The 56018-nt window shown below is 44.5% G+C and carries 66 protein-coding genes, 1 other RNA gene and 1 pseudogene (1 of these 68 running past the window's edge); 23 read left to right on the forward strand and 45 right to left on the reverse strand.

The features are described from left to right. The 29 genes from ACED59_RS06615 to ACED59_RS06755 all read right to left on the reverse strand — a co-directional run. Positions 1–921, reverse strand: a 921-nt coding sequence (locus ACED59_RS06615; protein WP_371731361.1) for a phage protease, incomplete at its 3' end; no start/stop codon positions are given. Positions 922–1234: 313 nt separating this feature from the next. Next, entirely contained in the window at positions 1235–2029 is a 795-nt protein-coding gene (locus tag ACED59_RS06620) for a phage minor head protein (protein ID WP_017098211.1), read from the reverse strand. Further along, a complete protein-coding gene (locus tag ACED59_RS06625) occupies positions 2022–3578 on the reverse strand; it encodes a DUF935 domain-containing protein (RefSeq protein ID WP_017098212.1) in 1557 nt (518 codons plus the stop codon). Before ACED59_RS06625 ends, ACED59_RS06620 begins: the two co-directional genes overlap by 8 nt. After that, a complete protein-coding gene (locus ACED59_RS06630; RefSeq protein ID WP_371704810.1) occupies positions 3575–5185 on the reverse strand; it encodes a terminase large subunit domain-containing protein in 1611 nt (536 codons plus the stop codon). Before ACED59_RS06630 ends, ACED59_RS06625 begins: the two co-directional genes overlap by 4 nt. A 5-nt stretch (positions 5186–5190) precedes the next feature. Next, a complete protein-coding gene (locus ACED59_RS06635) occupies positions 5191–5397 on the reverse strand; it encodes a hypothetical protein (protein ID WP_017096615.1) in 207 nt (68 codons plus the stop codon). Continuing rightward, entirely contained in the window at positions 5397–5987 is a 591-nt protein-coding gene (locus ACED59_RS06640) for a DUF3486 family protein (RefSeq protein ID WP_016076436.1), read from the reverse strand. Before ACED59_RS06640 ends, ACED59_RS06635 begins: the two co-directional genes overlap by 1 nt. Positions 5988–5996: 9 nt before the next feature. Then, positions 5997–6287, reverse strand: coding sequence for a hypothetical protein (locus ACED59_RS06645; protein ID WP_016076437.1), 291 nt, complete (start codon positions 6285–6287; stop codon positions 5997–5999). A gap of 154 nt (positions 6288–6441) precedes the next feature. After that, on the reverse strand, positions 6442–6744 hold the full coding sequence (locus tag ACED59_RS06650; RefSeq protein ID WP_016076438.1) for a DUF2730 family protein: 303 nt from the start codon (positions 6742–6744) through the stop codon (positions 6442–6444). Next, positions 6744–6962, reverse strand: a complete 219-nt coding sequence (locus ACED59_RS06655; protein ID WP_016076439.1) for a TraR/DksA family transcriptional regulator — start codon at positions 6960–6962, stop codon at positions 6744–6746. Before ACED59_RS06655 ends, ACED59_RS06650 begins: the two co-directional genes overlap by 1 nt. Continuing rightward, positions 6959–7561 (reverse strand): hypothetical protein, encoded by a 603-nt coding sequence (locus tag ACED59_RS06660; RefSeq protein ID WP_017096616.1) that lies wholly within the window; start codon positions 7559–7561, stop codon positions 6959–6961. The genes ACED59_RS06655 and ACED59_RS06660 overlap by 4 nt, the downstream gene beginning before the upstream one ends. Continuing rightward, positions 7534–7809: a hypothetical protein gene (locus tag ACED59_RS06665; RefSeq protein ID WP_017096617.1), complete on the reverse strand. Its 276-nt coding sequence runs from the start codon at positions 7807–7809 to the stop codon at positions 7534–7536. The genes ACED59_RS06660 and ACED59_RS06665 overlap by 28 nt, the downstream gene beginning before the upstream one ends. Before the next feature lie 2 nt (positions 7810–7811). Then, entirely contained in the window at positions 7812–8234 is a 423-nt protein-coding gene (locus ACED59_RS06670; protein ID WP_017096618.1) for a DUF5675 family protein, read from the reverse strand. Positions 8235–8323: 89 nt separating this feature from the next. Further along, a complete protein-coding gene (locus tag ACED59_RS06675; RefSeq protein WP_017096619.1) occupies positions 8324–8830 on the reverse strand; it encodes a hypothetical protein in 507 nt (168 codons plus the stop codon). Between the two features lie 11 nt (positions 8831–8841). Continuing rightward, the gene (locus ACED59_RS06680; protein WP_017096620.1) at positions 8842–9240 is read right to left on the reverse strand and encodes a Mor transcription activator family protein; all 399 of its coding nucleotides are present in this window, start codon (positions 9238–9240) and stop codon (positions 8842–8844) included. Positions 9241–9345: 105 nt separating this feature from the next. Beyond that, on the reverse strand, positions 9346–9864 hold the full coding sequence (locus ACED59_RS06685) for a gp16 family protein (protein WP_017096621.1): 519 nt from the start codon (positions 9862–9864) through the stop codon (positions 9346–9348). Beyond that, a complete protein-coding gene (locus tag ACED59_RS06690) occupies positions 9857–10093 on the reverse strand; it encodes a hypothetical protein (RefSeq protein ID WP_371704811.1) in 237 nt (78 codons plus the stop codon). The genes ACED59_RS06685 and ACED59_RS06690 overlap by 8 nt, the downstream gene beginning before the upstream one ends. Before the next feature lie 8 nt (positions 10094–10101). Then, entirely contained in the window at positions 10102–10338 is a 237-nt protein-coding gene (locus ACED59_RS06695) for a hypothetical protein (RefSeq protein ID WP_016076447.1), read from the reverse strand. Between the two features lie 28 nt (positions 10339–10366). Next, an RNA gene (locus ACED59_RS06700) (hammerhead ribozyme type II) lies at positions 10367–10437 on the reverse strand. After that, positions 10436–10645, reverse strand: coding sequence for an SEC-C metal-binding domain-containing protein (locus tag ACED59_RS06705; protein WP_016076448.1), 210 nt, complete (start codon positions 10643–10645; stop codon positions 10436–10438). Before ACED59_RS06705 ends, ACED59_RS06700 begins: the two co-directional genes overlap by 2 nt. A 14-nt stretch (positions 10646–10659) precedes the next feature. Then, the gene (locus ACED59_RS06710; protein ID WP_017096623.1) at positions 10660–11109 is read right to left on the reverse strand and encodes a hypothetical protein; all 450 of its coding nucleotides are present in this window, start codon (positions 11107–11109) and stop codon (positions 10660–10662) included. Further along, on the reverse strand, positions 11106–11291 hold the full coding sequence (locus ACED59_RS06715; RefSeq protein WP_016076450.1) for a hypothetical protein: 186 nt from the start codon (positions 11289–11291) through the stop codon (positions 11106–11108). Before ACED59_RS06715 ends, ACED59_RS06710 begins: the two co-directional genes overlap by 4 nt. Further along, positions 11263–11511 (reverse strand): hypothetical protein, encoded by a 249-nt coding sequence (locus ACED59_RS06720; RefSeq protein WP_017096624.1) that lies wholly within the window; start codon positions 11509–11511, stop codon positions 11263–11265. Before ACED59_RS06720 ends, ACED59_RS06715 begins: the two co-directional genes overlap by 29 nt. Beyond that, positions 11498–11779, reverse strand: coding sequence for a hypothetical protein (locus ACED59_RS06725; RefSeq protein WP_371704812.1), 282 nt, complete (start codon positions 11777–11779; stop codon positions 11498–11500). Before ACED59_RS06725 ends, ACED59_RS06720 begins: the two co-directional genes overlap by 14 nt. A gap of 10 nt (positions 11780–11789) precedes the next feature. Then, positions 11790–12407, reverse strand: coding sequence for a DUF3164 family protein (locus ACED59_RS06730; RefSeq protein WP_237297408.1), 618 nt, complete (start codon positions 12405–12407; stop codon positions 11790–11792). Between the two features lie 15 nt (positions 12408–12422). After that, the gene (locus tag ACED59_RS06735; RefSeq protein WP_371704813.1) at positions 12423–12749 is read right to left on the reverse strand and encodes a hypothetical protein; all 327 of its coding nucleotides are present in this window, start codon (positions 12747–12749) and stop codon (positions 12423–12425) included. A gap of 10 nt (positions 12750–12759) precedes the next feature. Beyond that, positions 12760–12972, reverse strand: coding sequence for a hypothetical protein (locus tag ACED59_RS06740; protein WP_017096628.1), 213 nt, complete (start codon positions 12970–12972; stop codon positions 12760–12762). An 8-nt stretch (positions 12973–12980) separates the two neighbouring features. Continuing rightward, positions 12981–13928 carry an AAA family ATPase gene (locus tag ACED59_RS06745; RefSeq protein ID WP_371704814.1) on the reverse strand — a complete coding sequence of 316 codons (948 nt, stop codon included), beginning with the start codon at positions 13926–13928 and terminating at the stop codon, positions 12981–12983. 34 nt (positions 13929–13962) lie between these two features. Continuing rightward, positions 13963–15948: a transposase domain-containing protein gene (locus ACED59_RS06750; RefSeq protein ID WP_371704815.1), complete on the reverse strand. Its 1986-nt coding sequence runs from the start codon at positions 15946–15948 to the stop codon at positions 13963–13965. An 11-nt stretch (positions 15949–15959) separates the two neighbouring features. Continuing rightward, positions 15960–16175, reverse strand: coding sequence for a helix-turn-helix domain-containing protein (locus ACED59_RS06755; RefSeq protein ID WP_017096631.1), 216 nt, complete (start codon positions 16173–16175; stop codon positions 15960–15962). Between the two features lie 221 nt (positions 16176–16396). Here ACED59_RS06755 and ACED59_RS06760 point away from each other — a divergent pair, with 221 nt between their 5' ends. Further along, positions 16397–17062, forward strand: a complete 666-nt coding sequence (locus tag ACED59_RS06760; RefSeq protein WP_017096632.1) for a S24 family peptidase — start codon at positions 16397–16399, stop codon at positions 17060–17062. Between the two features lie 158 nt (positions 17063–17220). On the opposite strand, the gene ACED59_RS06765 is transcribed toward ACED59_RS06760, so the two are convergent. Both ACED59_RS06765 and ACED59_RS06770 read right to left on the reverse strand, forming a co-directional pair. Then, positions 17221–17553: a hypothetical protein gene (locus ACED59_RS06765; RefSeq protein ID WP_017096633.1), complete on the reverse strand. Its 333-nt coding sequence runs from the start codon at positions 17551–17553 to the stop codon at positions 17221–17223. Positions 17554–17701: 148 nt separating this feature from the next. Further along, positions 17702–19084: a PLP-dependent aminotransferase family protein gene (locus ACED59_RS06770; RefSeq protein WP_017096969.1), complete on the reverse strand. Its 1383-nt coding sequence runs from the start codon at positions 19082–19084 to the stop codon at positions 17702–17704. 103 nt (positions 19085–19187) lie between these two features. Between ACED59_RS06770 and ACED59_RS06775 the strand changes: the two genes are divergently transcribed. Further along, entirely contained in the window at positions 19188–20081 is an 894-nt protein-coding gene (locus tag ACED59_RS06775; RefSeq protein ID WP_009846953.1) for an EamA family transporter, read from the forward strand. 468 nt (positions 20082–20549) lie between these two features. After that, positions 20550–20846, forward strand: a complete 297-nt coding sequence (ihfA, locus tag ACED59_RS06780; protein WP_004734853.1) for an integration host factor subunit alpha — start codon at positions 20550–20552, stop codon at positions 20844–20846. 306 nt (positions 20847–21152) lie between these two features. Here ihfA and ACED59_RS06785 read toward each other — a convergent pair whose 3' ends face one another. Beyond that, on the reverse strand, positions 21153–21929 hold the full coding sequence (locus ACED59_RS06785) for a RelA/SpoT domain-containing protein (protein WP_017059130.1): 777 nt from the start codon (positions 21927–21929) through the stop codon (positions 21153–21155). Positions 21930–22252: 323 nt separating this feature from the next. Between ACED59_RS06785 and ACED59_RS06790 the strand changes: the two genes are divergently transcribed. Continuing rightward, positions 22253–22906 (forward strand): thiopurine S-methyltransferase, encoded by a 654-nt coding sequence (locus tag ACED59_RS06790; RefSeq protein WP_009846951.1) that lies wholly within the window; start codon positions 22253–22255, stop codon positions 22904–22906. A gap of 132 nt (positions 22907–23038) precedes the next feature. On the opposite strand, the gene purT is transcribed toward ACED59_RS06790, so the two are convergent. The 7 genes and pseudogenes from purT to ACED59_RS06825 form a co-directional block, all read right to left on the reverse strand. After that, a complete protein-coding gene (purT, locus tag ACED59_RS06795) occupies positions 23039–24214 on the reverse strand; it encodes a formate-dependent phosphoribosylglycinamide formyltransferase (RefSeq protein WP_017096968.1) in 1176 nt (391 codons plus the stop codon). Between the two features lie 167 nt (positions 24215–24381). Beyond that, entirely contained in the window at positions 24382–25269 is an 888-nt protein-coding gene (gene cdd / locus ACED59_RS06800) for a cytidine deaminase (RefSeq protein WP_012604142.1), read from the reverse strand. A gap of 286 nt (positions 25270–25555) precedes the next feature. Then, entirely contained in the window at positions 25556–26233 is a 678-nt protein-coding gene (locus ACED59_RS06805) for an LrgB family protein (protein WP_017096967.1), read from the reverse strand. Positions 26234–26235: 2 nt separating this feature from the next. After that, on the reverse strand, positions 26236–26607 hold the full coding sequence (locus ACED59_RS06810; RefSeq protein ID WP_004734867.1) for a CidA/LrgA family protein: 372 nt from the start codon (positions 26605–26607) through the stop codon (positions 26236–26238). A gap of 25 nt (positions 26608–26632) precedes the next feature. Next, on the reverse strand, positions 26633–28057 hold the full coding sequence (gene sbcB, locus ACED59_RS06815; RefSeq protein WP_017096966.1) for an exodeoxyribonuclease I: 1425 nt from the start codon (positions 28055–28057) through the stop codon (positions 26633–26635). 206 nt (positions 28058–28263) lie between these two features. Further along, positions 28264–29113: pseudogene (locus tag ACED59_RS06820) on the reverse strand (sterol desaturase family protein). Between the two features lie 87 nt (positions 29114–29200). Then, positions 29201–30214 carry a DUF2804 domain-containing protein gene (locus ACED59_RS06825; RefSeq protein WP_017096964.1) on the reverse strand — a complete coding sequence of 338 codons (1014 nt, stop codon included), beginning with the start codon at positions 30212–30214 and terminating at the stop codon, positions 29201–29203. A gap of 169 nt (positions 30215–30383) precedes the next feature. On the opposite strand from ACED59_RS06825, the gene ACED59_RS06830 reads away from it, so the two are divergent. Both ACED59_RS06830 and ACED59_RS06835 read left to right on the forward strand, forming a co-directional pair. Further along, entirely contained in the window at positions 30384–31427 is a 1044-nt protein-coding gene (locus ACED59_RS06830) for an AraC family transcriptional regulator (protein WP_017096963.1), read from the forward strand. A gap of 192 nt (positions 31428–31619) precedes the next feature. Then, positions 31620–32141: a DUF2058 domain-containing protein gene (locus tag ACED59_RS06835; RefSeq protein ID WP_012604134.1), complete on the forward strand. Its 522-nt coding sequence runs from the start codon at positions 31620–31622 to the stop codon at positions 32139–32141. Between the two features lie 177 nt (positions 32142–32318). Here the strand turns inward: ACED59_RS06835 and ACED59_RS06840 are convergent, their stop codons facing one another. The 3 genes from ACED59_RS06840 to ACED59_RS06850 all read right to left on the reverse strand — a co-directional run bounded on the left by ACED59_RS06840 (position 32319) and on the right by ACED59_RS06850 (position 35575). After that, positions 32319–33080 (reverse strand): YdcF family protein, encoded by a 762-nt coding sequence (locus ACED59_RS06840; protein WP_017096962.1) that lies wholly within the window; start codon positions 33078–33080, stop codon positions 32319–32321. 240 nt (positions 33081–33320) lie between these two features. Continuing rightward, complete coding sequence (locus ACED59_RS06845; RefSeq protein ID WP_009846939.1) at positions 33321–34694, reverse strand: L-cystine transporter; 1374 nt, start codon at positions 34692–34694, stop codon at positions 33321–33323. A 185-nt stretch (positions 34695–34879) separates the two neighbouring features. Beyond that, entirely contained in the window at positions 34880–35575 is a 696-nt protein-coding gene (locus ACED59_RS06850) for an NAD-dependent epimerase/dehydratase family protein (protein WP_017096961.1), read from the reverse strand. Positions 35576–36265: 690 nt separating this feature from the next. Between ACED59_RS06850 and ACED59_RS06855 the strand changes: the two genes are divergently transcribed. The 16 genes from ACED59_RS06855 (at position 36266) to ACED59_RS06930 (ending at position 52924) form a co-directional block, all read left to right on the forward strand. Next, a complete protein-coding gene (locus tag ACED59_RS06855; protein ID WP_017096960.1) occupies positions 36266–36877 on the forward strand; it encodes a flavin reductase family protein in 612 nt (203 codons plus the stop codon). Positions 36878–36949: 72 nt separating this feature from the next. Continuing rightward, on the forward strand, positions 36950–37978 hold the full coding sequence (gene cobT / locus ACED59_RS06860; RefSeq protein WP_017096959.1) for a nicotinate-nucleotide--dimethylbenzimidazole phosphoribosyltransferase: 1029 nt from the start codon (positions 36950–36952) through the stop codon (positions 37976–37978). Next, complete coding sequence (locus ACED59_RS06865) at positions 37978–38784, forward strand: adenosylcobinamide-GDP ribazoletransferase (protein ID WP_012604128.1); 807 nt, start codon at positions 37978–37980, stop codon at positions 38782–38784. The genes cobT and ACED59_RS06865 overlap by 1 nt, the downstream gene beginning before the upstream one ends. Before the next feature lie 9 nt (positions 38785–38793). After that, a complete protein-coding gene (gene cobU / locus ACED59_RS06870) occupies positions 38794–39411 on the forward strand; it encodes a bifunctional adenosylcobinamide kinase/adenosylcobinamide-phosphate guanylyltransferase (RefSeq protein WP_012604127.1) in 618 nt (205 codons plus the stop codon). A 26-nt stretch (positions 39412–39437) separates the two neighbouring features. Beyond that, on the forward strand, positions 39438–40055 hold the full coding sequence (cobC, locus tag ACED59_RS06875; RefSeq protein WP_017096958.1) for an alpha-ribazole phosphatase family protein: 618 nt from the start codon (positions 39438–39440) through the stop codon (positions 40053–40055). Between the two features lie 139 nt (positions 40056–40194). Beyond that, complete coding sequence (locus tag ACED59_RS06880) at positions 40195–41991, forward strand: M3 family oligoendopeptidase (protein ID WP_017096957.1); 1797 nt, start codon at positions 40195–40197, stop codon at positions 41989–41991. 268 nt (positions 41992–42259) lie between these two features. After that, a complete protein-coding gene (locus tag ACED59_RS06885; protein WP_017096956.1) occupies positions 42260–43288 on the forward strand; it encodes a succinylglutamate desuccinylase in 1029 nt (342 codons plus the stop codon). Positions 43289–43421: 133 nt separating this feature from the next. Continuing rightward, positions 43422–44417: a vitamin B12 ABC transporter permease BtuC gene (gene btuC, locus ACED59_RS06890; protein ID WP_017096955.1), complete on the forward strand. Its 996-nt coding sequence runs from the start codon at positions 43422–43424 to the stop codon at positions 44415–44417. After that, the gene (btuD, locus tag ACED59_RS06895) at positions 44404–45162 is read left to right on the forward strand and encodes a vitamin B12 ABC transporter ATP-binding protein BtuD (RefSeq protein WP_017096954.1); all 759 of its coding nucleotides are present in this window, start codon (positions 44404–44406) and stop codon (positions 45160–45162) included. Before btuC ends, btuD begins: the two co-directional genes overlap by 14 nt. Positions 45163–45191: 29 nt before the next feature. Next, on the forward strand, positions 45192–45551 hold the full coding sequence (locus ACED59_RS06900; protein WP_017096953.1) for a DUF6559 family protein: 360 nt from the start codon (positions 45192–45194) through the stop codon (positions 45549–45551). 492 nt (positions 45552–46043) lie between these two features. Further along, positions 46044–47498, forward strand: coding sequence for a lytic polysaccharide monooxygenase (locus tag ACED59_RS06905; RefSeq protein WP_371704818.1), 1455 nt, complete (start codon positions 46044–46046; stop codon positions 47496–47498). 217 nt (positions 47499–47715) lie between these two features. Then, positions 47716–49134: a PLP-dependent aminotransferase family protein gene (locus ACED59_RS06910; RefSeq protein WP_029223810.1), complete on the forward strand. Its 1419-nt coding sequence runs from the start codon at positions 47716–47718 to the stop codon at positions 49132–49134. A gap of 175 nt (positions 49135–49309) precedes the next feature. After that, positions 49310–50893, forward strand: a complete 1584-nt coding sequence (locus ACED59_RS06915) for a cytochrome ubiquinol oxidase subunit I (protein ID WP_017096951.1) — start codon at positions 49310–49312, stop codon at positions 50891–50893. Between the two features lie 12 nt (positions 50894–50905). After that, positions 50906–52042: a cytochrome d ubiquinol oxidase subunit II gene (gene cydB, locus ACED59_RS06920; RefSeq protein WP_017096950.1), complete on the forward strand. Its 1137-nt coding sequence runs from the start codon at positions 50906–50908 to the stop codon at positions 52040–52042. A 10-nt stretch (positions 52043–52052) separates the two neighbouring features. Beyond that, a complete protein-coding gene (cydX, locus tag ACED59_RS06925; protein ID WP_004734907.1) occupies positions 52053–52154 on the forward strand; it encodes a cytochrome bd-I oxidase subunit CydX in 102 nt (33 codons plus the stop codon). A 281-nt stretch (positions 52155–52435) separates the two neighbouring features. Continuing rightward, positions 52436–52924 (forward strand): GNAT family N-acetyltransferase, encoded by a 489-nt coding sequence (locus ACED59_RS06930; RefSeq protein WP_017109820.1) that lies wholly within the window; start codon positions 52436–52438, stop codon positions 52922–52924. Between the two features lie 130 nt (positions 52925–53054). Here the strand turns inward: ACED59_RS06930 and ACED59_RS06935 are convergent, their stop codons facing one another. After that, complete coding sequence (locus ACED59_RS06935) at positions 53055–53630, reverse strand: nucleoside triphosphate pyrophosphohydrolase family protein (RefSeq protein WP_017059167.1); 576 nt, start codon at positions 53628–53630, stop codon at positions 53055–53057. A gap of 187 nt (positions 53631–53817) precedes the next feature. On the opposite strand from ACED59_RS06935, the gene ACED59_RS06940 reads away from it, so the two are divergent. After that, positions 53818–54888 carry a diguanylate cyclase gene (locus tag ACED59_RS06940; RefSeq protein WP_017096949.1) on the forward strand — a complete coding sequence of 357 codons (1071 nt, stop codon included), beginning with the start codon at positions 53818–53820 and terminating at the stop codon, positions 54886–54888. Positions 54889–54926: 38 nt separating this feature from the next. Here the strand turns inward: ACED59_RS06940 and ACED59_RS06945 are convergent, their stop codons facing one another. Together ACED59_RS06945 and ACED59_RS06950 are read right to left on the reverse strand one after the other, a co-directional pair. Continuing rightward, on the reverse strand, positions 54927–55493 hold the full coding sequence (locus ACED59_RS06945; protein WP_017096948.1) for a DUF1415 domain-containing protein: 567 nt from the start codon (positions 55491–55493) through the stop codon (positions 54927–54929). A gap of 85 nt (positions 55494–55578) precedes the next feature. Next, a protein-coding gene (locus ACED59_RS06950) for an MFS transporter (RefSeq protein WP_017096947.1) crosses the window boundary here: on the reverse strand, positions 55579–56018 show its end. 760 nt of this gene lie beyond the right edge of the window; only the last 440 of its 1200 coding nucleotides appear in the window; the start codon falls outside the window, past its right edge; the stop codon is at positions 55579–55581.

Here is a 56018-nt window from a genome sequence, read left to right on the forward strand (position 1 = left end):
CAAATTCATCTTGCGACACATCGCAAGTTCGTCTTTATCTAACTGGCTGCCACCTTCAACTTTCGGCTTCTTAATCTGGGAGTTGGTCGCAATAGATGGAGCACTCTTCACAAACGCTTCGAACTGCTCAATACCGCCTTCAGCACGACACATACCAACAAACATTTCTTTGTTTGCAGGCGCAATCTTGCCTTCATCAATCGCAGCCTGAACCAAGCCATCGACTTTCTTGTCGTTAATTTCTTTTAACTGAGCTTCAGCCGTGGTGGCGCGATTCAGTGCAACGGTGTGTGTTTCAATTGGGATGAACTTAGTTAAGTCCGGCGTAGCGGCACGGTTTAGCGCAATGTCTTTCTCAGACTTAAGTGAATTAATTGCGGTAACACCTTGCTCTTCGGTCGCGTCTGCGGCTAGGCCAAGCGCGGCTGCAATCAGTTGTGAAAGCGGCATGTCGGTTTCCTCTTGTCGATTAAGGGCAGGTACATAAAAGTTAGGTTTGTTGGTTAAGCCAGCGCTGCTCATCGCAGTAATGACGCCTTGCTGGTCATAGTTAAAAGCAGGGGAGTAATACAGATATAACTTGTCGGTAATTTTATAGCGGCCGATATAGTTCCATTCGACTTGCGCCCAAATCTCACCTTCGCGGTTTTCTAGTGCCAGAATCCAACCCGCTGCATCAGCGTCTTTACCTTCTGGGCCACGAATCTCGGTAGCGTGTTCAATGTCGAAAGGAAGTTTTGCATCAAAGGCTGCAACAATCGCATCAGGTTCGGTGTTCATCCACATGCGACCATCACGGCCTTTTACTTCACCCGCAGGAATCATTGGCAACCAAACGCTGTTAGTACCTTGTTCTTCACCAAGGCCATCAATCATGCTGTTCGATAAGTTGAAACACATTGCCAGGTAAGTTTTTTTCATTACTCGCTCCATAAATCAGAACTTACATAACAACCTCCTCATTGGATTAGTTGGTATGAACTCGTTTCGTGGATTTAAGAATGCAAAAAAAAAGCAACCGACGAGAAATAACGTCGGTTGCTCTATTTTGAGAAAGGGGAATGAATTGAATTGCGATTGCTAAGGGCTTAAAGATTACCCGAAAAAATCAGCTTATCAAGCTGACTTGTGCAATCTCACCTAAAATAGTTTACTGAACCATGTTTAAACACTGTTTAAATCGACTCAGATTTGTTAGAACTTTTTTAAACGACACATTGTAGCCATTTTACAACTAAGAGCCATTAGAGAGCGTCTCACGCATTCTTGTTTCTTTTTGCAATAGGTCTTCTTGCATCGCTTCTTGGCGTGATTTACCAGGGTTGTAATTCCATCCTGGTTCAATGCCTTCTGGTAACACTTCCACTTCACCCGTTCGCTTGTTTAACCACTGCTTAGTGCCACCTTCTGGCGAGTCGGTCGATACCTTATCATCGGCAATCAGCTTCTCAGCTTCAAACTTCGATACTTGGCGTATCCAACATTTGCAGCCCCAACCGTTCGGTGGCATGTGGTTATCCCACCACGGGTCACCAACAGGAAGCAGCGTATCTTTCCATTTAACGTGATCAACTCGATGCTCCATGGATGGCCCAAGCTGATAAAGCAAATAAGGCATGGCGCGTTTGGTTCGCTCGATGCGTTCCCATTGCCCCGCTGAGCGTGCCGTTCTCATGTTGGTTTTGTAAATGGTCTTTACACGGCCTTCACTGCCTAATTGAACGGGCTTTGAATCTCCGCTCAGTGGGTCAACCATTTCTTGAATGCCCCACCAACCAGACTTAACCAAGAGTGGCTTTAAGATATCTTGAAACTGCTTGAACGTTTGGCCTTGCTCGATGGCCTCTTCAACAATGGCTTTCACATCCACAAGAAGATCGGCATTCAGCATCTTTGCAACAGTGAATGCGTTGTTGTGCTCTTGCTTCCATACGTCGCGATAGTCAAAGCCAGGTTCTATCCCTTTACTCTTGAACCACTCTAGTGATTCAACAGGCACAATACTTTCAGACGCAAGGGCTTTAGACATCTTTAGCGTCTCCATAGCCGCGCATCTGGAACATGTATTGCGCCATCTGCTCAACAAACACGTCAGCGCCTAATGTCTCTTGAAGCTCTGGCAGCTTTTCTAAGAACGTTTCATAACTGTCTGACGCATTGGCCAGTTCGATGATCGGGTTCATGAAGTCTTCCGCAACTTCTTCCCAGTCGCTCACGGCTTCATCGGTTAAGTCGTTCATTTCCGCTTCAGCCGTTTTGCTTATGCGGTTAATCGCTACCTTTGATTTATCTCGGTTGGTCGCAGGAAGATTTTGAGCAAGTACCGCGCTTGCTGGCATCAGCACATCTTCATTGTCGGTTGGTTCACGTAGCCCAAACTTTTCACGCACTTCACTTGCAGATACGCGCATGCCACTTTCAATCATTGGCTTCAAGCTATCGACCAACATCTTCAAGTCTTCTGGCTCTGGCACTCGAATGCGAACTTTAGGGTAACGCTCTTGCACCCCCCAGTTCAGGATCACATAGGGCTTAACCAGGTACTCATTCACACACGCTTCAAGTTGGCGCGCATCCCACTTAGCAATATCCATACGTACTTCGTTATGAACATTGGCTTGAGATTGCGAACTGCCGTTATCAGCCGTCATGGTTTGGCCAAGTACCGCTTTACTGGTTTGCTCATCACACCAACGGGCCATATTTTCAAACAGCGTATTACCGCCATTGCCTTTGGCCGTTTCGATAAGCTCTAGCTTCATGGATTCAGGAATCACCGCACCTGCATCACTGGCAATGCGACCAATGGCATTTACTAGTGTGTTGATATCTTCGGCACTGGCGTTCGGGCCGTATTTACCCACACGAACAGGAATGCCAAACACTTCAGCAAACGCCCACCAATCACGAACCGTGAACGATTTAAGCATGTACATCACGGCAACCAAACGGGCTAAACCGTTACGCCAAACAATGCCAGATTTAGATCGAGGCGTATGCACCATAAACTTATACGGCTCTAACGGCTCGCCACTTGGCGCAGAATCACTAATCAATAGAATGTCTTCAAGCGTGTCTTGGTCGGCACGAAGATAGCGAGGGTCTACCCATTTATAATCTTGTGGTTTCCATGGTGTTTGTTTGGTATCCCAAAGCACTTGTACAACGGCTAACCCTTTACCTAGGCCATCAAGCAAATCAAAAAACAGTTCTGGTATTTGGTCTTCGGCCATGATGTCACGAACGCGATCAGCCATATCGAGATCAACTTGCTCATCACTGGCAGGTTCAACGGTAGGCTCAATAGCAGCAACCGCCAACTTACGGGTGCGCAGCTGCGCCGCGTAGTGCAAATCGCGCTCTTCCATTTCTTCGGCAAGCGTCATGTAATCTTGTGGGTTGTTTCCATCTACCACACTGCGAAGTAATCCCGCTAATCGAAGCGGGTTTAAAGTAGAGGCGACACTGGCAGGTCGAGGGTTTCGCACACTGGTGGTGTACGCTTTGGCAATGTCTTCAGACAGTAGCGTCTTATCGGCTTCTAATGGCTTGCCGTTTACATCAACAATTGAGGTCATAGTCTAATTCCTTTGCCGCGTAAGTCTTGGTTCGGCATATCATCAAATCGGTTATTTTCTTCGGCGGTGCCATGAAAGCGGCGTTGGTTCTCATCGACATTGGCCTTGATGGTGTGCAAGCCGTAACGCGTTAAATCCGCCTTAGAAGCTAAGTAAGCAAACCAAATAGCAATGGCACTATCGCCGTGTCGTTTGTTTCCGTCCTCGCCTTTGGTTCGTGTTGAATCAATACTAGGAACGCCTGCTTTAATTTGGATTTGTCCCAAATCAGTAATTACGTCCTCATGCTTTGGAAGCAGTATTTCATCATCTTCAAACGCAGCTTTAAATGAAGGCATGTTCTCGCGGTAGTAACCCACAGAGAGCATGACCTCAACCACTTCTTCGCCGTACTCGTATCGGGCTTGTTCGGCTAGGTACTGGCCGTTACCACGCGCATCAAGATAAATACCATCACGCCTTGGGAGTTGATCACAAATAAAGTAAAGCGCTTGCTCTTGCTGCTTGAATGGCACATTGCCAAGTTCTAACAAGAAAGGAACGGTGCGCTTCACATCATTTTGAACGGCCATGGGTGCATAAACGGTTAAGTCACCAGAGCGTGCAAAATCCTCACCCAAGCAATGGCGCAGTTTAGGATCGAGCTTATCGAGTTCTGGCTGAACGTGTTCCTCTAACCACTCTTTCATCTCAGCTTCACGGATGTGCTCTTTCGCTTCGTTAAACGCCTTAGAACCAGTGAAGCTTAATACTGGGCCATCTAACCGCGCAGCACGTTCACGCAAGCCACGGCTAATGTAAGCACCACCGCCATTCTTCGGAACACATTGGTACTCTTCAAGTGCATCTTCTTCGGTGGCCGTGTCACGAAGCAGGTTCGCTTTCCATTCATCTTCGAGTTCTTGCGTCCACGGCGTCTTCTTAACCTGGCATATACGTTTATATAGCCCTTGTTCGCAAGCGTTATCTAAGGTGATGGTGTGGATCGAGTAACGTTTTTTACCTGCACGACTGTCTTGAATTAGGGTGTTGAATAAATTCTCGATGCCGTTATGGGTACTGATTAAGCGAACCTTTGAACCCCACATGGTTAATGCGAGGGCCGCTTTTAGCACTTCGGCTAAGCGTTCATGAAAGGCCGCTTCATCGATGATAACCGTGCCTTGCATACCACGCAGGTTAGAAGGGTTACTTGATAGAGCTTTGACTTTGAAACCAGACGCAAAGTTGATCACGTAAGTCAGAATGTCTTTATCTTCATTCTCGAAGACTTCTTCACTGACATCATCACACGCGCAGCTGTAAGCTTTGGCCCACATTGAGACAGCATCAATAAACTCTCGCGCCATGTCTTTGGTTGAACCAACATAGAAGACATCTTCACCGCCTGCAATAGCAGAGGCGGCAGCACTCAATGCTGAGTCTGCCGCTTCTGCCCATGTCACGCCTGTTCGTCGGCTTTTCTCTGCAATCTTTAATTGAGAGTCATCCGCTATCCAGCGCTTTTGATAAGGCAGCAATACTTCGTTCTTATCAAACTCACCAGATAAGACAAGCGTTTCACTTTGCCGTTGTAGCTTTTTTTGGGCTGCGCTTCTTTCTGTCATCAGCTTTATCCAAGCATTGCACGAACGGCGCAATCTTTAGCTTCTAACAGCTTTCTTAATGCGATTTCACGCTCTTCATTATCAGGTAGGTCTTCAGCTATTAAGTAAGCCAACTCATTGAAGGGTTTGTTGACCGTTTGTAAACGATCAGGTAAATGCAAGTATTTAAAATACTGAAGTATCTTCGGTGGTGTCGGTTTCTTAATTCCCATTATGCAATCCCCAATATGCCTTTCTTAATGTCTTGAATGGTTTCAGCGGTTACGCCAGCCTGCTTCACAATGGCTTCAGTTGCATCGGCTACTTCTGCCGCAAACGCTGCACGTATTTCTTTCTCAACCTTATGGCTCACCATTGAGGCTTGCTCGATACGTTGAATAACCAAAGCGAGTTGAGCGAGTGCTTTGGGTGGAATTACTTCACCATCTTCAGCTGCGTTTTCCATCATGGTCATGGACGTTTCAAAAGCCATGGTACGCACAAACTCTTGCAGCAGCTTACCCACATCAGAGGTGGGCGCTTCACCCAGTTTGGTTGTCCACACTTCCGCCACTTCGCGAGACTGCTTCAAACGCTGGCCCATTTCTTCCATGCGCTTGGCGTATCGGTTAAATCCAGTGCGACTGATTTTCACATCTTCTGGAAGCCCCGCATCATCAATCATTTCATTCACGGCCAAGCGAATGTCTTTCTGTGTCATGTTCCCACTGCGAATAAACGCATTCAGAGTTTGACGAATTTCATCAGGCAGCAAATCTATCTTTGATTTTCGATTACTGGCTGAACGGTTAACAATGGACATACAACACTCCTAAGCGCGTGGACGTTTTACACCAGGAACAATGGCTTGACCTGTTGCCACATCTTCACCACGGCCTGTAAGTTTTGCGACTTGGCAATCTAATACAGTACGAATGCTAATTAGCCCTTGCTCTTCAAGCCAAGATAAATGCGTACGAACTGCATCACGGCTAATGTTGTGACCGTAAGTATCAAGGCAAGAATCAAGGATAGATTCGTTCGCTTCATACCCTGTCATGTCATGAAGTGAACGCAAGATCACAAGACGCTGGTCTTCTTTTAATAACTCTTTAAAGCCCATAAGTACTCCGTTAAAAATTAAAACTGATATGAGAAAATAGCCATATCAAGGATTCTATTACTACCCACCCAAAGCCTAATAAACAAAACAGACCAAGAGTTAAAATTAAGTACAACCACTTATCTTTAGGGCTTACGTATTCCATAATCACACTCTATTTATCATCTTTTAAACGTTGTTCTAATAGCAGTTGAGCGAGGTGTTCTACAGGTTGTATTTGTGCCCGTAGCTCTTTCATCTCACCGCGTGTATTTGCCATTTCAAGCAATAGCTGCGTGACTTGTTGCTGAGTGGGTAGATTGTCAATCTGCGTTTGTAGTTCGTCCACTTTACGTCCTACCTTTTCTAGGTCTTCTCGCTTGGCGTACGTTTTAGAAAGCAAGGCAAGGACTAACATCCCCAATGTGCTCAACGCAGCCCATGCGATAGGCCAATAAGTTTTGATCCACAACTCCATTAATGTGGCTCCTTATGTGATTGACAACTGACGCAGCGCACCGCATTAGGCATCGCTTCTAATCGCTTAGTTGGGATGGTGTCACCACAACTTAAGCAATAGCGATTACCGTGTTCATCTTCGTCGGGCTGTTCTATGCAGCGTGTACGTTGATGAGCAATGGCTTTTTCTCTGAAGGTTTGCTCAAGCTCTTGAGCCTTATCGAACTGGTCGGTCATTTGCGCCCCTTGATCACACTTCCGATAGCACTCGTTATCTTATCGCCACTCGACTTAGAGTAAGGGGCAAAACCATCAAGTGAACGCAATCCATGGTAAGAAAATGCCAACGCATAAAGTGTTAAGGCGATAGCGATATCAGGCCCTGATTCGGAAAAGCCAAACACCTTAGCGGCCGTCATTAAGAAGATATAAAGCGTACCTGCCCAAAAGCTTTGACGAGCTTGCTTTGGTCGCGTTTGGCGAACGTATTCGTCTTTAGCATTATCACCATTACGAATAGTGGTTTGAGTTTCGTGATGTTCGGCTTGTTTATCACTAAGCGTGAGTTCTTGGCGGCGAGTCTTTTCCTTTTCTAACTCGACCTTAATCTTCTCAAGTTCAACCAAAGATTCAGGTGGCAAGTTTTGCAGGGCGCGAGTAACGGCCAACTCTTTCTGTGCCTTGTTAGCACCAAACATTGAATCGGCTTGCTCTACCGCTTCGGCTACTTTGTCTGCCGTTTCATTACCACCAAACAAACTTGATATGCCGCGAATAGCAGCAGGGCCATATTCCATGGCAAGCGAAGCTACCCCCGCGATGACTGAAAGTGACATTCTCTTAAGCTCCTGATTTTTGAAACTAGGTCATTCCCTTGTGGCGCTTTCGCAATACCAAGGTGGCGATCAATTTCATTTTGAGAGACACGGCTCCACGCTTTCGAAAAGTAACTTTGCATGGTGGCATCGTGGCTAAATAAAGGCGGGGTTAATGGGACTTCAATACCGTTTTCAAATGCATTCAACTCGGCATCGAGGCGCTGTTCGCGCCCTCGTTGTTTGGCAAAGTCCCAATTGCGGCCCATGGTTACGCTCGACGAATAACAAGCTTGGCTTTTTCACCACCAAGGTGAGCCATAAAATAATCGAAGGCCGTGCCTGAATTGATAACAGCCCATTCATTATTCACCACACCAAAGTCCATGCCTGGTGCAATACAACCTTCAAGCTGTGCTGCTCGGTTTGCTTTGTGGATAAGAATATGAGTTCGTTGAGAAGGGCCGAATCGAGTAACACCAAGGGTAGGTGCTTCTAGTGCGTAGCATTTGCCAAACTTCGGGCTGTCATGTGGTAGCAGGTCGTAGGTGCCTTCTGGAATACATGAAATGCCAGCTTGGTTATTTTTCCAAGGTCGTTCAACGGTCTTGAGAATAGCGTTTCCATTCTCATCGCACAGATAAGAAAAAACACCATGAGGGAAATAATTGCGATGGAGAGTTAGGGTTTTCATAGCACAACCAGTTTAGTAATGGGGTTACGTTTAACTGATTGTGCTTTCTATTTTGATACGGAAGGTAGTAACGCTAATTATTGATGATATCAGTTTCTCGACACTGAAATTGGCAGGAAGTAATTGTCTTTCATAGTCGCATCAATTTTACAAAAATCAAGACTCTCTTGCTTTCCTGCCACAAGAAAACCGTTAATTCCTTGTTCATCTCCACCAACATAAACCCAGTGTATATGGCCACTTCTATCATCTTTTATTTTAAACTCAATATCATAAGTCCAATTGTATTTTTCTGAGCGGTAGCCAAGCATACCAGTTTGCTGAATAGGTTTAGTTAGATCGAGTTCCTCATCACCCCAAGTAGCTTTAGGGTTTTTAGATTCATATTCAATAATGACGTCACTTTGATATGAAGCATTTACACTGTTCGCTTTCTTTGCTGGAGGGCAAAACTGAGATAGAACAGAAGCTGCATCTTTGATTATTTCAATATGCTCCGAATCGGATTCATTCATTTCAAATGACAGGGTATTACTAGGCTCACTACACCCGACAAGAGCATAAGCTGCAAGCAAGGTGATCACTGATTTTTTCATTACTAACTCTCTTAAAATAAATTCGGTTGACGGTTCTTAACTTCTATCTTGCGCATTTTAGCCACTACGCGATAGATATGCTGCATACTTTTATCGTATTTACGTGACAGCTCTTCAACATTCGCACCATTGAACTCACGCCAGATAGACAGGTTCATGATTTCAGATTCAAGCTGTCTGCCCCGTGGAAGGTAAAGCTGAACACCACCAAACTCTTTGCAAATACGATGCAGTAAAACCACCGCAAGCTTTGGATCGGTTTCGTTCTTAACGAGTTCATCTTTGAATATGCAGTAGATTTGGCGCATGGCTTCTGGCCATCTTTGGTGCTCTTCATCGTCTGCTAGTTTTTCAACTTCTTCTAGGCTTACATTCTTGTAGCCAAACAAGTCTTGGCTTTCTTCACTCATCACTGCCTCCCATCCACATGGCACACCTTCACAAAGTATAAATACAAAAACACCCCGCTTGGCGAGGTGTTTGTAGTATATGGCAGTGTTTACTGGTGGGGCACGTTAAGCAGGTTTGTAATATTTCTCAATATAATAATCCGCTAATAACTCGTAACCAGCTGGGCCTGTGCAATCGTTGTTCGATGGAATGCGACCACCACTTTTAGTGACCACCTCGGCCATCAATCGATAGTGCCATTTCTTTAAAGCTTCTAACACTTCAGCTGCTTGAGCTGACTTAAGCCAAACCGCTTTTTCAATGCCACGTCCATTTGATGCAGTAGTCATGCGCTTCACATAAGCATCAATGGCAACGTCGTTCGCATTACGGATAAAGCCTTGTTTGTGCATGGTACGCCAAATTGCACGAATCTTTGCCACTTCCGGCGCTCTTGCTTGTGGCTTGCGTTTTGGTTTAAAGCCTAGCGCTTTCATTCTGTCTAACACTTTGGTTAGTTGAATGTCGTTCAAGCCTTTTGCACTTCGCTTACCTGTGCATTGCTCAAGAACGTCACGATAAGAATCATCTTCCATGGCAAGATCACGCTTAGCGATTTGGACAAGTTTGAGTAAGTTAGACATTTACGACCTCAACCAAATTAATACTTTCGAGTTCTTGAATAGAACACTCAGCCATATTAACACCAACCCATAAACACATTACTTGCTCTGGTGTTAACTCAGGGAAGCGTGCAAGGACGAGGCGGCATGGTTCATATGCGGCATAATGGCTACCGTGAAGGTAGTGCATTAACCTTGCAGCTAAAACCACATCATGATTTCTGTTTAAATCTGGTAATGAAAACTTCATTTTCTCTCCTAAGCCGCTTTACGTTTGGCGTTCTTGCATTCCAACTGACAAGCTTTGCACCAACTCTGTAACCCATCGGGGTTTCTTCTGCATGGCGACCAGAACAAGGTGTCTTGCGGCCAATACTCTTGGCAGTGTGGGCACCATTTCTGCAAGCCTAGTTCAGCATCGAGTATGGCTTTACCATTCGCTAAGCGGCGTTGTAATAAACCTGCTTTCATTAGTGGTGTGTATTCACCAAACATAATAAAAACCTCCTATAGCTTTGTGTTGTACTGGCTGCTCATCAGTACCTAGCAACCACGCTAGGCAGACAAGCAAGGCGAACCTTGCTTGTTTCGCTTATTTATCTTCTAACAATCTTCCACAGCATTTCTTAAACTTCTTCTTTGAACCACATGGACAACGCTGTTTAGGTCGGATATTTATAAACTTCTTCTGAGAGACAAATCCTTCCTCTAATAACTCTCTTAAAGTATTTTCTGGACGCTCACCCATGCGATAAACAATTCTTTGTTCTTGCTCGGTGATTTGATGTTTTAGTATTTCCATCTTGTATTCCTTTTTTATGATTCAAGGCACGTTGCTTTAGTCAGCTCTAACCCTTCGAGCTTTTTGAACTGACGACACAGCACAGAAGCTTTTGAGAAGCTAGGGACATGAAAAGCATGAATATCGTGCAAGTCTGGGTACTCTTTTTTTGTGCGACGTTTGCCGTATATTTTCTCAATCGATTTTTTGAACTTTGTGGAATATTTAGCTTTGGTTTTTAAGCACCACACTTCACTCAAAATGCTTGGCGCATCTTCGGTGAAACTGAGACCACCTTTAAAACTCACCCATGCACCTTTGATGTGGCCATCAACGTAGACTTGAAGACAGGTTTTCGATTCAGACTCACGAACGCGTTGCACTGACACTTCATAACCTTTGTAATTAAAAGCGATATCAACCCAACCACCTGCCATTTCCGCTTCAATCTCAGCCCACATTTCTTTTGTAATTGGTTTGCTCATTCTTCATATTCCTTTTCATTGCTTGATATAGATTTCACTCGCTTCGCTTTGGGCAGTGGCGTATTGCGCCAATCACCGCAGTGGTTATCTGCCCATTGCTCTGCTTCGACTTGAGAGCAGCGGCGAAACTTCATGATGTATTTGATTAATTGGTTAGGCCGCTTCGCTTTCGTCTTTTCCATTGAGTTCATCCATCATGTCTTCGTACTCTTCACGAACGTTCGAACTGGACTGATTTAAAATGAACTTCAGTGCTGCGATATAGCCTTCTTCAAACGTGCTATCTGGAAATGCAGTGCCGTCTTTTTCAATTAAGGCTTCAGCCATTTCAATTTCTAGATCAATCACTCTGCGAGTGTGGGCGGTAGTGAAAGAACGTTGCAGTGGGTTAGCTGTATGCATGTTGATTCCCTCTATTCCGTTTGTCATAAACGGTCACAATGTTGTTGTTTCGAATTAGGAAGTAGGCGCAGTCACTTTCTAAAATTCGCTTTGGCTGCCAACCTGATTCGCATTTCATTATTCTTCGCAGTCTGTTCTTGCTTGGGCGGTTAGCTTTCGCCACCGCCTCTACAAGTTGTGGAAGGCTGCGACCCGTACGTTGTCGCCATCTTTCGATAGCATGGCGACTGACGTTTATCTCTCCATATCGGGTGCTTATCAGTAACATTTACACCTCGCTATAGCTTGGCGATATCAAGAGCGATTTGTTTGTACTGACCATCACCTTGGCGTTCATAGATTCGAAGGTAAGGCGTTTTACCAACAACCTTGATTGAGTCGGCAATGGCGTCCATCGCCTCTAACCAATCAGGGTCGGTAATGTTTAACTGGCGAAGGCTAAGCACTTGGTTAACATCAATGTGACCTTGCTTGTTTACGCGGAAAGACAAATCAACCAGGGCTTTAATTTCATCGCTTGAATTTTCATTCCAACGGTTAATGCATTCGTCAATTTTTGCCTTAGCCGCTTGGATGCGTTCATCGAACACGCGGTGCTCTCCAATTGAGCGTTGCACCTTGTATTTGCCATCAAACGAAAGCAGCGTAACGTTGCCTTTGGTTCCGCCGTATTTCACATCAAATTCAGCAGAGCTTAGGTCTACAAAATCCGCGACATTCTGCATGGCTTCTTTCTTAAACAGCGCAAGGGTTTCTTGTGTCGCAATCGCTTTTTTTACGATGTCAGCAACAACATCATCACGCAGTAAATCAACGTCTTTGATTTGGCTTACTGGTACTTGGTGGCCTTGGCCGTTGAAGCGGAAACCGTCTTGTGGTTGGGTTTGATTAGTCATTGTTTTTCTCACTTATTAAAAATTCTTAGGCTGCACCGCAATAAGCTCAGGTGCGTATGGGTTTAAGTACTGAGTCATGCACTTCGCGTTAATATTGTCGGTCTCACTTTCCACCCAACGAACTAGGCAACCGCTAAGCTTTGCGATGTGTGAAACTTTAAGTGTCTTACCCGCCTGTTCACGCACTTCGTTTGATTTACTAACAAGCCACACAGGTGGAAACTCGATGGTAATAACAGGGATGGCAACGCCAGTGCTTACATTCACGATCAAGCTTCCTGCCGTTTCTAATCGAGACAGGGCATTAGCCACAGCACGACGTTTTTCATTTAGATGCATCATTGGTATTTCCTTAATCGTTCCAACATGAAATTTCTTCTTCAACATCATCTACAGCTATTGGCTTATCACCTGCTTGAACCATGCTTTCGTAGCTACACTGAAAACAAATTGCGTAACTCCAACATTCGTAAAATGACCAAGTTCCAGAAAATCGAATGTGCATTTCTTTAGCTACTTGGATTCTGTATACCGACCATTTCAGCCACTCAATAAATTGCTTCATATTTCACCTCAATCGTTGGTTTCTAATTCAGCAAACGCTTTGCGTAGCACTTGCTCACTAATGGTTTGGCCTTTGGCAAACATCGCCGCCAGTTTGAGTGTTTTGCTTAGCAATCTAAGGCCACCTGGGCGCTCACTGATTTGCAGCATTAACCCGCGTTCAGACTCGCCGTTTACGTTCCATGCATCAGCAATGGCACGAACGTCTGCTTGCTTGGTTTTGTGGATGCCACGCTTCTTCGCAATGCGAGAGAACAAGCGCGCAAAATCTTCATTACGGCGACCACCTGTAAGCTGTGTGTAAACCTTGTTGTTACCCACGAGCACCATGCCAACGCCCGTTTCTTCTTGCAGAATTCGCAGCTCTTCCAGTGTTGGGTAGTCAAGGTGATCCGCTTCATCAATCACCACCAAACCTTCGCTACCAATCAGGCGGTTTCGGATAACGCGAGACAGTGGGCCTTTACGGCGTGGCGCATCGTCCATGCCTAGTTCCATAGCCAGCTCATATAGGCACTCAGTAAGGCTTGAACAGCTTGGGCTTGAAGTGATCATCCATACGTTGTTGTTGCTTCGTTTGTATTCGCGCAGCGCTTCTGATTTACCCACACCAGACGCCCCAAAAATAACCACGATGGATTCGGTCACTTGGGCATACATCATGTCGTCGGTCAGCTGCTTAGCCGTTGGTGTCATCACAAAGCCAGGGTCTTTGCTTGGGGCGGTTGTTTTCTCAGCGCGATAAGAAAGCCAGCGGTCTATTTTTTTGATCATCTTGGCTGGGTCAGCTTTGTATGAACCGTTCAATATTTGGCTTAGCGTGGCAGGTGATACGCTGATCTCTTTTGCAATCTGAGACGCTGAAACAGCTTTCGATTCTGTTAATGCACGAATGCGCATTAATGTGTCGGTTTGCTTCGCTTCTGCATTGCCTAGTTCAACTACGTTTGTACTCATATCAATCTCCATTTATGGAAGGTTTAAATAGGGTTTAAAGCTTGTTTTTAAATTTCTGTTCAAACAGGTTTGAAACGCTTTGGCTGAAGTTCTGTTCGTAGTCTTCGTCTTCATCTTCTAGCGCTATGGCCTTAGCCGCCGTGTTGCCAATCGAAACGGGTCTGAATGGTTCAACCACTTTGGTTTCTGGTAGCACTTCCTCTTCAAGAGGCTTCATCATTGCGGCCACTTCCAACGCATCAATATCAGTTTGAGCTTGCGCAGCAATCTTGTTCGCTTTGGTAAATTGTGTGCGCTTGCGTTTGTGTTCTCTTGCCGCTTGCGTATCACCAAATCCGGTCTTATCAAGACATTCAGCGGTACAAATTCGAACGCCATTCAAGGTGTAAACCTCGATAGATTCATGCAGCTTTAATGGGTCGAAACGTGCCACTAATTTTTGCCCTACATAATTCATCATCAACTCGCTGTAATAGCGGTTCTTACGGCCTTTCAAACTTCCGCCAGCGTCCAGTGAAATAGTGCCGTGTTTAGACACTCTTACTGCCTCGGCTTGTAGCATCATCATTTGCAATTGGTCGGTGGTTGCCTTGCGTATTGCTGCCGTTTCATAGCTGGCATTGAACGCTTGGTTAAAGCTCATAAACCCTTTGCACACTTCGGTGTGTCGGTTCTCTCTCGCGTTGTACATTTCCACGCCTTTAGCGATGGCTTGTAGAAAGTCTTCCGCGTCGATCGCCTTGCTTCCGTAGTTGTCTGGTTTTGCCATTGGGTTCGGGCCTGTATAAGCGCCACGACAAAGTGGATGTTTATCGATGTACTCTTCAAGGCCACCCACACCAAACGCACGTTCTATCGGTTTGGCTTGGCCGTGACCTTTGCCTAATATCACGCTCGACCAGTGCAACTTGATATTCATCATTGGGATGATGCCAAGGGGATCGTCTGCTTTTACTTTGAATCGGTAACGGTTAGGAACGCCGCCAGTCATCCATTTGTTTGCAGCTGCCCTGGTGTTATCCAAAGTCAGCTCTTTAGGCACACCGAACTTTTCACAAACGTCCATTAATGAAAGACGAATGCTGTCTGTGTTTTCACTAATGTCACAACGCCAACCAATAATTTTGCGGCTGTAGATGTCTTGCCAAAACCACGTTTTAGGACGAAGAATTTCACCGTTAAACCACTTAACAAACACGTTGTGTTGATAGCCATCGCCGTTAATCCATTCCAGAGCGTGAAGCCCTTCAACGGTACGTTCTTGCGGTGGGAACATTTGGTGCAGTGCGTGTTCACCTTCACGAAGCATGATGCGTTGTTGCACTGGTACTTCATGTTTCATTCGACGATCTAAGCTTTTTAGGCTTGGCACTTTCCAACCCTTCGAAGGGGCTGTATCAATAAGGCGCTCGTAACAAACGGTCATTGTTGGTTGTTCAAGGCTTAGGTAATCCGCTTTGAAAAACTCCCACGCTTCAGGTGTGATGTAAGCAAACTGATTCGGCTTTTGAGTTTGGGATGATTCAAAGTTTTTAGGCAGCAGTGCAGGAGCCCAATCACATTCGTCTATCCCTTTCACCTTCGCGCAGCTACGACGCAAAGTAGAAAGTGCCACGCCATATTCTTCAGAGACCGATTGGTAAGCGTCCATCAACTTAATGCCGTTATTCTTAAGTGCAAAGACAGCTTGAACGGTGCGTAATGCTTGCTGTGCTTTCTCTTTGGCAGCGTTGTTGTTCTTACTCCAACGAGCCCAAAGCGCTTCACGGCAATACGACTGCTCGCTTTTCTTTTTCGGCAACTCAAGAACCTGATCGCCAACTTGAACTTTGCCTTGTTTTCTCATCAAGGCGGTTTGAACCTGGACTGGAAGAGTGGATACTCGATACTCAAGTACACGTCCTTTAACGCCTTTAGCTTGTTGCTTTTGCCATCCTTCCTTTCTCGCTCTATACGATATTCCTTGAGGTGTTTCGGGCAACCCTGCAACTCCTAAAAGGTCTTTAGCTAGAATCCACATAAGTCCTCCTTCTAGTATCGGCTAGGCCAGATAACTGATGGTTGAACCCCAATTGCTTCTGCAATGATTTTTTCAGCTTTTGGGTATTTGACGCGCATAGCGTTTCTTAATGTGCTTGCTGCTAGACCTTCTCTAACTGAAAGCTGAGTAAGAGAAATTCCTTTCTTATGAAGTGCGGCCACGATGTCTACACGGTGCCAATCTGCATTGTTTGTTTCTTTATCCATTTCATGTCACCATTTAAAGTTAGTAATCGGTGTAACTCTGTGCGTTTACCCCGTTGTGTATGAAAGAGATTAGATTGAAAGAAACGTTAAAGCAACTGCTTTCTTTTAAAAATCTAGCAATTCTGTGATGATTTTATTTAAGTTGTTGTTTTGTATTGATTAAAAATTAAAAGAAAAAGTAAATCTTAAAAGCAAGATGGCTTTCTTTTTAGGTGGTTTAAATGAAAGAGTGGTTTTTAACAAGTGACTTGGTTGGAAAGAACGGGATGCCAGATACTCCCCAAGGAGTAACTAATAAAGCTAGGAATGAAGAATGGAAGAAACGAAAGGCTCCAGGAGTGAAAGGGAGAGCATTTGAATACCACAGAAGCAGCCTTCCTCAATCAGTTATAGACTCCTTAGAAAACAACGAGGTACGAGAGCCTTCCGTTGCCTATCTTGGTGATACTATTAAGATTCCTGTCTACGACGTCACTGTGTCTGCGGGGCATGGCTGCATCCCATACGAACAAGACCAAGCTAATGAATACGTAGCAATCCAGAAAGAGCTTCTATCGCTCTATGGCGTAACGAACCGTAGAGAGCTATTCATTCTTCCTGTAAAGGGCGACTCCATGGAGCCCACGCTCTATGAAGATGACCTGGTGCTAATACAACGGATAAATTTAGATAGCTTTTTACATGAAGGGGTTTATGTCATTCGTCTGAAAGATGATCTATTCATAAAGAGAATTCAATACAACCATATAAAACAGACACTTAAAATAAAAAGCGATAACAAAGAGTACGACGAAATGTTTTTCTCAGGAGATGACCTAAATGATATTGAGGTCATTGGTGAAGCGGTGCGTGTTCTGATGACGAGGATTAGAAAGGTTAGACTTTAACGCCTCTCGTTTTAAATGTTTAAACTCGATTTAAACAGCGAACAAACAAAAACAGCCAGTGCTCACTTTGATAGGGTAAAACGACACGTTTCAGATTTATTGCTCATTTCGTACCGACTTTGACAGGTACAAAAAAGGGCGCAACATGCGCCCATCCATTAATCCATCAAATCCCGTATCTGTTCCAGCAGTTCAGCCCGTCGATACTCTAACTCGCCAAGCTCTTGGTACAAGCTTGCCAGCTCTCCACCAACGCTTGACAACTTCGCCATAGCGTTAATAGAGCCACCAGTATCAAACACCCCATCTTTCTTCCTCAATGCCTGCTCATACCTTGCCACAGCAGTCCTTGAGGTCTTTACGCCCATTTGAGTATTCACCCAATCAGCGACTTGTGTACACTTGCCATAGCCCGATTCACGTATCTTTTCATCAAGCTCTTTCTTTTGTTCACTCGTAAGTTGCATCACGAAATTTCTAACACCAGCCATAATACCCTCCGTTCTCTTAATCCCATTATATCCCGAATTAATTTAATTAAAAGGTCCGTTTAATCCGCCAAAGGTCCGCCTGATCCCTAATCTCCCATATTGTTCATATCTCTAGTCTCTATACACACGTATTAAGAACTGGAACGTATTAGCTATGAACGTGAATCAGTTCGATTAAGTCGTTCAATTCCTGCTTGGCTTTTCCCTCTAACGAGTAACCAATATTGATGCGTAAGCAATTGCTGTAAAGGTCATGAGTGCTAAACAGGTGCCCAAGCCTGATATCAATGTTGTGGTCGGCAACTGCCTGAGCAAAGCTTGATTGGTTCAAATTTGGTATTTGTAGCCAAAGTACCATGCCACCTTGCGGGTTACTTATCTTTACTCCTTGAGGAAGGTGCTGAGCCAAATAACTTAGGTATTGCTGGCGCAAAGAGAGAAGCTGAGTACACCTTCTTCTAACGTGTTTTGCGTATTGACCAGATTCGATAAAGTCAGCAACTGCAAGCTGAGTGGGTAGGGCGACGCCATAGCTTGCAGCAGAAAACTGAGCCTTGTATTCGTTAATGAACCTCCCTGGTAAGCACCATCCTAATCGGTAACTCGGTGACAAGCTTTTCGATATTGAACCACACCATAGTACATAGCCGCCTTTGTCGTAGTATTTCGCGGGGAGTGGAGTGTGTGAGGAATAAGAAAGTTCCAGATACACATCATCTTCAATGATCGGTACTTGATAGTGATTCGCTAATTCAGCAAGCTTTTGTTTTTGACTAGCCGACATGTTGATCCCTTGAGGGTTCATATGAGAGGTACAAAAAATCGCGGCATCGACTTGTCTATTCTTCAAATGCGCTTCCAATTGTTGCAAGTCGATACCGTCATCCAGAGATGGGATCTCGATGATTTGTCGCGACATCTTTCCGAGCAACTCCAGAATGCCGTTGAAACAAGGTGAACTAATCGCGATGGTGTCGCCTTCTTTGGTGCACGATTCAAGTGCTGCCTTAATCGCAGACATACAGCCTGCAGTAATCACCATCTCTTCAGGTGAAAAGTGTACATCGAGCTTGGCAAAGTGAGTGGATAATGCCTGACGTAACATTGGCTCACCTTGTGTATCTGGGTAATGGTTTAGCCTGCTGCTCATACGCCGAATAGCGCGGCGAAAACTGCGTTCCAGTTCAACAATCGACTGTTCATCATTGGCGGTGCTAGACACCCCTAAAGATCCATTGATTGAGTTGTGAGTCGATGAGGTTAGCTTGACGCTCGACACTTTACTTTCAAACTGTGCCCACTCTGGGGTTGAACGAGCAGGTTTATGAGGAGAAACAAAATACCCTGCTTGCGGTCGAGAGTGTATCCAGCCTTGTGATTCGAGTTCTTGGTAGCAGCTCACCACGGTCGACATGCTGATGGCTTGTTGTTTAGCTAATTGACGCAGCGAAGGCATGCGTCCACCTTCGGGTCTTTTCCCCGTTTCAATCTCATCAATAAACTGATTGGCTAGCTTTCTGTAGATGCTCATGGTCACGACCGTTGTTAACTGTACTGGTTTTTATTGTAAAAATTGTATCTGTACTGGTTTTGTTGATCAAGGGATACTCATTCAAAACAAAGGAGGGGTCAGTATGAAAAGAAATGATTTGTTGTTAGCGGTGTTCGTGATGGCAATTTGGGGATTCAATTTCTCGATGATCAAAATGGGTGTAACCAATGTTCATCCGTTGTTGGCAACCGCCGCGCGTTTCTCGCTAGCGGTGATTCCGGTGATATTTTTTGTAGCAAGACCGAATGTCGCGTGGCGTTATTTAGTGAGTTATGGCTTTGTGTTTGGTGTGGGCATCTGGGGCATGGCTTCATGGTCAATCACCGCTGGGCTCTCATCGGGGCTTTCGTCGGTGTTGCTTTCAACCAATGTGCTAATTGGTATGGCGGTTGGCGTGTGGGTTTTCAAAGAAAGTGCGTCGGTTCGCAAGTTAATGGGTGCGATGTTAGCCATGTGCGCGTTGGCGGTGCTGGTTTCCGCAGCAACGGGCAATGTCACTGTTAATGGCGTGATTCTTATTATGATCGCAGCGTGTAGTTGGACGTTAATGGGCGTGATTGTTAAAGCGTCTAAAACCACTCAGGCTTTTGCGTTTAACGTGTGGGGCATGCTATTTGCGCCAGTTCCATTAGTGTTGTTTGCGGTGATGCTGCACGGTGACCAAATTATTTGGCAGGCGATAGAACAATGGGATTGGAACGCAACGATTGCTGTGTTGTTTCAGGCTTACCCAACCACGCTATTCGGTTACTGGGTGTGGAATAAACTGTTAATTCAATATCCGTTAAGCACGACAGCGCCGTTAACCTTGCTAGTACCTATATTCGCATTGATCAGTGGTTACTTTATGTATGACGAAGTGCTATCAGTCGCTCAAGTTGTGGCATCTGTACTGTTTCTAGTCGGTATAGGTTTGATAGTGAAGCCTGCTAAGACAACCGTAAGACCTCTTAGGGAAATAAAGACGATTGATTGAGCGTTTTCTAAAAACACAGCAGAATAGCATTGTCGAAAGGATTGACTAATTCGAATTAAATTCTGAAATGATACAAATATCATATTTAATAATGGTTACTTAGTAACCTCTGTTGAGTTTGATATCAAATCAAGTGGCTGATTTTATTGGGTATAGGATAGAGGTCTCAAAAATTATCTTTCAGAACACTAAAGTTTTAAATTCTTATTATGTTGGGTTTTGCGGGATATAATATCACATCGTACCTGTTGGTTAGGTGTTTTTTAGCTATATATGTGACTTTACAAGGGAGTTATCTTCCTGATTTGAAAGAATAATTAAATTGATGAGATAAAAAAGTTGGCGAAAATCAGAAGCTTGGCATACACTTTCCTTGTAAATGACCTTATCTCATTGATTGAATAGGGTAAATGCTTTGGCGCTACTGAAGATGGTAGCAATGTATAACATAGCTTTGAGGAAAGTTTTATGGCACTCACTAAAGCCGATTTGGCTGAGAACCTGTTTGAAACACTCGGATACAGCAAGCGGGATGCCAAGGAAACGGTTGAAGTGTTTTTCGAAGAAGTTCGTAAGGCACTTGAAAATGGCGAACAGGTAAAACTGTCTGGTTTTGGTAACTTTGATCTTCGTGAGAAAAACGAGCGACCTGGTCGTAACCCGAAAACTGGTGAAGACATTCCAATTTCTGCTCGACGTGTTGTTACTTTTAGACCGGGACAAAAACTGAAGGCCCGAGTCGAAAATATTAAAATCGAGAAGTAGCCAAGCAATAGACCACGCCTAGCGTGGTCTTTTTGTATCTACGTCTTATGCATCATTTGCTGACTGTCTTGTCACTAGTTTCTCTTAGTGGTATCACCTTACTCCCTTTTCTTAGCTACCCTTCTCGTTAACCACCCTTTTCGTTAACCACTAATAGTGACATCCCCTATATTTTGCTTTCTGATACTAATGAACTAATGAACTAATGAACTAATGAAAGCAACGCGAGAGCACTAATAAAAAGAAAGGGCTGCGATTATGCAGCCCTTTGTCGTTCTTGTTTATGGTAAGCGTTTATGCCAGTGGTTATGCCGCTTTAATGTGCGTGGTAATGTACGGTTGCCATGCTTGTTGGTAAAGCTCTAAAGATTGGCGTCTTAGGCTATTGATTTGTGCCGCTTCGATATCGTTGATTGGGCGATGTTCTGCAATTGCGTGACGCTCAATGCCTTGGATGATTTCGTAGAGTTCGTGCTCAGGGCCACTTTTCACATCAGCAATCGCTTTCAAGTGAAGTTGAACCTCTGCAATGATGTTGGTTTTAGGTAAACGAACCAACAAGTTAAGGTCACGGTAGCCAGAATCGGCTGGTGACTTAAACTTGTTTTTCAGCTTAACAACGTCTGCTTCACGGCTTAGCGCTTCGTAAACTTCAACCAAGCTTTCTACATCGTTCGCGATGATAGTTGCACGGGCTAAGTCGGTAATTTTTGTTACATCACCATCAAGCTCAAGGGCGATTTTTTCTTCTGCACGAGCTTGAGATTTAACGCCAGCAAATAGCGCTTCAGAATTGGTGAGTAGGGCAGTACTTTTACAGATAGTTTCTAGTTCAGCTTGGCCTTGATGTGCTTTGCTGTACAGAATATCGAAGTCGGTGTAAGGCTGAGTCGGGCGTGAGTCGAAGGCTTTGATGCCGTAAAGGCCGCTCAAACTATGACGGAATACGTTTGATGAAACTTGGTTTTGCGCAGGAGTGCGCGTTTGATCAGTCGAACTTGTTGAAACAGGTGCTGCTGCGAATGCAGGCGCTCGGCTCAATACCAATAGCATTAGGGCCGTCGTACGGAGAAATACACTCATTCAAACTCCAAAATACAAGGTTACAAAAACGGGTAGTTAAAAGGGGTAACCAGTAACGCACAAGAGTAAAAACAGCTTAACTAAACTCACTACATATTAAATGGGGCTAGCTAAGACAGAAACCAACTCTAACGTTTAATATTGCTTTAAAATGTGAAGATATAGACAAATAATCCAACCGTTAGTTCCGCAATTATTAGAACTTTGAACTTAGCCAGTTTCTGATTTCATCGAAACCAATTTGGTACTTTAAACCAAGCTAAGGTTGCTCTTACCTCTCTATACTGTACCCTTGCATTATGACTGTTTAACATGAACGAAAGATGAATAATCCTGAATTTTGGCACAATAAATGGGCAGCCAACCAAATTGGTTTCCACCTCGAAGATGTAAACCCACTTCTGATTAAATTTTGGGAAAAGACTGAGCCTAGCTACGAGAAGAGTGTGTTTGTTCCACTTTGTGGCAAAAGTGAAGATCTGATTTGGCTAGCTTCAAAGCATGAAGATGTTCAAGGTGTCGAGTTAAGTCAGATTGCGGTTCGCGCATTTTTTGCAGAGCACCTTTACACCCCGACTGTGACTCAAATCAGTGGTCAGCACGAGCTGTATCAATTCGATGAACTGAACATCTACACGGGCGATTACTTCTCAGCGCCAATCCAGCCTGTCGATACCATTTACGATCGCGCGTCTTTAGTCGCATTGCCTGAAGAGATGCGCGTGCAATATGTAGAGCGTTTGAAGCAACTGTTAAAGCCAGGCGGCAAAATCTTATTGGTGACATTGGATTACGATCAAAGTGAGATGGCAGGGCCTCCGTTTAGCGTACCTAAGCTAGAGATCGATCAGTTATTTGCAGGTTATAAGATCACTTTGTTGAATCAAGATATCGCAGATGATGAACACCCAAAGATTGCGAAGAAAGGTTTGTCTCGATTCAGTGAAGAAGTGTATTTGATTGAGTCTGACGCTTAAGCTTAAGCTGAGTTTGCTTTTAAGCCAATAGCTAACGCCAACAGCTAAAACGAACAAAAAGACGGGCTCGATAGCCCGTCTTTTTTTATTGTTCAGATGTGAACTCGTGATTGTTCAGAATTGAATAGCTGGCTAGTAAATCACTTTTATTTTAGAAGCACTCTCAATTGCATCTTCAATCGCAGTCTCAGTGCTGTTGCGACGAGTAAGCGCCACACCTAGACGACGGCGACCATCGATATCAGGTTTACCAAACAAGCGAACTTGCGTCTGTGGTGCGTCTAGCGCCTCTGTAAGACCTTCAAAACGAATGTTGGTTGAAGTGCCTTGACCAAGGATAACCGCTGATGCACACGGACCGTATTGCGTGATGGATTTGATCGGCAAACCGGTAAACGCGCGTACGTGCAGTGCGAATTCCGATGAGTCTTGAGACATAAGAGTCACTAAGCCAGTATCGTGTGGGCGAGGGGATACTTCGTTGAAGATAACGTGATCGCCTTTGACAAACAGCTCTACGCCGAAGATACCGTGACCACCTAATGCGTTAACCACTTGTTCAGCGGTGTATTGCGCTGTTTTGAGTGCGTTGTCTGACATGACTTGTGGCTGCCATGATTCACGGTAATCACCATCTTCTTGGCGGTGACCGATAGGCGCACAGAAGTGAACACCGTCGACTGCGCGAACGGTAAGTAGCGTAATTTCGTAATCAAAGTCGATGAAGCCTTCAACGATCACACGACCTGCGCCAGTACGGCCGCCTTCTTGTGCGTAGTCCCAAGACTTTTGAATGTCTTCTTCTGTTTTGATTACGCTTTGGCCTTTACCTGAAGAGCTCATTACTGGCTTAACAACGCAAGGCATGCCCACGAATTCAACAGCGGCAGCGAAGTCTTCAAAGGTGTCTGCAAAGCGGTAAGGAGAAGTGCTCAGTTTTAGCTCTTCTGCAGCTAGGCGACGGATACCTTCGCGGTTCATCGTTAGCTTAGTCGCATTTGCAGTGGGAACGACATTTAAGCCTTGCGCTTCCAGCTCTACCAACTTGCTGGTGGCAATAGCTTCAATTTCAGGAACCACATAATCTGGTTTTTCAAGTTCAATGACTGCTTGCAGTGCATCGCCGTCTAACATGTCTAATACATGACTACGATGTGCAACTTGCATTGCGGGTGCGTCTGCGTAACGGTCACATGCAATAACTTCCAAGCCTAAACGTTGGCACTCGATAGCAACTTCTTTGCCCAGTTCACCTGAACCTAATAGAAGTACACGAGTAGCATTTTCACGAGTAGCAGTACCAAACATAGAAATTCCTTCCGATCTTTTGAACGATTGATTGAAAACGGGGTGATCATACTTATTTGAAGAATAAAAGCAAACGTTTGCGCAGGTTGGGGTGTGAATTAGAAGCATAAAAAAAGCAGCCCTGTAAAATAGGGCTGCTTATTTAAAATTTTGTTAATCAGATGTACTTAGATTGCTAAGTAAGTCACTGGAATGTCGGGATTAATCGCTTCTAATGTAGATTGCGTATCCGCTAGGTGACTGATGCTACCTTCGGCAATTTCAACCAAGGCTGCGTTTTCAATCTGTTCAAAATCGAAGCCAGCCAGTTTAAGTTGAATCAACGCCACTTGCAGAGGAGGTAAGCTCGGGTTGAACGCTGCGTTTTCAGCGTAAGCACCAGTGAAAACCTCACCCGACGTCAATTGCAGTGAAACACCACTTAGGTTTTTGGTGTAAGGAGCATGGCTGCGGTTTAGTGCTGCTAGCGCTTCTACAACAATAGGCGTTGTTTCTTCAGTCGTGTGTTTATGATCAAGCTTAGTCATTAGGCCAGTCGTCACACCTAAATCAGCAGGGCCGAACGAGTCTGGTAGGTACTCTTGCAGAGACATTTCATCACGTTGTGGAAGCTGAACTTTAAGTTCTTTTGCTGTGGTCAGTTCGTTCATGAATTGACGACAGTGACCACAAGGGCTGAAGTTGATGGTGATATCAGAAATACCTTGTTCGCCTTTCATCCAAGCGTGGCTGATTGCAGATTGCTCAGCGTGTACTGTTTGGCCAAGTTGAGCACCAGCGATTTCAAGGTTTGCACCAAAATACAGAGTGCCAGACAAACCACGCACGATTGCACCAACATAAAAGTCAGATAACGGAGCGTAAGAATAGGCTGCGGCAAAAGGAAGTAGCGCAATACGTAGCTCGTCATCCGCTAAACCACTTGCTTGCAGTAGGCTAGCAAATTGTTCTGGAGACAATGTCGCGTCAAAGTTGTCTGCTAATACGATGTCACTCAAAAGTGCTTTGATTGCTGTTGGAGCACTTTCCAGCGCCAGGGTAATACGACTGTTCATGTTGAATCCTTAATTGACCTTAGGCTTTAATTCTATGTAATGCTCAGGAATTTTCTGTGATATTGATCACTACTGAGTTGTTGTTGTTACATTGGTTTGCATAATTAGAGTGAGGTCACAGATGAAATCGATTGCAAGAGTAAAAACTACCATTGATATCCCATTTATTGGCCTAAACAGGGCGCGATTTGGCTGCTATTGCTAAATAAATGCGAATAAAAAGCCCAAACAGACACTGTAATAAACAGCATTCTGGTTGGGCTGAATCGCGTAGTGATCGTTTAGGTTAAGAATAGAACCAAACCACGAGCGAAAATATACTCGGTGCGATGATTGAGGTAATGACGCCGCAAAGCACAAGAGCCAACGAACTGAATGCAGCATCTTCCTGATTCTTTTCAGCACAGGTCGCAGTACCTAAAGCATGAGACACGGTACCCATGGTTAAACCTCGGGCAATAGGGCTCTTAATACCAATGAGATTGTAGATTGGATAAGCAAAAATTGCCCCAAATAGACCAACAATCAATACCAGTATTGCCGCAATCGCTGCTTCACCACCTAAATGGCTCGATACTTCCATCGCAATTGGTGTGGTGACTGACTTACCTAATAAACTCGCAATCAAACTTAAGTCTGCTTTAAAAGCCACAGCGATCAATGCTGTCGTTGTCATCGACATCACACTGCCTAGTGTGCAAGCAAAGGTGATGATGCGCCAGTTGGCTCTGATTTGAGGTAGCTGTTCATAAAGCGGATAAGCAAGGGCAACTACCGCGGGCTGCAGCATGTAGGTAATCCAGGTGTTGTCCCCATAGTAAGTCTCAAACGGTACTTTGAAGAACGTGAGTATCGGAATGATGATACCAATGCTGATCAGCAGGGGATTACACAGCGGTGAGTTTACTTTTTGACTTACCCAGCGAGCAAACAGGAATACCACGATGGTGAGTAGAATCCACATGATCAGTTACCTCTCGAAAGCAAGCGGTCTAAGAACCATGATAAAGACACCAACACCAACAACGTGCCGCCAACGGCGCTCGCCATAATTGGCAATGCGTTTGCGATAAGCATGTCGAAGTGATCCATCAACCCTACACTGATCGGAACAAACAGTAAGATCATTAGGCGGATAATCAAGCTTGCACCGGGCTGTACCCAGTGCGAAGGAACAATACCAATCACCATGGCGGCAAACAGAATCAACATGCCAAAAATACTGCCTGGGATTGAGGTATCCAAAAAATGCTGTAACGCGTTACCTGCTGTAAGTGCACCTATGATTAAGGTGAAGGAGATTAAGCAGTAAACCAGCTGGATCAATCTTTCTTTCAAAGTGTTACGTCTCTTGATAATGGAATTAACTAGCTAACTTTTCTACGTATTGATAAACCGCCTTCAAGATAGCCATTTTCTTCTCGTCACTTTCATGTTCGTGCGCGAGGTTTTCAAGGTTGAGCATGTACTCTTCTAAACGGCACTCATAAAACTCACGACAATGGTTCGCCCATTTCAATTGCTCAGCTTCGTCGAGCGTCCATGGGAAGTTACGCGCACGGTAACGGAACAGTAACGGTTTAATTCGTTCGTCACTGAAGGTGATATCCAAAGCTGCCAAGTTGTTCGGGTCAGTTTCACGAATGATGTTCATCGCTGTTTTATCAGCAGGTGAAAAGAAACCGTCGTAAAGGTGTGTATCAACATCATCACTCTTTTCGTACTCGCGTTCTTGTGAGTACAGGCCGATCAGTTTTTCGCGGATCTCTGGATGTTCGCGCAGCAGTGCCAAGTTCTTCAAGCATTGTTGGCGATCGATACCGATGGTTTCGGCATTTTCAGCCGTCAGCGTTTTGGCTGGAGCAAGAATAGGGCACTTGTTCAGTTGAACCAATTTGATTGGTACGGGTAGCTCGTCTTCACCCAGTTCACTGCGTTTGGTGTAGAGTCTGTCTCTGAGTTCATCAGCGTCCAGTTCTAACAGTGGGCTTGGATCTTTGGCTAAATCAACCACGATAACGGCATTTTGATTGGTTGGGTGCCAAGCCATAGGCACAATCCAGCTTGTGTAGTTGCAGTCACGGCCAAACATGCCCGAAACGTGCATCAATGGTGTCATGTTTACAATATCAACCAGGTCATTCAGCTTACGCTTATGACGCATGTTGTAAAGGTAATCGAACATCTTAGGTTGTGCAGCTTTTAGCTTCTTCGCCAACTCGATAGTCGCAATAACATCGGCCATTGCATCGTGCGCGTTCTCATGTTCAATGCCGTTTGCCACAGATAAGTGTTCCAGTTTGAAACTTGGATAACCTTCTTCGTTCTCTGGCCAAACAATGCCTTCAGGGCGCAGTGCGTGAACAGCGCGCATTACATCGAGTAGATCCCAACGAGAGTTGCCGTTCTGCCAGCTCCACGCATATGGGTCGATGAAGTTTCGGTAACAGGTGTAACGCGTTACCTCGTCATCAAATCGAATACTGTTGTAACCAAGGCTTGTGGTGTTTGGTTTGGCCAACTCAGCATGGATCTTAGCGATAAACTCTGGCTCAGGGAGACCTTGTGAAGCCGCTTTCTGTGGCGTGATACGGGTGATCAACGCAGCTTCAGGCGTAGGGAGGTAATCAGCCGGAGGTTGGCAATAGATAACCAGAGGCTCTCCAATAACATTGAAATCTTGGTCGGTACGAACACCCGCAAACTGACTCGGACGGTCTTTTGCTGGGCTAACGCCCCACGTTTCGTAATCGAAAAAGAAGTAGGTCGGCTGATTATCTGAACTCATTGAAATTCCTGAACAGCAAGCGCAGAACGTTTACTGTGGCTGAAGGTTAGTTTTGTTCAGTATCTGATAGTATGCGGTACGCGTGCAACCCAGATCACAAATAAATTGTCGGAAAACGGTGCTTTACTATTCAATCGAGTCGGTGGGGATGTCTTTGAATCCAGTTGAGGCGGTATCTTAGTTAATACAATCTGTCTATCGTCCGTTTAATCCGATGGAGGTGAGAGAATCAATCGTACTTTCTGTTTCATGGTTAGCTCTCGGTTCTTCAAATCTTTGAATATGGCCTTCCATTCTTGAAAGGTGACCACTATCGGATTAAAACTGTTTACGGGTTTGGTGACGCCGTAACGCACGGTTTCCATTTCAGGCTCGAACGTACCAAACAACTTATCCCAAATGATCAAAACACCGGCGTAGTTCTTATCTATGTATTGCGGGTTTCTACCGTGATGCACACGATGGTGAGAGGGGGTGTTGAAGAGATATTCCAGAGGCCCTAGGCTTCGTACCCACTGAGTATGTACAAAGAACTGTAGACCCAGATTCAGAAGCACCACGAAGATGACCCATTTAGGGTCAAAACCTATGATGACTAACGGTACCCAAAACAACCACATCCCAGCAAGTGGGTACATTAGGCTTTTGACGGAAAGCCGTACTGAAGTTCATCTGTTCTGAGCTGTGGTGCGCGACGTGTGCTGCCCACATCCAGCGAACACGATGGCTTGCTCTATGGAACCAGTAATAGCAAAAGTCTTGCAACACCATCAACACAATGAAACTCAGCACGCCCATTTCAATGTCCATTAAACGCCAACCAAACATCAAGAGATACAACTGCACGACCAATAACCCGGTGATCAAATCGGAGAGTTGATGCATTCCCGCAAGCGTGAAGTTACACATCACTTCTGAAAGTTTATAGCTGGAATTATCTGGCAATCGACCTTGCTTCTGACCGATAAAATACTCAGCCAACATGCACACCACGAATAAGGGCGCTAATACCAGCAGTAGCCATTCTGGGTGATTGATTAATGCGTCGATATTCATGTTTTATCCTTGTTGAGACGCCATACGCGTTCTTAGTATCAAGTTTACTTAGACTTACTCGCCTGAGATTCAACCAGCAGAATTACGTTACCAGCAAGCAAAGTGATCTTCTGTTAGGCCAAGAACACCATCGAGTTGATGTGTCACTCCATTGTTGTCTTCAATCGAGCCAGAAAAGTGACCAATGAACTGGCGAAAGTTACTCTTTAACAGCCATAAATTGAGCTTTTCACTGCGGTTATTTAAGGGCGTAAAGGTCAGGTTTATACGTCCATCTTGTGATGTTATCTGCCAAGGCAAGTTCGTGTCTTGGCGACTGAACGTAAACTGTACCGGGTTAAGCAAGTGTCTGGTTCCATTGACCCATAACACGTTTTCGCAGCCTCCGGTTTCATTCACGCCCGCCGCGAGGTTTAGGCCAATATCTGTGCCATTGGATTGCGTGTTGATGCTTGCCCAGCGCCAACTGGTTTCACGTCTCATGTAACCCGCTGAAAAGTCATAACCAGCACGAGCTTGTTCGAGAACGAGTGATTCTCCCTTGATTTGGATGTCACCGCTGATGCGCAAAGCATTGTGCTTTTGGGTGTAAGTCCAACCTGAATAACCCGTTGGGCTGCACATCGCCAAGGGCAAGCTGTCGGCTTTAGGCTCTAAAGCGATGTCGGCCTTGATGAGTTTGGTATTCAAGCGAACTCGCCATTGTCCGGCTTCGATATCGAAAGTAATGCTTTGGCCAGCAATACTTGTCTTTCCTTCAAATGGTGAAGGCGTTACTTGCTTATCAAACCCTAATGGCCTCAACCAAGATGACTCTTCTAGATGGTTGTTTTCAATATCGTACAGATAACAAAATGCCGAGCCTAAGTAGCGAATATCCGCGATAGCGACACCAATAATGTGCGTGTCGGTGACGATGCTGACAAATTGAAATTGCTTGTAGTGGAAGTGCTTCTGCCAAAGGTTTGCTTTTGCATCCATCGAGTTTCGGTAGTCAAAGTTCTCGATGTTCAGGTGCTTTGGGATGCCATCGAAATGTCCAATGATCGGCTGACCATTAGAATCAATCAAACTGTGTGGAGCAGGATTCGTTTTTATCATTGCGATAGTTCACATAAATTTAACAACTAAAGCCATTGTGCGATGAGTAGCGTAGAATTGGGAGGTCATATTCGGACAAGAGCGCGTTACCAATCACGATTTTGTCAGTAGTGTTGTTGAAGCTGAGTAGTCATGTTGATGGGAATGGGCTCGATATAAGGAGAGACGATTGGAGATTATCGCGGAGTATAAGCCGACCGGACATCGGCATCAATTGGGTACATTAGATATCGCGCTGCTGTTGAATACGTTAGAGCAACGAGGTCTCGATATTGAAAGGCTACTCAATGATGTGGGTTTGCCGAACATGGATTGGCGAGACCCGAATGGAAAGCTGACTTACGCTGACAAACTTTCGTTATTTAGCGCGGCGAATCAGAGCTTTCCTCACGATGGCTTAGGGCTTTGGCTGGGGGAACACGCTAGCTTGAGCCACTTTGGTGTGTTGGGTTATGCGCTATCGACAAGTCAAAATGTCGGGGAGGCCATCAAGTCGGGCTTTAAATATCTGCGCCTGAACGGTCCTATTTTCTCGGTTAAATTATTTCTAGATTCCGAGCAAGCAGTGATTCAGATTGAGAACACCTTGGAAGTGGGCGATCTCCTACCTTTCTGCAGTGAGTATTTCTTGAGTTCAATCGTCTCTTTGTTCGAAGAACTGACTGGTCATGAGTTGGATATTCATACTTTGGCTTTGCCTTATGCTCGCCCTAATTACACCAAGCTTTATGACGAGCGTTTCCAGTGCCCGGTGATTTTTGAACAAAACTATTGTGAACTGCGTTTTGATATCTCCGTTTTATCACAAACTTTATTGACTCATGATGCCGCGACCCTGAAGCGCTATCTCGCGTCTTGCCAGTCGATAGTGGAAACGCTGGACTCTGAGCACCTGCTGACTAACCAGATCAAAACGATCTTTTATCAAACCGCAGGCAGTTTCCCGAATATAGAACAACTCGCGGATGAGTTTGGTTGTAGCTCTCGTACACTCAGGCGAGAGCTAGTGACCCATGATTCCAGCTATCAAATATTGCTTACCGAAGTTAGAGTGGAACTGGCCAAAGAGCTGTTACTCGGCACAACCATGAGTATCGATGACATCGGTGAAAGGCTCGGTTATAGCGACCCGGCAAATTTCAGAAGGGCGTTTAAAGGTTGGCTCAATAAAACGCCCGCTCAGTTTCGTGGCAGATTGAGTGCTTCTGGGTAATTGGCTCGATGTGCGTATAAACGGTATTTCGTGGAAAAGTAGAGATTGTGAGCAAAAAGAAGGGATTATGGCGACAGCTTTGAGCTATCAGCACAAATTTTGCGATTGTTCTGTAATTTACTCTTGTTCAGTAAACAGAAACCTTAAAAACAGGTATGATAGTGCCGTTTTTAATCCTGAACTGGGAAAGTCATGGCAAAGTTAACACTCCAAGAGCAGATGCTTAAAGCTGGCTTGGTAAATGAGAAAAAATTAAAGAAGGCGAAGAAAGGCTCTAAAAAGTCTCGCGTTCAGTCTCGTGAAGCAAAAGCGGCAGCAGAAGAAACTAAACTGGCGCAGCAAGCGAAAGACAAAGAGTTAAACCAACAGTTGAAAGAACAGCAGTTGAGCAAAGAAATTAAAGCTCAAGTGAAGCAACTGATTGAGATGAACAAGATCGAACAGAAGAACGGTGAGATCAAATACAACTTCACCGACGGTACGCTAGTTAAATACCTTTACGTAGAAGAGCTGACTCAAAAGCAACTAAGTAAAGGCATTCTAAGTATTGCGCGCCAAGGCGAAAGCTATGTTGTTATCCCAACAGCAGTAGCAAACAAGATCGCAATGCGTGACGAAGAATCTATCGTTGATACGCAAGCTTCAAGCTCAGATGAAGTAGACGAAGATGACCCGTACAAAGACTTCGTGATCCCAGATGATCTAATGTGGTAATTGCCCGTTAGTACTGAGTAGAAGCACGAATTAAAAATGCAGCTGACAATCCTTCGATTGTGGCTGCATTTTTTTGTTTATGAGCTGTGAATCTTCTAGATACTAAATGACCACTAGCCAAATAGCTAAATAGCTAAATAACTAAATAACTAACTAGTTAGATCATGGTTGAAGCGATCAGGCGTCACCGGGCTTCTCACGTTTGCTGTTCCAACCCATAAAGTTGTAAAGGTTGTAACGAGCAAAACCCAATTGTTCATGCAATGCAAAGTCTGTAACTGCGAAGTTGTACCATAATGGTAACCATGAAATTTGAGCAGCCATGTAGTCGGCTCGTACTGGGACGACGTTTAATCCAAAATGATTAAAGTAGAGTTCACTACGACGAATATGTAGGCCTGATGAAACAAGAACAATGTTGTCGAACTGGTGATGCTTCATTAGGTCACTGGTGAGCTGCGCGTTTTTCCAAGTGTTGACGCTATTCGATTCTTGAATGATATCGGCTAGTGGAACGCCGAGTCTAAGCAACTGCTGTTGATAAACTTCCGCTTCGGTTACACCATTATTTTGTGCATCTCCACCACTAACAATCACTTTGCATATGGTTTGAGCCTCCGCACAGTTTTTATATTGGCTTGCCGTTTCATTGATGCGACCGAACGAGAAAAAGGTCGGCTCAAATTCTTGTGTACTTGCGATGAGTTGAGTACCAGCACCAAGCAAGACAATGGCATTGTGAGAGGTCCACTGAATGTCAGGTTTGCGCTCATAATTGGCTTGCAGGTCGTTTAGTAGATAGCGAGGGATTAAACCCGAACCAATCAATATAAATAAAGAGATAAGAAGAAGTTTGATAAAACTAGAGGTTTTTCGCCACTGAAATAAACGTGTAACGCCAATGAATACTAGAAGAAGTAATAATATAATAAAGCTCATGAGGATCCTGTTATCGAACGGGTGCCAGAATGATGTGACATATTGAAGCGGTGCATCATATATCAGTTTGGCTGATGTTTCATGGCTAACTTATTGTACTATTGAACAAATATAGAGTTTTGCGTTATAGAATGTGGATGATCGTAAAGTAATAAACAAAACTAATAAGCAATAAAAAACCGACGCATGTGCATCGGTTTTTGTTTGACGAGACTCAAGTTATTGGATCAATCGAACCCATTAAGCGTTCGCTTGTTCCAAATCTTGCTGCTTGTCCTTTTTAGCCAATAGGCGGCTTGTAATTGTACCAGCTGTCATTGCACCAGATACGTTAAGCGCAGTACGTGCCATATCGATAAGTGGCTCGATAGAGATAAGCAGTGCTGCGATAGTCACAGGAAGACCCATCGCGGGTAGTACGATAAGTGCAGCGAAAGTTGCACCGCCACCAACGCCGGCAATACCAAATGAGCTCACTGTGATAATAGCAATCAGAGACAGAATGAAGTTAATGTCCATTGGGTCGATACCAACCGTAGGCGCAACCATAACTGCAAGCATTGCAGGGTAAATACCCGCACAACCATTTTGACCAATTGTTGCACCGAAAGACGCAGACAGGTTAGCAATCGCTGGTGGCACGTTTAACTTAGTGATTTGAGCTTCAACGTTCAGGGGAATAGTTGCTGCAGAGCTACGAGACGTGAAAGCGAACGTCAGTACTGGCCAGATCTTTTGGAAGTACTCTTTCGGGTTGACACCAACAAAAGAAACCAACACACCGTGAACGACGAACATCAGGATAATAGCGACATAAGAAGCAACGATGAAGCCCAATAGGCTTAGGATGTCAGAAGCACTTGACGTTGCGACTACCTTCGCCATTAATGCTGCGATGCCGTATGGCGTTAGTGCCATGATCATCTTAACTAAGCGCATAACGATAGATTGAGCCGCTTCAACGAACGTACGGATTGGAGATTCTAATTCTTCTTTCTCTGCCATCACCTTACGAGCAGCAATACCCGTTAGCACGCCAAAGATAACTACCGCGATGATAGAAGTAGAGCGAGCCCCTGTTAGGTCTGCAAATGGGTTAGTCGGAATAAAGCTAACCAGCATTTGTGGAATAGTTAGATCTGAAACGCTGCCGATGCGGCTTTCTAGTGTTGCGATACGTGCTGTTTCACGAGCGCCTTCAGTTAAACCTTCAGCCGACAAGCCGAATGCTTGTGTTACAACAATACCAACAATCGCAGAAATTGCCGTTGTTGCTAGCAACACAGAAATGGTGATGCCGGAAATCTTACCTAGTGAGCCGCCTTTCTCAAGCTTCACTACTGCCGCAATCATTGAAACTAACACTAATGGCATGATGACCATTTTTAGTAGGCCAACGTAACCACGACCCACAATGTTTACCCAGTCGAGCGTCTCTTTGATAATAGGATTGCCTTCACCAAATAGCAGTTGAAGACCAAGGCCAAAAGCACTACCGAAAACTAAACCGAGTAAAACGAGGCGAGAAAGTGTGTTTTCTTTTTTCTGCTGTCCGTAGAGAAAAAAGAGGATACCAGTGAATACCGCTAAGGCAGCGATAGCTGAAAATGACATTGTTTTTCCTTATGAATAACCATGAATCGATAGGGCGCTTAGATATATGGGCGCAAATACTGTTAGCTAAAATAGCGATCTGTAACAAAACGTAAAATAAGGAAAAGTAATTGATTAGAACGATTAGTAATATCCACCCAATGAGTTGGATGGGTATTCAACATTGTGGTGAATAGGTAGACGTTTTAACGATATTTCGCTAATAAATTAAGCATGTCAGTCGAGGTGTAGATTTCGATACTTTGGAAATTATTTTCGAACAATCGGAATAATATTGCTTTCGCTACATCTTCCGATTGGATAGGGCGTAGGTTTTTGAATTTTCCAAACATTAACGGAGATATTAAAGGGAAGACTCTTTGTAGGAGCTTTTCATCAGTTCTGGGTTCGGCACGTTCACCCACCAGCGGGCCTGGACGAGCGATGAAGAGCTGCTTGAAGCCAATACGTTTTAGGTTTTGCTCCATTTGTCCCTTACAGCGCAGATAGTGTGAATAGGAGTCTGGCGAAGCGCCATAGCTAGAAACGACTGCGACACGTTGAACTCCAAGGAATTTCATCGACTGTGCCACTTGGCTAACCAGTTCTACATCGATCTTTCGCAGCGCTTCTTTTGAACCTGCTTTTTTCTTGGTTGTGCCTAAGCAGATAATGCCTAAGTTGGGCGTCGCTTTGGTGTCGTCCCAACTCGTTACTTGTAGATCGTTGTGGATGAGTGTATCGAGTTTGTTGGAGTGAAATTCTTCACCTAATGCTCTTCGTGACAAAGCATAGATGTGTTCTACAGCGGGCTCGTTAATGAGTAGTCTCAGGACATGATGACCAATTAGCCCTGTCGCACCAGCTATAACAACCGATGTTTTATCTCCATTAATACTCATTCTATTCCTTACTCGCTCTACAAGTGCTTGTTTAATATAAACAGTGTTTGAATTTTAAGCGAACAAAAGTTTCATTAATGAGCGTTAGGAAGATGGGGTTTGATGATGGGCTTTTATACGGAAGGTATGTGCTTGGCTACGTAAACCTCTATTAAAGTGTTAAAGATAACAAAGCCCGCTGGGCGACGGGCTTTGTTACTTACTTTGCTAGTTTGCTACTTTGCTACTTTGCTACTTTGTTGTCTTATTGCTTCGACAACTATTAGGTGAAGGAGAGTGGGATTTTCCTTACCTTTTTGCTGGTTTTCTTACTCGATTTATTTGGTTTTCTTTTACTTGTGTTTGGAATCATTTCACCTCCTAAATCATTGTTTGGTTTTGTCTTTCAATCGATTGTTTTCTTTTAAAGCAACTGCGATGTGGGTATTCACAGTATGGGCACTCATCAATGGAGAGATTAACAAGTACTTTAGATAAAGCATAAACGATGCCAAAATGTAAGTTATTGATAAATCTATTATCAGTATTGTAGGTGTTTCGGGTTCGTCAATTTGACTGTCAATTTGAGAAAATACCGGTGTGATCTGTTCAAATTAAGAACACTCTCTACCGTTTCTGTTGATTAGGCATAGATACAGCATTGCTTAACACGTAAACTGAGTCGTAATTCACATAGACCAAGGACGTGCTATGAACCTCAAGCTTGATACTCTTGCTCCCACTCAGATTTATCACTTGATGACACAAACCGTTGTTCCTCGCCCTATTGCGTGGGCATTGACGGAATCTTCCGACCAAGAGTACAACCTAGCACCTTTCTCTTATTTCACGCCTATTTCCAGCAATCCGCCGCTACTGATGTTATCAGTTGGGAAAAAGCCGTCGGGCGAAATCAAAGATACCACTCGTAACGCCTTAGAAACGGGTAAGCTAGTGATTCACATTGCTTCTTCAAGTTCTGCCGAAACAATGACAGCAACAGCAGCTACACTCGATCATGGTGACTCTGAAGTTACCGCGAATAATATTGAGCTAGTTGAATTTGAAGGGTTTTCTTTACCGAGAGTGAAAGAGTGTGCGGTCGCTTTTGGCTGCACCTTGTACGAAGTAAAAGAAGTGGGAGAGGTGCCTCAAAGCCTTATCTTTGCTCAAGTTGAAACAGTGTACATTTCCGAAGATGTGATTGATAAAGAGAGTGAACGTCTTAAGATTGATGCGTTGGCATTGGACCCTTTATCTCGACTTGGTGGCGGTGAATACGCGACGCTTTCCAATGTGTTCTCTGTTGCACGCCCTAAATAGTGTAACGATTTAGCTTAAGCAGAATCGCAGCCCTAGAAATCCATTACCTTAAATTTAAGTGTTCCTAAACTTATGTTAGATACCCAATACTCGCAGTACATCCAACACCGAATTGACCAAAAAACCAAGCCACTCGGTGCGCTTGGCTTACTAGAAAAAGTCGCACATCAACTGGCATTGATTCAGAGCCAAGGCAAAGAAACTGCGGTTGAGCACATCGAATTGAATAAGCCACGTATCATCATTTTTGCTGGCGACCATGGCATAGCAGATGAAGGTGTGAGTATTGCTCCAAGTGCCGTCACGCAACAGATGGTGTTGAACTTCTTAAGCGGTGGCGCAGCGATTAATTGCTTTTGTGCGGTAAACAACGTCGAAATTACAGTCGTGGACACTGGGATTTTGTTGCCTGTTGAATCTGACAGCGACATGTTGATTTCTCAGCGCTTAGGTACGCGAACCAATAACTTTGCCAATGAAGCGGCAATGAGTTTAGAAACTGTTGAACGTGGGATTGAACTGGGAACTGAGCTTGTATCTAGAACCATTTCGAATGGCACGAATATCATCATGTTTGGTGAAATGGGCATCGGCAATACCAGCAGCGCGTCTGCCATCTTAAGTGCGCTAGCAAACCGAACTGCAGATGAGTGTGTTGGTTTAGGCACTGGTATCAACAATGAACAGCTTGCACGTAAAGTGGCGGTGATTAAGCAAGGTGTTGCTCGTTGCATAAATCCTGACGCAAAAGAGGTGTTAAGCCAAGTCGGCGGTTATGAAATAGTTCAAATGGTGGGGGGCTTCCTTGGCGCTTACGAAAACAGAACCCCTGTGTTGGTCGATGGTTTTATCGTGTCGGTTGCGGCGTATGTCGCGACTCTAATTGAACCGAGTTGCCGTGATTACATGATCTTTGCTCATCGCTCTGAAGAGTCGGGGCACAAGATTCTATTAGAGCTGCTAGACGCTGAGCCACTGCTCGATCTTGGATTGAGATTGGGCGAGGGCACAGGTGCTGCGCTAGCTATGCCAATAATTCGTGCGGCGGCAGAGTTCTATAACAACATGGCGAGTTTTGCGAGTGCTGGAGTCACGGTTTAATGAGTGATGCACCAAAAAGATCGTTGAAAGATAGCATCACATACCAATGGGAACTTTTTTCGTTGGCGATGGGTTTCTTTTCTCGTTTGCCGATGCCGAAGAATACGCCTTATTCAGAAGAGCGCATGAATCGTTCGGGTCGCTACTTTTCAACGGTTGGTTTGTTACTTGGTGTTCTGTGTGGCGGTGTGTTCTTGCTACTCGATGCAATACTGCCGAGTGCAGTGGCCATCTTTTTGATGATGAGCTTTAGCTTGATGCTAACCGGTGCTTTCCATGAAGACGGCTTAACCGATATGGCGGATGGTATTGGCGGCGGTATGACCTTAGAACGCCGTTTGACCATCATGAAAGACAGTCGAATTGGTACTTATGGCGCGTCTGCACTGGTTATGGCTCTGCTTGGCAAGTGGGTTCTATTAAACGAACTAGCGAATATGACAAATTTGTTTATGGCTATCGTGACCAGTTATACGTTTAGCCGCGCGATTGCCGCATCACTTATTTTTGATATGCCTTATGTCAGTGATTTAGATACCAGTAAAAGTAAGCCATTGGCGAACAAGCAAACTAAAGGTGAACTTGTCTTTTTATTGTTTGTAGGTGTGTTGCCTAGCCTGTGGTTTGGTCTTGAGCTCGCTTTGGTTTTATCTTTCTTCGCCTATCTGTTCAGAGTAGGTTTCAAAAAATGGTTAACGGCTCGAATTGGTGGCTTTACTGGCGACTGTTTGGGTGCGGCTCAACAGTTGATGGAGTTACTGATTTACCTTGTGTTCATTACTGCTTTTTACAATGGTTTTTTATAACAGGTTCCTATGACAAACACGAATCAAGCTAATCAAATTAATCAAGTAAGTCAGCGAAATAGCCATCTGGTATTGGGTGGGGCTCGTTCTGGTAAGTCTAGTTTTGCAGAACAACAGGCATTATGTGCGCTTGAAGCATGTTCAAATGGACGCCTCAACTATATTGCGACGGCCACTTATTTGGACGACGAAATGCGTGAGAGAATTGCGCATCATCAACAACGTCGTGGTGAGCTGTGGATTGAGCATGAAGCCCCTGTTGAATTAGCCGAAAAACTGCAGTCTTTTGATCAAAACGATGTGGTGATGATTGACTGCTTAACTTTGTGGTTGAACAACATTATTTTTGAGTTGGGTGATGATGCGACCAATGAACAGGTTGAGGCCGTGGTCGAAGTTTTAGTGAAAAGCGTAGAGCAAAGCCCGGCGCAAATTATCATGGTGTCTAACGAAGTCGGTTTAGGTGTGGTGCCGTTAGGTAAAGTGTCGCGCCTATTTGTCGACAATGCGGGTCGCATGAACCAAGCGCTAGCTCGCGTCGTTGAACGCGTTACGCTGGTTGCTGCAGGATTACCATTGAGCTTAAAGCCGTCGAGCTATTTGACTCAAAGCTCGACTCATAATTAGATTGGTATCAAAGGTTAGTTGAACAAATGGAAAATGGAACAACCAAAAACATCTATCTACTAAGACATGGCAAAGTCGAAGGCGAAGCGGCACTTAATGGTTCATCTGATGTGTTGGTTAATCCTGATCTTCAAGAACGGATATGTGGGGCGCTGATAAAACAAGATATTGCCTTTGATTGCTTGGTTTCCTCGCCACTCAGACGATGTGGTGATCTCGCGAGCTTGTTTGCACAACGCATGTCGGTGCCTCTGTCTGTTGCACCAGATTTCCAAGAAATGAATTTTGGTGAGGTTGACGGGGTCGCATTTGATGAACTTGAAGACAAGTGGGCGATGTTAGACACCTTCTGGCAAGATCCCGCAAACCATCAACTGACTGGCGCGGAAAGTTTACAGAGCTTCCATAACAGAGTAACTCAAGCTTGGTCGCAACTTTTGAATGATCCAAGTGACAATATATTGTTGGTTACCCATGGTGGTGTGATTCGCATTCTGTTAGCACATTGTCTTGATATTGATTGGAAAAATCCGAGTTTGTACTCGAAGCTATCGATAGAAAACGCGTCGATAACTCATATTCAAATCACTCAGTTTGCGCAGAGTTTTATCAGCGTTAAATCGATAGGGCTACCTGTTCTCTGAGTGTTAAAAATACACAGTTTAAGAATTAACAATCTATTAGATCTGTAAATAGAAACAGAAATAAGAATCGAAATATAAAGCGGCGTTTACAGCCGCTATACCAGATTGGTATTACTACCTACGTGAAAGGAATTTAGTCATGACAACACCGAGTTGGGATCTAAGCATTGCTTATCGCGATCTTAATGATGCAAAAATCGAACAGGACATTGAACTCATCCAGCAGTGCATTGAGCTGTTGTACCTACACGTTGAAAAGCGTCATATTATCCTAGCGATGCAAAACGCCATTCAAACTTCTGAAGCGGCAGGCACGTTACTGAGCACGATCAACACCTTCGCTAACTGCCACGCATCGGTAGACGCGACACACACAGAAGCCAAAGCACTGCTTGGTCGAGTTGCGAAGCTGAACTCTGAAATGTCTCAAGCGTTCAGCCCCTATGAAGACACGCTAATCCACGCAGAACCAGAGTTTATTGATGCAGTTTTAGAGCATGACAGCGCAGATGTAGCAGGACAACGCTTTGCGATTGAAAGCTCGCGTAAGTTATCAAGCAGCCGACTCAGTGTTGCTGAAGAGCAGCTTTTAGCAGCAATGAAAGTCGATGGCCGTGATGGGTGGGGTCGTTTATACGATAACCTAACCGGATCTTTAAAACTGTCGCTAAAGCTGGACGGTGAAGAGGAAGCCCTAGGCTTTTCACAAGCCGCGAGCCTGTTGTACGGCAGCGAATTCGACAAACAAGAACCAGCATGGCGCGCGGTTCAAGGTGCTATGAAAACGCACCAAGAGTCTTTTGCTTCGATTCTAAATGCATTGGCGGGTTGGCGACTGACTGAAAACAAAAAGCGCTCGAAAATAAGCGACGTACATTTCCTTGATCCAAGCCTACACGCCAGCCGCATCGTACCTGAAACGCTAGACACCATGATGTCGGTAGCAAAGGCAAATCGCGAAGTAGGCCAGAAAGCAGGTCTGTTAATGGCAAGAGTTCACGGGCTCGATGAAATGAAGCCTTGGAATCATTTAGCAGCAATGCCACCACTTGGTGACGCTGAATCTCAGGTTTACCCATTTGATGAGGCGATCGACGTGATCAAAACTGCGTTCGCTGAAGTAAATCCAGAGATGGCTGATTTCGTCGCTTTGATGGTTGAGAATGGCTGGATTGATGCCGCACCAGCTGCCAACAAACGTCTAGGTGCGTACTGCACCAAGTTTGCTGCGACACGTACACCTCTTGTGTTCATGACATGGAGCGGTAGCCGCTCAGACTTAATGACATTGGCGCACGAGCTAGGCCATGCGTTCCATAACTGGGTGATGAAGGACATGCCGTTGTGTCAAACACGCTACCCAATGACTCTAGCAGAAACCGCTTCAATCTTTGCTGAAAACATCGTTCGTGACCACTTGTTAAAACAAGCACAAACACGCAATGAGAAACTTGAAATGCTGTGGGAAGAGCTTTCTTCTTCACTCGCTTTGATGGTAAACATTCCAGTACGTTTCGAGTTTGAGAAAGCCTTCTATGAGCAGCGTGAAAAAGGTGAGCTAACGGCTCAGCAGCTGTGTGACTTGATGGAAACCACTTGGAAGGAGTGGTATGGCGATGCAATGACAGAAGCCGACCCTTACTTCTGGGCAAGCAAACTGCACTTCAGCATCTCTCAAGTGAGCTTCTACAACTACCCATACCTGTTCGGTTACCTGTTCAGTAAAGGTGTTTACGCTCAGCGCGATGCTAAGGGCGAACAATTCTACGGTGATTACGTTTCCTTGCTTCGTGATACGGGCAGCATGATGGCGGAAGAAGTCGTTCAAAAACACTTGGGAATGGACCTGACTCAAGCTGACTTTTGGCAACAAAGCATCGACATGGTCAAAGTTCAAATCGATGAATTTGAAAGATTGCTCGATCAGGAAGATTAATTGATCTCAATCTGTTCATGGTAGGTAAGAGCTGTGTTAGCTTACGTGGCTCTTATCTTGCTGATATAAACAGAGATAACCAAAAGTTGTTCTAAATAGGTGAAATTATTTGGAACAGATGTCGGTTAGTAAAGTCAGCAGGTAATACAAAAATATATGGGTAGTATTTGTGAGTGATAACGGAGTTTCTATTGATAAGTGCGATCCTAGCAACACAATTTCTATGTACAATTTATTAACATACGGCCGTGCAATTAAGGAGTAGCGCATGACGAAAACCCTCTTTCGCCAATCATTTCTTTTTGACAGCCTAGATCTTGAGCAAGAAGTGGTTGCAGGACAGACCGTACTGAGTAACGGTGTTCAAATTAAGCTTCATCAACGCGGTGTATTGGAAGTGATTCCCGCAGAGTATAATTCTGAGACCAAGAACATCATCTTTTCAACAGGTGTTCATGGCGACGAAACTTCACCAATGGAGCTGATTGATAAGCTCATTGAGGATATTGAAACCGGCTTCCAAGTCGTGACAGCAAGATGTTTGTTCATCATTGCTCACCCAGAAGCGACCAATGCGCATACGCGTTTTCTTGATGTGAATATGAACCGTCTGTTTGATGAAAAACAGTACGAGAGTAATCGAGAAGTGGACATCGCGAAGAACCTTAAGTACTTGGTTACTGAGTTTTACAAGGAAACGGTGCCTGCCACTCGTTGGCACTTAGATCTGCACTGTGCGATCCGTTTGTCTAAGTATTACTCTTTCGCCGTAAGCCCTAAGGTTCGACACGAAGTTCGCAGTAAAGCCTTGTTCGATTTCATTAACAGTGCTCACGTTGAAGCGGTGTTGTTATCCAATGCGCCAACGAGTACTTTCAGTTGGTACAGCGCTGAAAACTTTGAAGCCCAAGCACTGACAATGGAGCTAGGGCAGGTAGCAAGAATTGGTGAGAACCAGCTTGATAAGTTAACTGCTTTCGATTTGGCAATGCGCAATTTGATTGCTGAAATAGAACCAGAGCATTTGCCAAAGAAAACCATTACTTATCGCGTAAGCCGAACCATTGTTCGTTTGCATGATGATTTTGATTTCATGTTCTCTGATGCCGTTGAAAACTTTACGGCGTTCAAGCACGGTGAAGTGTTTGGTCATGATGGTGATAAGCCATTGATGGCGAAGAATGAAAACGAAGCAGTAGTGTTCCCAAATCGCAACGTTGCTATCGGTCAACGAGCGGCCTTAATGGTGTGCGAAGTTGAAACACGATTCGACCACGGTCAGCTTGTGTACGATTAATACCGACTCGGGTTTAAACGACGAAAACAACCGCTCAACTGGTTGAAATATCAAGGTTCACATTACGGTGTGAGCCTTGAGTTTATTTGGGGATACAGGTAAGGTTACGCGAACAATTTCAAAGTAGCTTGATATGGATTTCCAACAACTTCTTCACCAAAAACAGCGCAAATGGACCCGAGCCATTTATCTGATGGCAGCACTGCTTGTCGCGCTGAGTGCGATTTACCTAATGGTTGGCGATCTTTTCATTTCCCCTCTGGGCACCTTGTCCACGTTAGAACAAAAACTACTGATTGATTTACGCTTACCTCGACTATTGGCGGCTATTGCTATCGGGGCAGGGTTAGCCGTATCTGGCGCAAGCTTACAAGTCTTATTGGGTAACGTATTAGCAGAGCCCGGTGTGCTCGGCATTTCTGGTGGTGCAAGCTTAGCGATGGTGATCGTGCTGTTCTTCTTACCGTTTGCTCCTACACCAGAACTGTTCATGATTGCCGCCGTTTTAGGGTCACTCTGTTTTACCGTGATTCTAGTGAGCATGGTTAAAACGATGCGACTGACTACGGCCAAGTTATTGCTGGTGGGTGTTGCGTTAGGCATTCTTTCTGGCGCGATGGTGACGTGGGCGTTCTATTTTAGTGATGACCTCAGCCTACGCTTATTGATGTATTGGCTGATGGGCAGCTTAGGTGGCGTCACTTGGTACCAACACTCGCTCACCTTAGTAATGATCCCCGTGATTATCTGGCTGTGCCTGCAAGGTAGCAAGCTAGACAAACTCATGATTGGCGAGACCCATGCTGCGCAGTTAGGCGTGAACGTTCCGAGATTACGTTGGCGTCTAATTTTCGCTGTGTCTATTTTAGTCGGCTGCGCGGTAGCTTTAGGTGGCGTGATCAGCTTTGTTGGCTTGGTTGTGCCACACTTATTGCGTTTAGCGATTGGTACTGATAACAAATACCTTCTTCCTTTGTCTGCCGTTGCTGGCGCTGCGTTGTTGGTGTTTGCTGATATTTGCGCGCGTACATTACTCGATTCTGCAGAATTACCTTTGGGTGTGATGACCACCAGTATCGGTGCGCCTATCTTCATTTGGATGTTAATTAAAAATCATGATTCAAATTAAGAGCCTGAGCGTCGGCGCTCGTTTATTACCATTATCATTTGAGCTCAAGCAAGGGCAGGTGACTCATGTCATCGGTCCTAATGGCAGTGGCAAAAGTACCTTACTAGAAGCGATATCTGGCGTTGGTGATGGCTACAAAGGTGATATCAAGCTCGATGGGCAAGACTTATCTGTGTTGTCGTTACAAGACTTATCATTACACCGTGCTTATCTGTGTCAAAGTGCAAGACCCGCCTTCAACTTGGAAGTGTTCCAATACCTTGCGTTATCACTGCCAAGTTCATCGCACGGCCTTGATACTGAAATCAACACGGCTTTGGAAGAGATAAGCCAGATGCTGGACATCACAGACAAACTTCATCGCTCCATTCAAACCTTGTCTGGTGGTGAATGGCAACGCGTTCGCTTGGCGGGAATGTGTCTGCAAATTTGGCCGACGCTTAATCCTTACGCAAAGCTCCTGATCCTCGATGAACCCGCAGCTCCGTTGGATATTGCTCAAGAAGCGCTGCTGTATAAGCTTATCGAACGAGTGGCTGAGAAGGGCATTGCGGTTATTATGGCTAACCACGACCTGAACCGAACCTTGAGGCATGCCGACCAAGTACTGCTGCTCGAAAAGGGCGTACTACAAGCATCAGGCAGTGCAGAGCAAGTGCTTGTGCCTGAACAGCTAGAATCCGTATTTAACACGCAAGTAAAAAGCATCTCGGTCGACAATCAAACTTACCTATTGTTTGGTTAATTTAGGCTCATCAAAACAAGGCAATCTCTATGTTTAGATATATTCAACGACGACGAATCAAGAAAGTAATCAAATCACTTTCTGCAAAGTTGGTGAAAGCGTACGGAAGCAGTGATTTTTTCTCTATTGGGCAAGTAGAAACGAGTTCATGTGAATTGAGTAAGCGCCAACAACTGGTTGCCTTAGCATTGTTTGCTGATCCACAAGACCTTGCTGCTGAAATTGCTCCAGCCATTCAATTGCTGCGTAATGATGTGTCTAATGACTTCTTCGGTGGTGAGGAATATAACGCGCGTGATGTACTTAATTTGTTGGGCGGTGGCGGTTGGAAGGGCGGTCGTATGGACGATGATATGTCGAATCGCTTTGGTATGCATAGCCGCTATTAGTTTAGCTCTTTCAAACTAACGTTTAGTGGTTTAGCGATTTATAAACGTATACGCTTAATCGCTTAGTAACTTAGCGACTTTGCAACAGTCTCAACAACGTTTTGATGATGATCAAAAGCACTCAATATCATTATTTATGCGAGCGTTTCACTCCAATTGATTCAATAAAAAAATACCTTCCTAATGAACTATTTTCTTAGGGAATGCGTAATTCGTGTCGGTAAAAATCGATAATTCGAAGCAATATCATCTATCTCTAACACATTTCTTTGAGTTGTGTGACTCTGATTCCTTTCAAAATAAATCCCACTTTTATTGATAGTTATGACGTATATATTTTCCGTGTTCTTTAAGTCAGAAACTATAAACCCTCGAACTGCAATCTTGATTAGTAAATGTCCAATCAATATTGCATACGGGGGTAAAATAATAGAGAGTGGGAAAGTGAAAACAGCAAATAATAATATTCTAAAAATAGCAGTGGGGATGGCTATGCTATCCAGCGTACCATCAGTAGCAAACGCTCATGGTTGGTCTGAATTTCCAAGTGCACGTCAGAATACGTGTTATGAACAAGGCGGAGTTTGGTCTGGTACGCCACCAAATGCGGCGTGTGCTCAAGCAAAAGAGATTTCAGGGTCATATCCTTTCGTTCAACGCAACGAGTATGCGAAAAATATCCAAGATTTCAACAATATCAATGCTGTGAAAGCTGCGATTCCAGACGGCACTTTGTGTTATGCCAATGATTCGCAAAAACGTGGCATGGGTGCTCCTCATACTGGTTGGACTCGCACCGAGCTAAGCACTGGTACATTTGAATATGTATTCAACGCGACTGCACCACACAACCCGTCATTCTGGGAGTTCTATCTAACAAAACCAAACGCCGACCTGAGCAAAGGCCTAGCGTGGGGTGATTTAGATCTTATCCAAGAAGTTGGGAATGTTCCTGTAAGTGGTGGCAAATACCGTATCAACGTAACGATTCCTTCAGACCGATCTGGCGACGCAATCTTATACGTACGTTGGCAACGTGACGATGCCGCGGGTGAAGGTTTCTACAACTGTTCAGACATCACTATCGCGGGGGGAACAACTCCTCCACCAGAGCCGGGTCCTCAACCTGATCTAGTCCGTGGCGACCTGTTTGTTTCTGACCGGTTTGGTACGCCAGAAATTGGTGATACGGTTAAATATGACATCATCAACAAGTACGGTGAAGTCGCGCGTAGCTTCGACATCGTTATCGACGCTTCAAACGTTAACGATTGGGCTCGTTTGTTGGCTTCAGAGATTAACGGCTGGCATGAAGAGTTTAAAGATGGCGCGATCTTCATTGGTGACTGGCACGCTGAAATGCAGCACTACATGTATTTCCAAAACGATCCTTCACGTAACTTCTTCAACTCAAAAGATAGCCGTGCTTCTGGTCAGTTAACGCTGATTGATGGTGGCGACGGTGGTGTTGAACCATTGAAAGGCGACATCTACGAGCTAGTGAAGAGTGACAACGTAGTGAATGCTGGCGACAAAGTTGTGATTGCAACAAGTGAAGCGGCGACATTAACTCAAACTCAAGGTTCTGCTGTAAGCATCCAAAATAACGGCACTGCGTCAGTTGTCGTAGATACGACTGGTATAGTAGCTAATGAAACCTTGTCATTCATGGCTAGTTCTATTGAAAGTGACAGTGTTGAAACCTTCACTTTTGAAGTAATTGCCGATGACGGTGGTGTAACACCAGACCCAGATCCAACGCCTGATCCTGATCCGACTCCAGACCCAGACAATGGCACGTGGGACTCATCAGCGACTTACCTTGGTGGCGAAGTCGTGACTTACTCGAACCAGTCATGGAAAGCGCAATGGTGGGTTCAAGGTGGTACAAACCCTAAAGCGACCTACGAAAATGATCAATGGGGCGTGTGGCGTCCAGCTAACTAGTCGGCTAGTTAATCTAAACTAAGTAGCTAAGCAGCTCAGTAATTAAGGCACCACACTCGATTGATGAGTGTGGTGTCTTTTCTTATGGGAGAGATAAACAAGTCGACCGTGAAGGTAATTGGGTTTAGGGTAGGGCTTTGTTATACCTGAATGTCTGAGTACTTCGAATATTCACGGTTTAGTAATATTTTACACATTAGATAGAAAAGACTTTTTGATGAAAAAATCTCAGATACTCGCCAATACAATCAAGAATCAGATAGAACAAAACATCTGGCTTAGTGGTGAGAAGATCCCATCAATAAGAGACGCGTGTAAGCGCTACAAACTCAGTATCGAGACGGTACTTCAGGCCTATCAACAGCTTGAAGACCAAGGCTATGTGCGCTCAAAGCCTAAGTCTGGTTATTTCGTGTTACCGCGTAGAAATGTATTCACCTCAGAACACACGCAACAAAAAGCCATCAAGCCGTATCCCGTTAAAATCAGTGACCTGCTTTACGATGTGCTTCAACGAGCCAAAGACCCTAGCATCATTCCACTCAGCTCGGCATTTCCAGACCCTGCCTTGTTTCCGCATCAAGCATTGTCGCGCAGTTTAGCCAATGCCAGTCGCCAAATGCCCGATAACAGCATGCTTACTAATCTTCCTCCGGGCAGTGAAACACTTCGCAGGCAAATCGCTCAACGTTATCAAACTGGTGGGCTAGATGTATTGCCCGACGATATTGTGATCACATCTGGGGCAATGGAAGCACTTAACTTATGCCTGCAATCCTGTACCGAACCGGGTGACTTAGTCGCGATAGAGTACCCTGCGTTTTACGGTGTGTTACAGACCATTGAAAGGCTTAATCTTACCGCTGTTGAGATCCCGACCGATCCTGAAACCGGTATCGATTTAGATGTATTGGAGTCGGTGTTCGCTTCAATGGACATCAAAGCATGTTGGTTCATGACAGAATCGCAAAACCCTGTTGGCTATTCGATGAGTGATAACAACAAGCAGCGACTCGCCGAGTTAGTGAATGACCATAAGATCCCGATGATCGAAGACGATGTGTATCGAGAACTTCATGTCGGCAACCAAAGCTCATTGCCTGCTAAAGCCTATGACACCGGCGAGCAAATCATGCTGTGCGGTTCGTTTTCCAAATCATTGTCGCCCGGCTTTCGAATCGGTTGGGTAGTTGCAAGGAAACAAGCGTTAAAGATTCAGAGATTGCAGCACCTTTCGACGCTCTCAAGCAGTATTCCTATCCAACTTGGACTGTCTCATTACCTGACGTTTTATAGTTATGACAACCATCTTAAAAAACTTCGCAAGCTTTTGAATGAAAGGAAGAAGGCGCATATTGCATTGTTAGAATCTAGCTTACCTTCAAGTGCGATGGTGCATAAAAGCCAAGGTGGTTACTTCCTTTGGATAGAGTTGCCTCATTCTGTTTGTGTTGAGAAGCTTTATGAGCAAGCACTTGAACACAACATCTCTGTTGCGCCGGGAATTATATTCAGCAGCGACAAAAAGTTCTCTCATCATATTCGTCTCAATTGTTCGTACGCTTGTGACGACAAAATAGCAGAAGCCATTCGTACACTAGGTAGTTTGATTCAGACCATGGAATCACAAGCCTAAGTCGTTAGTCGATCCTCGACTATGTTTACTTGAAATCTAGCTTGTCACTCGTCGGATAATTCAACCTGTTCTGTTTTTTAACATTCAATCTGTTCTAGTTTGGTTTGTTCAAACTGTGCTGAAATACGCTCCAATTCTTAATATGAAATCCATCATTATGATGTTTGGAGCTTAAATGTTTGATGTAGTTGAATTGTCGCGTTTACAGTTTGCGCTAACCGCTATGTTTCACTTTCTCTTTGTCCCGTTAACTATTGGTATGTCTTGCTTATTGGCGATCATGGAGTCGATCTATGTGCTTACCGGTAAGCAAATCTATCAGGACATGACTCGCTTTTGGGGCAAACTTTTTGGTATTAACTTCGCATTAGGTGTCACGACCGGATTAACCATGGAGTTCCAGTTCGGCACCAACTGGTCTTATTATTCTCACTATGTCGGCGATATTTTCGGTGCTCCTCTTGCTATCGAAGCCCTTGTTGCATTCTTCCTAGAATCCACCTTTGTTGGACTGTTCTTTTTCGGTTGGGAAAGGCTGTCCAAACGCCAACACCTTATGGTGACTTGGCTGGTCGCGTTGGGCTCAAGCTTTTCTGCATTATGGATTCTGGTTGCTAACGGTTGGATGCAAAACCCGATTGGATCGGAGTTTAATTACCAAACCATGCGTATGGAAATGACTAGCTTTGCCGAAGTGGTGCTCAACCCAGTTGCTCAAGTTAAGTTCTTACACACAGTCGCTTCGGCTTATACCTGCGGTGCGATGTTTATCCTTGGCGTGAGTTCATACTACTTGCTTAAAGGTCGTGACGTTGCTTTTGCAAAACGTTCGTTTGCTGTCGCAGCTTCGTTCGGCATTGCTTCTATCATATCGGTGATCGTATTAGGTGATGAGTCGGGCTATGAACTGGGTGACGTCCAAAAAGTAAAACTCGCAGCGATTGAAGCTGAATGGCACACCGAACCGGCACCTGCGGCGTTTACCTTGTTTGGATTACCAAATCAAGAAGAAGGCAAAACCGACTTTGCTGTGAAAATTCCCTATGTGATGGGGATTATTGCAACGCGATCTTTGGACGAGCAAGTGACAGGGCTTCATGACTTGCGTGATCAACATTTAGTGCGTATTCGAAACGGTATTATTGCTTATGAATTGCTAGAGCGTTTGCGATCTGGCGATACCTCACATGAGACAGAGCAAGCTTTCGATCAAACCAAGCACGACCTTGGCTACGGCTTATTGCTCAAGCGATACACAGACACCGTGACTGATGCTACTGAACAACAAATCCAACAAGCAGCCGATGATTCAATCCCAACTGTGTGGCCTCTGTTCTGGTCATTCAGAATCATGGTGGGTTGTGGCTTCATTATGTTATTTGTCTTTGGCGCGGCTTTCTTACAAACCTATCGTAAAAACATCACTCAAAAGCCTTGGTTATTGAAGGCGGCACTTTGGTCAATTCCATTACCTTGGGTGGCAATTGAAGCAGGTTGGTTTGTTGCGGAGTATGGTCGTCAGCCATGGGCGGTGGGTGAAATCCTCCCTGTTGCGGTCGCGGCTTCTTCGCAAACCGTTGAAAACTTACTTACGTCTCTCGCGCTAATTATTGGCCTCTATACGGTCTTCATCATTGTTGAAAGTTACTTGATGATTACCGTCGCTAAAAAAGGCCCAAGCAGTTTGAAAACGGGGCGCTATCACTATGAACAAACAACATCACTTGAAGCCAAATTGGCACAACAAGTTCAACAATAAGGTGACTGACTCATGTTCGAATATGACACATTACGTTTAATTTGGTGGGTGCTAATCGGTGTGTTGCTGATTGGTTTTATGATCACCGATGGCTTTGATATGGGAGTAGGAGCGTTGTTACCGTTTATCGGTAAAACCAACTCTGAAAGACGAGTGATGATTAACTCCATTGCACCCCATTGGGACGGCAACCAGGTGTGGTTAATTACCGCAGGTGGCGCTTTGTTTGCGGCTTGGCCGTTAGTGTATGCGACATCGTTTTCAAGCTTATATGTTGCGATGTACTTGGCTCTTATCTCATTGTGGCTGCGTCCTCTTGCACTTGAGTACCGAGCCAAGATAGATAACGACCAATGGCGAAAAGTGTGTGATTTAGCGATTTCGTTTTCAGGCTTTTTTCCGCCGATTTTATTTGGTGTCGCGTTTGGCAACTTGATGCAAGGGCTTCCATTCTCGCTCAATAGTTTACTCATGGTTGAGTACCACGGATCGTTTGTTGATTTGCTTAATCCGTTTGCTCTGTTGTGTGGCTTCGTTGGTTTATTGATGGCGTTGTTGCAAGGCAGTGCTTGGCTGATGATGAAAACGACAGATGCGCTATACAACAAGGTAAGATTGGTTGCGCAGGTGAGTGCGGTACTTATCGCTTTCCTTATGGTGATTGGCTGTATGGCGATAAACCATATTGACGGGTATCTGATAGTCAGTGCGATGGATCATAGCTCGGCTTCGAATCCCTTGAACAAAGAAGTCGTCACACAAGCAGGCGCTTGGTTAACCAACTTCGATACGTACCCTTGGATGTGGTTTGCACCGATCGGCAGCGTGACCATTCCATTGCTGGCTTTGATTGGCGCAAGGTTGAAATGGGATGCGATTTCTTTTATTAGTTCCAGCCTGACTAACGCTTGCATCATTTTAACCGCTGGTTTCGCGATGTTCCCATTCATTATTCCGTCTAGCGTTAACCCAAGCCATAGCTTAACCCTTTGGGATTCGACATCAAGCGAACTGACCTTGAACATCATGACAGGCGTAGCATTTGTGATGGTGCCCATCATTCTGTGTTATACCGCGTTCAGTTATCGAACCATGTTTGGACGACTCGACAACGAGTATGTCGAACGCAACGGCCATTCACTGTATTAAGGAGTTTCTCATGTGGTATTTTGTTTGGATACTAGGCTTATTCCTAGCCTCTGCATTTGCAGTTTTGAATGTCATTAGCTTAGAGAAAAGTGACTCAGAAACTGAGTTCTGATTGACGTTATGATTCATAAAAAGACCAGAAGCATGATGCTCTGGTCTTTTTATGAGCCTTCCTAAAGCGTAAGATTTGGTTCTTCCTTCGAGGTACAAGATGGTAAGACTTAAATCGAGTGAGCTGCATTCTTTTAAGTACACCTATATCTCAACTCTATATAAGATTTAATAAAAACAATTTTATCTAACCTATTGTTAAATATTTACTATTTGATAGTGTGTCTAGGTGCACATTAAGGATGTGTTTCATATTTAGCGATGAAAATAGTAGGAGTTGCGATGAGTATTATAGTGAGACGGTCTGAACCGTCAGATGCAAAGGGAATCAAAGAAGTTTACGAATGCACAAACGCTTATACCGGTACGCTGCAACTCCCAAATCCATCTCTGGAAAGCTGGCAGAAACGAATCTCAAATATGCCCGACAACGTGTACTCGTATGTCGCGATGATCGACGATGAGATTGTTGGTAATTTGGGAATGGAAGTGTGTGTAAACCCGAGAAGGCGTCATGTTGCTTCATTCGGTATGGGTGTTAAAGACGATGTATTAGGCAAAGGTGTCGGTAGTCAACTGCTCGCGACCGCGATCGACTTGTGTGATAACTGGATTAACATCAAACGACTGGAGCTAACGGTGTACACCGATAACGAAAGAGCGATCAGTCTCTACAAGAAATTCGGTTTTGTTATTGAAGGAGAGTCGGCTGGGTTCGCTTTCAGAAATGGCGAATATGTGGCGGCTTATCACATGGCACGACTGGTATAGTATTCAGCTACAATTAACACTCAGCTGCAATTAGCACACAGTTTGAAATCACTGACAGATAATAAAACGCCACGTTATTTAAACGTGGCGTTTGCTATTTTGGTGCGCTGATCGGTTTAGATAACCAGTGTTAAGCCGTTAGAGGCTCAAGGTTCGCAGGGCGGTAGTGTACTGATTTTAGTACTTTACCTTGGCGAACTGTCTTGCCTTCAGATACGAAATCTTCCGCACACTTAGCGATGATGTATTCGCCTTTTTGAACCGCCATCAGTTTGATGTTCTGCTCAGCATAGAAAGCTTCAGTTTCTGCGTATTCTGTTTCGTTACGGCACACTTTACTCATGTTGCTTGAGTGTACTTCGTCCCAACAAGGCAGAAAGTCGATTGAGCGGTTTTTAGAAACATTCAGCAGTAGGTCGATCAGGTAGCTGATTGCTAGGTTGTCTTCTACCTTAGCTTGGCCAAGGTGAACTAAACGTCCCATCAAAACATAAACGCTGTCTACAATAGCGTCCGCTTGTTCGATTTTAGAGTCAGCTTCTGCAAGTTCTGTTAGTTCTTCGATCGCTAGAGATGTGTGTAGCGTATCGCCTTTTTCGTCCATTGTTTCAGGAGCAGCAACAGGCAGATCAAAAGTACTGCGGAACTCTTCAATGTCGCGGTAAAGGTGATCGTAGATTTCTTGGCTTAGTTGAGAAAGGTTCATTTTCCTATCCATTCTGTTTCGTTAATGGGGTATTTTACCAAAGCTGGGAATAGGGTGCTAACGCAAAGTCGACTTTTATTCATTGGTTTAATGAGGTATCTTGCATAAAAACTAATTGATTAATATATAATTTACAGTAGGCCACACGTAATATTGCCAATCAGTTCTCCGTCGTAGGATCACAGTTATGCACCAAGCTAATGAAAGTGAAGTTGTTATACGTCGTTTGTATCAAATCACCAATGATTATCGAAAAGGGTTCGATATTCAGATCGCTCAGCTGCTTATCATGGGGCTTGAACGCTTCAACCTTGATATTGGTATCTTATCGAAAGTCGAGGGTAATACTTACTTAGTTGAACACTCTGTCACACCTGAAGGGGTTGAGCTCAATAGTGGCGATATCTTCGACTATAGTTCGACCTATTGTGAGATTACGTGCAAATCTGTTGGCCCTATTTGTATTGAGCATTGCGGTAAACATGATAAGTATGCGACACATCCTGCCTACCAATCTTTTGGGCTAGAGTCTTATATTGGTATCCCGATTTTCGTCAATGATGAGCTTTATGGCACCTTAAACTTTTCAAGCCCAGCTCCCTATCATCGCGAGTTTAAAGAGTTCGATATCGACGTTATGCGGTTAATGGCGTCATGGATTGAAGTGGAACTGGTGAGAAGACAGCAAGAACGTAAACTGACAGAGTTAAATGAAAAACTTGAATATCAAGCTTTGTACGATCCTCTTACACACTTGCCGAATCGACGTTGCTTGTTCAAAACGTTGAATGCAGAAGTGGAGCAGTTAAAAGGCTCTCTAGGTAAAGGGACACTAGCCGTCGTAGACATCGATTTCTTTAAGGTCGTTAATGACACTTACGGTCACCAAATGGGTGACGTTGTTTTAAAGAAAGTGGCAAACGTTCTGCGCAATAATATTCAAGATGGAGAGTTTGTGGCGCGTTTTGGTGGTGAAGAGTTCATTCTTTGGTATCCAAATAGTACACCAAGTGGTGTTGAAGATAAGTTCATGACTCTTTTACAAGAAATGAAGAAAATCACACTAGATAGTAAGCCTATCACCATATCAATCGGTGCGTGTCATTTTGAGTTGAGTACTGGAGATAGCAAAGGGGAGAGAATGTCGGCATTAGACTCGCTAATCAAAGTTGCCGATGAATGCCTGTACATTGCTAAACAAAATGGACGAGATCAGTTTATATCTCGCCCATATCATCAAGAACACTCAGACTCGTAAGTTGAAGCTGTCAGCTCTTAAAGCTCAAAGGTTAGTTCTTAACTGAATAGATAAGGGAACAACTTACGACGCTCTTCGGGTGTTAAAGATTCAACTCTCGCGATGTTGGTATCAGGAATCGCTTCAGGGTTGGGGTAGTGCTTCAACACTTTTTCCATACTCGCTTCACGAATCAAATGGTAAACCGGATACGGAGAGCGGTTAGTAAGATTTTCATCGTCTTCTGGATCCGCACCACCAAAGCAATAGTCTGGGTGGAACGTCGCTACTTGATAAACGCCTTCCCAGTCTTCCTGCTTAATCAGCGCTTCAATCCAATCAATGAACATGTTGTAGTCGAAGAAATCTTGCAGCATGTTAGGCACAACCACCAACGTCGTCTCCAATTCAGCGACTGGTGTGTTATCTAACTCTACGAAATGCGTCATGATGTCTTCCAACAACGCTTCTTCCGTATTCGCTTCACTCACAAAGATCTTAATCTGTTTATTACGTTGTGGTTTGGCTGCGAATGGACACAGGTTTAGGCCAATAACGACATCGTCTAACCATTGTTTTACTTGGTCGTGGATGGTTTGAAGGTCTGTGCTTTGAGTGTTCGACATAACAGGTTCCGAAATGAAATTTTGCGTAGGATATCAGAACGGACGTTAATCAAAAGCACTAATTCAATCAGACAACTTGTGTTACTTAAGCTTCAGCTAGCTTCGAGGTTGATCCTTGAAGTTGTTTTAACTGGTAGACCCAAGCAAATATCGCAACATAGAAGATAGAACCACCGGCGATAACACCATTCCAACCGAACAACTGCCAACAATATAAGAGTAAGAAACCACCTAAGCTCCCGCCTATGTAATAGTGAACTAAGTAAAGTGCGGTTGCTGTCGCTTTCGCGCTCGATGCTTTTTGACTTACCCAAGAATAGGCTAGGGTATGGGCGAAAAAAGCTCCGCCACTGATCAATAACAACCCAGCTAACATGAATGGGACTTTGTCGACGGCAGAAACCAACATTCCGATTAAGCTAATACACACGCCCATCAATATACCGTTTAACGGGTCAAAGCGAAGTGTCCATTTGTTGGAGAGCTTAGAGCTTACCGTACCGGCCAAGTAACATAGGAATATCA

Source organism: Vibrio sp. FF266 (assembly GCF_041439695.1).
GTDB lineage: Bacteria > Pseudomonadota > Gammaproteobacteria > Enterobacterales > Vibrionaceae > Vibrio > Vibrio tasmaniensis_A.

Bases quoted from the DNA above. Each gene is read 5' to 3' on its own strand.
- ACED59_RS06725 (WP_371704812.1), bottom strand. From the start codon at position 11,779: ATGTTACTGATAAGCACCCGATATGGAGAGATAAACGTCAGTCGCCAT.
- ACED59_RS06630 (WP_371704810.1), bottom strand. From the start codon at position 5,185: ATGACAGAAAGAAGCGCAGCCCAAAAAAAGCTACAACGGCAAAGTGAA.
- ACED59_RS06885 (WP_017096956.1), top strand. From the start codon at position 42,260: ATGACGAAAACCCTCTTTCGCCAATCATTTCTTTTTGACAGCCTAGAT.
- ACED59_RS06760 (WP_017096632.1), top strand. From the start codon at position 16,397: ATGAAAGAGTGGTTTTTAACAAGTGACTTGGTTGGAAAGAACGGGATG.
- ACED59_RS06805 (WP_017096967.1), bottom strand. From the start codon at position 26,233: ATGTGGATTCTACTCACCATCGTGGTATTCCTGTTTGCTCGCTGGGTA.
- ACED59_RS06640 (WP_016076436.1), bottom strand. From the start codon at position 5,987: ATGTCCATTGTTAACCGTTCAGCCAGTAATCGAAAATCAAAGATAGAT.
- ACED59_RS06770 (WP_017096969.1), bottom strand. From the start codon at position 19,084: ATGAGCATCTACAGAAAGCTAGCCAATCAGTTTATTGATGAGATTGAA.
- ACED59_RS06900 (WP_017096953.1), top strand. From the start codon at position 45,192: ATGTTTAGATATATTCAACGACGACGAATCAAGAAAGTAATCAAATCA.
- ACED59_RS06750 (WP_371704815.1), bottom strand. From the start codon at position 15,948: ATGTGGATTCTAGCTAAAGACCTTTTAGGAGTTGCAGGGTTGCCCGAA.
- cydB (WP_017096950.1), top strand. From the start codon at position 50,906: ATGTTCGAATATGACACATTACGTTTAATTTGGTGGGTGCTAATCGGT.
- ACED59_RS06715 (WP_016076450.1), bottom strand. From the start codon at position 11,291: ATGGAAAAGACGAAAGCGAAGCGGCCTAACCAATTAATCAAATACATC.
- ACED59_RS06940 (WP_017096949.1), top strand. From the start codon at position 53,818: ATGCACCAAGCTAATGAAAGTGAAGTTGTTATACGTCGTTTGTATCAA.
- ACED59_RS06740 (WP_017096628.1), bottom strand. From the start codon at position 12,972: ATGAAGCAATTTATTGAGTGGCTGAAATGGTCGGTATACAGAATCCAA.
- ACED59_RS06840 (WP_017096962.1), bottom strand. From the start codon at position 33,080: ATGAGCTTTATTATATTATTACTTCTTCTAGTATTCATTGGCGTTACA.
- ACED59_RS06635 (WP_017096615.1), bottom strand. From the start codon at position 5,397: ATGGGAATTAAGAAACCGACACCACCGAAGATACTTCAGTATTTTAAA.
- cdd (WP_012604142.1), bottom strand. From the start codon at position 25,269: ATGAACAGTCGTATTACCCTGGCGCTGGAAAGTGCTCCAACAGCAATC.
- btuC (WP_017096955.1), top strand. From the start codon at position 43,422: ATGGATTTCCAACAACTTCTTCACCAAAAACAGCGCAAATGGACCCGA.
- purT (WP_017096968.1), bottom strand. From the start codon at position 24,214: ATGTTTGGTACTGCTACTCGTGAAAATGCTACTCGTGTACTTCTATTA.
- ACED59_RS06620 (WP_017098211.1), bottom strand. From the start codon at position 2,029: ATGTCTAAAGCCCTTGCGTCTGAAAGTATTGTGCCTGTTGAATCACTA.
- ACED59_RS06675 (WP_017096619.1), bottom strand. From the start codon at position 8,830: ATGAAAAAATCAGTGATCACCTTGCTTGCAGCTTATGCTCTTGTCGGG.
- sbcB (WP_017096966.1), bottom strand. From the start codon at position 28,057: ATGAGTTCAGATAATCAGCCGACCTACTTCTTTTTCGATTACGAAACG.
- ACED59_RS06835 (WP_012604134.1), top strand. From the start codon at position 31,620: ATGGCAAAGTTAACACTCCAAGAGCAGATGCTTAAAGCTGGCTTGGTA.
- ACED59_RS06775 (WP_009846953.1), top strand. From the start codon at position 19,188: ATGAAAAGAAATGATTTGTTGTTAGCGGTGTTCGTGATGGCAATTTGG.
- ACED59_RS06665 (WP_017096617.1), bottom strand. From the start codon at position 7,809: ATGGGCCGCAATTGGGACTTTGCCAAACAACGAGGGCGCGAACAGCGC.
- ACED59_RS06695 (WP_016076447.1), bottom strand. From the start codon at position 10,338: ATGTTTGGTGAATACACACCACTAATGAAAGCAGGTTTATTACAACGC.
- ACED59_RS06865 (WP_012604128.1), top strand. From the start codon at position 37,978: ATGAGTGATGCACCAAAAAGATCGTTGAAAGATAGCATCACATACCAA.
- ACED59_RS06735 (WP_371704813.1), bottom strand. From the start codon at position 12,749: ATGATGCATCTAAATGAAAAACGTCGTGCTGTGGCTAATGCCCTGTCT.
- ACED59_RS06910 (WP_029223810.1), top strand. From the start codon at position 47,716: ATGAAAAAATCTCAGATACTCGCCAATACAATCAAGAATCAGATAGAA.
- ACED59_RS06935 (WP_017059167.1), bottom strand. From the start codon at position 53,630: ATGAACCTTTCTCAACTAAGCCAAGAAATCTACGATCACCTTTACCGC.
- ACED59_RS06660 (WP_017096616.1), bottom strand. From the start codon at position 7,561: ATGTCACTTTCAGTCATCGCGGGGGTAGCTTCGCTTGCCATGGAATAT.
- ACED59_RS06785 (WP_017059130.1), bottom strand. From the start codon at position 21,929: ATGAGTGTATTTCTCCGTACGACGGCCCTAATGCTATTGGTATTGAGC.
- ACED59_RS06905 (WP_371704818.1), top strand. From the start codon at position 46,044: ATGCTATCCAGCGTACCATCAGTAGCAAACGCTCATGGTTGGTCTGAA.
- cydX (WP_004734907.1), top strand. From the start codon at position 52,053: ATGTGGTATTTTGTTTGGATACTAGGCTTATTCCTAGCCTCTGCATTT.
- ACED59_RS06855 (WP_017096960.1), top strand. From the start codon at position 36,266: ATGAACCTCAAGCTTGATACTCTTGCTCCCACTCAGATTTATCACTTG.
- ACED59_RS06755 (WP_017096631.1), bottom strand. From the start codon at position 16,175: ATGGATAAAGAAACAAACAATGCAGATTGGCACCGTGTAGACATCGTG.
- ACED59_RS06745 (WP_371704814.1), bottom strand. From the start codon at position 13,928: ATGAGTACAAACGTAGTTGAACTAGGCAATGCAGAAGCGAAGCAAACC.
- ACED59_RS06825 (WP_017096964.1), bottom strand. From the start codon at position 30,214: ATGATAAAAACGAATCCTGCTCCACACAGTTTGATTGATTCTAATGGT.
- ACED59_RS06655 (WP_016076439.1), bottom strand. From the start codon at position 6,962: ATGACCGACCAGTTCGATAAGGCTCAAGAGCTTGAGCAAACCTTCAGA.
- ACED59_RS06945 (WP_017096948.1), bottom strand. From the start codon at position 55,493: ATGTCGAACACTCAAAGCACAGACCTTCAAACCATCCACGACCAAGTA.
- ACED59_RS06685 (WP_017096621.1), bottom strand. From the start codon at position 9,864: ATGTCTAACTTACTCAAACTTGTCCAAATCGCTAAGCGTGATCTTGCC.
- ACED59_RS06670 (WP_017096618.1), bottom strand. From the start codon at position 8,234: ATGAAAACCCTAACTCTCCATCGCAATTATTTCCCTCATGGTGTTTTT.
- btuD (WP_017096954.1), top strand. From the start codon at position 44,404: ATGATTCAAATTAAGAGCCTGAGCGTCGGCGCTCGTTTATTACCATTA.
- ACED59_RS06880 (WP_017096957.1), top strand. From the start codon at position 40,195: ATGACAACACCGAGTTGGGATCTAAGCATTGCTTATCGCGATCTTAAT.
- ACED59_RS06930 (WP_017109820.1), top strand. From the start codon at position 52,436: ATGAGTATTATAGTGAGACGGTCTGAACCGTCAGATGCAAAGGGAATC.
- ACED59_RS06705 (WP_016076448.1), bottom strand. From the start codon at position 10,645: ATGGAAATACTAAAACATCAAATCACCGAGCAAGAACAAAGAATTGTT.
- ihfA (WP_004734853.1), top strand. From the start codon at position 20,550: ATGGCACTCACTAAAGCCGATTTGGCTGAGAACCTGTTTGAAACACTC.
- ACED59_RS06680 (WP_017096620.1), bottom strand. From the start codon at position 9,240: ATGAGTGAAGAAAGCCAAGACTTGTTTGGCTACAAGAATGTAAGCCTA.
- cobU (WP_012604127.1), top strand. From the start codon at position 38,794: ATGACAAACACGAATCAAGCTAATCAAATTAATCAAGTAAGTCAGCGA.
- ACED59_RS06690 (WP_371704811.1), bottom strand. From the start codon at position 10,093: ATGAAGTTTTCATTACCAGATTTAAACAGAAATCATGATGTGGTTTTA.
- ACED59_RS06710 (WP_017096623.1), bottom strand. From the start codon at position 11,109: ATGAGCAAACCAATTACAAAAGAAATGTGGGCTGAGATTGAAGCGGAA.
- cobC (WP_017096958.1), top strand. From the start codon at position 39,438: ATGGAAAATGGAACAACCAAAAACATCTATCTACTAAGACATGGCAAA.
- ACED59_RS06625 (WP_017098212.1), bottom strand. From the start codon at position 3,578: ATGACCTCAATTGTTGATGTAAACGGCAAGCCATTAGAAGCCGATAAG.
- ACED59_RS06645 (WP_016076437.1), bottom strand. From the start codon at position 6,287: ATGGGCTTTAAAGAGTTATTAAAAGAAGACCAGCGTCTTGTGATCTTG.
- ACED59_RS06650 (WP_016076438.1), bottom strand. From the start codon at position 6,744: ATGGAGTTGTGGATCAAAACTTATTGGCCTATCGCATGGGCTGCGTTG.
- ACED59_RS06845 (WP_009846939.1), bottom strand. From the start codon at position 34,694: ATGTCATTTTCAGCTATCGCTGCCTTAGCGGTATTCACTGGTATCCTC.
- ACED59_RS06730 (WP_237297408.1), bottom strand. From the start codon at position 12,407: ATGACTAATCAAACCCAACCACAAGACGGTTTCCGCTTCAACGGCCAA.
- ACED59_RS06790 (WP_009846951.1), top strand. From the start codon at position 22,253: ATGAATAATCCTGAATTTTGGCACAATAAATGGGCAGCCAACCAAATT.
- ACED59_RS06915 (WP_017096951.1), top strand. From the start codon at position 49,310: ATGTTTGATGTAGTTGAATTGTCGCGTTTACAGTTTGCGCTAACCGCT.
- cobT (WP_017096959.1), top strand. From the start codon at position 36,950: ATGTTAGATACCCAATACTCGCAGTACATCCAACACCGAATTGACCAA.
- ACED59_RS06765 (WP_017096633.1), bottom strand. From the start codon at position 17,553: ATGGCTGGTGTTAGAAATTTCGTGATGCAACTTACGAGTGAACAAAAG.
- ACED59_RS06850 (WP_017096961.1), bottom strand. From the start codon at position 35,575: ATGAGTATTAATGGAGATAAAACATCGGTTGTTATAGCTGGTGCGACA.
- ACED59_RS06720 (WP_017096624.1), bottom strand. From the start codon at position 11,511: ATGCATACAGCTAACCCACTGCAACGTTCTTTCACTACCGCCCACACT.